Below are 57,671 nucleotides of genomic sequence, written 5' to 3'. Positions count from 1 at the left end.
GTAAATGTAATACCAGTCACGCATTTCTACGCTTGGAGTGAAAAATTTAAAAAGTTGGGAGGACAAACAAAAATTCCTCGTGTCATGAAAGAAGAAGATTTCCAGGAATTTGAAAATTATATTAAGACTTTATAATTAGTAGTAAACTGATATTGTATAAGAAATTTTATGATTTAATTTCTTTCACAATATCGGTTTCTTCTTTTATTAGCTCTTCTCGATTTGCATTTGATTTTTTCTTTTCCATCTTAGCTACCAATTCTACAATATCATCGGGTGATAAATATAACTTTGCTATTTTATCTTTGTATTTCTGAGGTAATTCACTGTTGCTCAAAATATAATCTTTTGTTGCCAGAATATAGGATCCCATTCCTCGATTAACAGCAAAAGTATCAGCCACACGTTCAGCTTTACGGATATAAGGTCTAGAAATCAAATATAATAAACCAAATTTTGCTACACTGAATGTAGAACGCTGTTCATAATCCATAATATGTCCTAGCTCATGGCCTATCCATCCAATCAAGACTTCATCGGATATACGGTGAATTGGTTGTATGGTATGCGTCAATTTAAATACGGGTTTAATCAGGATTTCATATGCTCTTTTACCCCTGGGGCCAAGTAAGGTATGAACAACAGGCCTAGCTGCCATAATAGATGACTTCAATTTTCGGGTAAAAACAAATCGTATATTGGTACGCTTTAACTCTGGATAATGAGATAAAGCCTTTAGAATTTGATTTTCAAGAATTTTTGGAATTCGCTTATTTCTTGATAGGTTTTTTTTTGTTGAGTTTAAAGTATTATTTGTATTTCCATTTATTCCCATTCTCAATCCTTTCTGTTTATTAATGTCGAACAACCTTAGCCTTAAAAAGTTCTCTAAAAAAAAACCAGATTACTGGACTTAGCCTGTAACCTGGTTAACATTTCAACGGATCAAAATGTTTTTGGACACTATTACTTGACGAGTTCTGCTAATACTTTATGCAGATTTTCTTCTTTTAGATTTATAGCAACGATCTTACCAGATGGGTCTATTAAGTAATTTTGTGGTACGCCTCGAACACCATATAGGACCGCGGCCTCATTTCGCCAACCCTTTAAGTCTGCAGCATGTATCCAAGGTAAATCGTCATCTTTAATAGCTTTTAGCCAAGCTTCTCGACCGTTGTTTTCATCTATTGATACGGCAAAAACCTCTAATCCTTTTGGTTTAAAATTAATATAAGCCTTCTTTAAATTGGGGTTTTCAGCTCTACAAGGCGCACACCAACTCGCCCAAAAGTCAAGGAGTACAAATTTACCTTTGAAGTCTGCCAACTGAATCATTTTTCCATCTTTGTCTGGCTGCGAAAAATTTGGGGCCATACTACCCACAACAATATTTTTGTCTGCTAGGATACGAGATTCTAATTCTTTTCCTTTTATAGAAGTTCTGACTGCACGATTCAGTTCAAGGAAAGTAGGCTCTATAGCTTGAGTACCTTTTTTATTTGCTACTTCTGTTAATGCTTCTGCAGCAAAAAATGAATCGGTATTAATCTTCGCAAACTCCAATTGTTTATCTGTTCTATCATCAAATATTTTATCAAATTTTGATTTGATGGCTGCATACTGTTCATTTTTATCGGCTGCATCTTGTGGTACAGCATTAAACGTAGCATTTGCTTTATTAATAATATTCATAAAATCACCGCCAATAAAATCCAAGTATTCCTGAAATGCTTGATGTAAGGCAGAACCTGTAATTGCTGCAGTTTTTATCGAATCAGTTACCGAAAATTTATACTTTTCATTTCCGATATAAAAGTAAAGACGATCACCGTTGTATTGCGTTTTCATTTTGCCAAGACCTTCCTTGTCTAGTATCATACGGGCATAATTAGGTTCTTCTACTTGACCCTTGAAAGCGAATTTACCATTTTTGATTATGGCTGAGTCCGCAACAGAATAGCCGTTGTTGACATAGTCTAAGTATATTTTTTTACCATCCAAACTTTTAGGTGCTTTTCCGTCGATTTGGAAATTGTTGTCTTGTGCCAGCGACAGATTACTAACCAAAAGTGCTGCAAGTAATGTATATAATGATTTCATAGTATGTATTTTTTAAATAGTGTTTATCGCCAAGTTATATCAACTGCTGTACCTGGAATACCTTCAATTTTTTTCAGGAGTATTCCATTATTTCCTGTCGAAATGTTTGTGTAGAAAAGTGTAGAACCTGATCCCATGATTAATGTTTGTTCATCATCCGAAAGTTTAAGCATCGTTACGTTGTCTCGAAATTTAGTGTCTATCTCAAGTATATTACCGTTAAGCGGTGTGTAGCGAAATACTTTATTACCGCTGGCAATAAAAATATATCCAATACGCGTCGCAATGATTTTACTGTTAGGGGTAATGATCTGCTGATTGGAAAATGTCTTCTTATGGACCGGTGTAAATGTAAAGGGTCCATTAAAATTCACATTAAACTTCAATTCATAAACCACACCCGCTTGGTCTTTTGCGTAGGCATAGGTGTCCGTATTATTTATTTGAACCATATGTAATAAATCTAGGCCTAGATTCATTGGATCAAAAATATCAGCTACCATTACCGAATATTGTGTTCCAAAATACATCGGCGAGCCATAATTGTTTAATCGAAGAAACTGCTTTTTGTTCTTCTCAAAAGCAATCATACTAAGGTTGTCATTCACATTCGTCAAAATAAAATTGTTGTGAAGTTCATAGTCGCCATCCGCATAGGAGCCAAACATACCGTAGGTATTAGCTTGATCCCATGTATTGGTGGTACCTCCATAGAATTTGCCATTTATCACACCCATAAGTACGCCGTTGGGTGTCATTTGCAAACTACCTACTTCTAATGGACTAGGAGCCAGGAAGAAGTTATCTTCCAACGTTCCAGGCTTTAATTCTTCTTGTACAAGGTTATTCACATTCAATCGTACGCCTCCATTTTTGCTTATGATCCAATAGCCTAATGGGGTATTACCTGTAAATTTATTTGTCATGTAATGAATTGACAAAGGATTATCAGGAAGTGGCTTTAGGTTAATGGACTCGTAAATGCGCGCCTGGACGTCTCCATTTGGTTTGATAAAAGAAAGTTGAGACTTTCCATTTTCTAAACTCAAAACCAAAGTTCCTTTAGAAAATTCGGTATTCCCTTGAATTTTGAAGTCGTAGAAATATTTAATTCCATTTGATTTATTGGTTAGTGTAAGTCGCGCATTGTATAGTTTAGCTTGCAAGCCAAAAATCGTGCGCAGTGAATTTCCCGTATACTTGTATTGATCGTAGTTTACCGCTTCAGGTACCGCTATTTCCCAATTTGCTTCAATGTCTTCAGGCGCTATATCTTTATAAATAGGACTAATAATAAGGCTGTCACCTACATTTGCATAATACAAGGTGTCGAGTCCCTCTACTTTGGGAATAACAGGCATATCGTATTCGTAATTACCTTTGTCTTTATAGCATGCCGTGAGTGTGATAAATACGCTCAAACATACCGCAGCAATTAGTTTTAGTTTATAGTTTACATGTATTATCATTATCTAACCTCCCTTCCTAATTCGTCAATAAATTGATATTGTCCAGATCCAACATTTTTCTTCAAGGTAATCGTACGACTTGGGTTATCCTTATGGTAAAAGTCATAGGTAGCACCATTATCTTTTGTAGATAATTCATATCCTTTTTGCGGATTTCTATCCACCCATTGAAAAGGATTGTTCAGCATCGCACGTAACATGTCGGCAAAATATAGGTTCTTCGGTGCGTCAAGACCTTCTGTGGTCAAGGTTGTTTGATCAGTAGCAATTATAAATAATTGATGTTTAGTTCTGGAATATTCTTGCAGCCACATGCTCCACCAAATAGGTTGTTCCAAGCGGGCTGAAAAAACAACTTTAGCTTTAATGATTTTAGGATTCTCAATATTAAAATCAGCTGATTCCTTTAATTTGATGATTAACGAAACGGAATTTTCTTCCAAATCAGGGACATTGTAAATCACCAAGGGTAAGAATGTTTTACCCGCTCCAACATCTAATTTGTACTGTAGAGCTAGCTTTTCAAAATGCACATCTTCCACAGCTGTAGAGGAGTCTTGCTCCACATATGCCGAATAAAATCGCTCTTTTGGTTCACGAATTCCAGATAGGCTTACTGGTATGTAAATCGTATCAGAAGCCTTATTCATATTATATGCGAATGTGTAGACTATACTGTCTTTCTGTGCCGAAGGCAAATCAAAATAAATATTCGCATCACGGTCGTATAGTAAAGGTTCGGCTTGTTTGCAAGCGGAAAAAGTAAGTATGCTTAAAGCTATACTTATCAATATGTAGGTAGTTATAGTTTCAATTTTCATACTCTATTTTTTTTGGTTACCATATATGATCTCGTCATCAGGCAGCGGTAATACAAAGAATTTGTTGTCTGGCTGTATTAAAGTTCCTTTTAGACCATTTATTGCACGATGCAATCTTTTATAAGCATAGAAAAGTTGACCTTCACCGTAATTGTCTTTTCGAATTTCTTTCAAAATTTCAGTAATAAAGGCATCCTTTGTTGTAATGGTCGTAGGTTGTTCAATTCCGCGATTGATACGCAGTTCATCCAAATATTGACGCGCTTGGGTAGGGTTAGTATCAAAACTGCTTTCTGCCGCTATCAAATACACCTCACTCAATTTGATAGCTGGGGCCATCAAGAAATGTAAGTTGGCAGCAGCACCATCCGAAAGAGAATTTCTACGGTATTTAACCACTTCAGATACATAGTCGGTTCCACTACTTACTGTCAAAAACCACTGCGTATAACGCATATCTGTAGCACCAACAGTAGAAATTTCATAGATTGTGCGTGTATCATTCTGATCCAGGTGCATTCCACTTGTTCCATTGGAAAACCAATAGGTGTTAAGGTCGTCATTCAATGTCGGAATATACCAGCCAAATAGAAGTTCTTTGTATTGAATTTTATCCTTATTTTTTTCTTCAACAGCAATAAAGTCGGTGGCATTTGTCCACGGAAATTTCTTGCTATCAATGATGATTTTTGCATTTAAAAGCGCCTTGGTATAATCTCCTTTATACAAATATACGCGAGCCAAAGAAGCACATACGGCATAATAATTCAAGCGGTGCCTGCGATTCTGTAGGAACAAATCCGGATTGGTCATTTCTGAATTGGCCAATGTATCGGTTTCATTGGGATACCCGATAACGTAAAGCTTCGATATGATTGGGTCTTTCTCTAGTAATACCTTAGCTTTCTCTAAGTCATTTACTACCGAATCAATAACCGTTGTTACAGTAGCGAACTGAGTAGATAGATTCGAGTATGAAGTTACGTAGGGAATAGCTTCCGCAGTAGCGCTTTGCTTGAAGCTAGGTGCAAACAGACGTAACAAATCAAAATGCATATACGCACGTAATGCATAGGCCTCACCTTTGATAAGGTTGTAATTGTCTCCTCTAAATAGGTTACGTTTTTGATCTATGTTCTCTAATATCAAATTGGCATTGACAATACCATGGTATAAGCCTTTCCAAATGTTATCTTTTCTGCCCACGAAATATTGATCATCGTATTTGAATTCTGCTGTCGCTTTGTAGCGATACGGATCAAATGAAGAGATGGTATAGTTTTGTGCTAGGACTTCTGGCGTACCTACAGTCAATTCTTTGCCATAGAGATCGGTTTTACTCCCTCGGATATAAACACCCAGCAGGGCTTCTTTAAACCCATCTTCTGTTGTGAATAGTGCCGATTTGTCGATCTCTGTTTCGGGTTGTATATCTAACCATTTTGCACATGATGTGCTTAGTAAAAGCGTGAGCAGAATATATATTGGTAGTGATTTTCTCATTTTCAAACAATTTAAGTGGTTAAAAAGCGGCTTGTAATGCGAAGCTAACGCTACGTGCAAATGGATAACTTATTCCGCGTTCTTGTTGAATAGAAGACCATCGCATTAAATCATTCGTTGTCGCACTGATTCTTAAGTTTGATAACCTTAGTTTCTGTGCAAACTCTGGATTCGCTTCATAAGATATAAACAGGGACTGTAGATTGAGTAAATTATCATCCATGATGAAGCGAGAGGATACACGTGTCTGTCCGAGATCACTGATACTTTTGTAGAATGTATGATCTCCAGGTTGCTTCCATTTTTCTGCCAATACTCTATCGTCAACATTGTAGCGTGGGTCAGCATTTTCCACACGATCCACTATTGTTTGGTTGTACGATTTACCACCAACACGTAATTGAAGGTACGTCACTGCTGTAAACTGCTTGTAGCGCAATGTAGCTCCGAAGAAGCCTTCTGCCTTTGGAGTAGCTACTGCTACTACAGTGATATCTTTAGCATCCCAATCGTAGGAAAGTGTACCGTTTTTTGTTAAGAAGATTTCTTTACCATTTTCAGGATCTATACCCAATGAAGGTACAGCATAAATTGCATCTACTGATTGACCTTCGTTATAACGTAATAGGGGAACACCCATCAATGAATTGTCTCCTTGGGCATCATCAACGCGGTCATTATAACTTTTCAGTGCATTAGATATTTTTACAATCTTATTTTCATTGCGTACAAAGTTGGCCATAAAACTCAACGTCCAATCTTGTTTTTTAAGCGCGAATGCATTGAAGTTTAATTCATAGCCTTTATTCTGCATATCACCTAAGTTTTCTTTGTAGGATACGAAGCCTGTAGATGGTGCGATGTTTATATCCGCTAAGATATCCTTGGTAAGCTTGTAGTAATAGCGGGGTGAAATAGTAATTCTGTCATTGAATAAGGCTAAATCGATACCCAAATCCGTAGATCTTGTTTTTTGCCAGCTAAGGTTGTCATTACCATAATTATTCACAATAGCACCAATACCCGAAGAGTACCAATTGTCTTGTTGGTAGGCGTAAGTCGTACGGGACATATACGGTGAAAACTGAACAGCTCCTGTCACACCAGTAGTCGCACGAAAGCGTAATTGAGATATCGAAGCCACATCAAACCACGATTCATTGTGAACATTCCAACCTATACCTGTTGACCAGAATGGCGCAACTCTATTATTGGAACCAAACTTAGACGAACCATCGGCGCGAACTGTTGCATCAAATAAATACGTGTTTGCAAAGGAATAGTTTGCGCTCAAGAATGCACCTAGTAGACGAGATTGATTAAGACTACTGTAGGGCTTTGCATTTTCAAGGTATCCTTTACTAAATCCAATACTTGTGAATCTATCGTTAGCAAATCCATGTGCTGTGAATGAACGGTAATCCGAAAAATCACTGCGGATATTTGATCCAGCTACAATGTTAATATTGTTTTGTCCGATGTTTTTCACCCAGTTCAGTCTGATGTTTCCATCCCAATAGATTTCATCGTTATTGCCACTTGTATAACTTCCTTTTTGATCTGTTTGGCTAGTAGGGTAGTGAAAGAATTCGTTTGATTTAGGCGAAAGGAAGCTGTCGTAAAGACTCATACGCTTTAATAAACTTAACTGACCACGTAGACGAAGACCTTGTGTGATTTCGTAGTCTACCGCCAAATTATTCATCACCTCTGTGTATTTAGATTGATCAAAATTACTTAGTGTTGCATTATACAGTGGGTTTAAAACATTTTCACCGTAGGAAGAGCCATTGCTGTAATAGCGGTTCCACTCGTCCACCTGTTGCAGTATATTTCCATTATCATCAGTCATTCGGTAGTATGGATTCATACGTGCGTAATTGGCAAAATTGCCATATGGTGACTCTATGCCTTGTACTGCTGCTATCGTGAGTTCATTTTGAAACTTGATTTTATTATTCAGGTTATAACTTAAGTTTACACCGCCCGAATACTGATTTCTGGCAGAACCTTTCATTACGCCAGGACGTGTCTGGTGGCGTAAATCAATACCATACCTGAATGTCGATGCGCCACCTTCAAGGTATAGCGCATGCTTTTGTCCTACTGCAGTACGTACAGGTTGAGCGATCCAATCCGTATTGATACCTCCAACCACATTCGCTAACTTATTGTTGTAGACTTTATCCAATTCGATCTGAGCGATGTTTTGATTAACGTTACTGTATAGTCCAGCTAATCTTTCGTATTCCAATTTGTCACTTGCATTTAACAAATTGTAGTCTGATAAATCCGGCGCATTCACATTGGTCTCGTGCGAATAGCTTACGCGTAATTTTCCTTCTTGTGGAACCTTTGTTGTAATCACTACTACGCCATTTGCTGCTCTTGAACCATATATTGCTGTAGCAGCTGCATCTTTTAGAATCGTTACGGACTCAATACGCGTCATATCCAAGTCGAGTACTTTGCTTACCCCAACTTCATAGCCATCTAAAATAAAAGCCGGCATATTGGTGTTGGTAATTATATTATCACGACGCAAGATTTCATTGTTGCCCGTAGGAAGTGCAGAGGTACCACGTACCGTGATGTTAGGCATTGCATTGGGATTCGATCCCAAAAGATTGTTGTCCAATAATTTGAATGAAGGATCAAATACTTGCATGGCCTGCAAGACGTTTTGTGGATTTACTTGTCTAAGCTCTTCCCCGGATTTTGTGATTGCAGTTCCTGTAAAGGAGTTTTTGTTAATCGTTTGGTAGCCAGTAATGATAACCTCACTCACTTCACTTAAATCTTCTTGTAATGCAATCTGCAATGTTTGCTGATTATCATTTAGTTTATAACTTAAACTCTCGAAACCAAGCATCTTGATGATGACAATTCCATCTTGTGGGCGTTCGTTTAATTTGAATACCCCTTTATTGTCAGTCTTACCCAAGTCAGCTTGCGTGGATGACACAGTGGCACCTGCGATAGGCGCTTTTTTTTGATCTGTCACCGTGATTGTAATTCCCTGTTGGATTTCTTCTTCTTTGGGAAGGGAGATAGATATAGGGGAGCTATTTTTGTTTTTGGTCAATACGATGGTGCGATCAACGATTTTGTAACCTACAGGTTGCTTATCAAATATTTGTTTTAAAAAGGCATCCAAAGGCATATTTCTTGCCGCTATGGATACAGTTTTACTTCCTTCCAGCATAGCCTTCGTTCCCAGAACTTCATATTGTGTCTGTCTCTTGATGACTTGTAGTATATTTTCCAAGGACTCCCTATTAGAGGTATAGGTAATAGTTTGGGAGTAGGATGCATAACTAAGCTGAAGGAATGCGATAAAATACAGAAATGCGGTTAATTTGATCACTCGTAATAAGTAATTTAAATTCATTAAATTTGTTAAGGTTTAGTTTTGAGTTCTGTTACTTACACATGTAGATAGCTCAATAACTTACTGAACTAACTTTTAAACAGGGAGGTGTTGCAGCACTTCTCTGTTTTTCCATTTTTTAGATTATTCTTTTCTTATTTGTTGCTTCATATTATTTCGGTTTGACTTTGGTGATTAGTAATTTTTTATCGTTAGTTAGTTTATAGGCAATTTCATTTTGTTCCAATAGCGATAGTATAGTCGATAGGTTGTTGTCTCGGTAGATACCACCAAAAAACTCGACTTCAGGCACATCTGCATCGATGTCTACATCAATGTCATACCACAGCGATAGTTCGTGCATCACTTCTCGTAAACGTTTACCATCAAAATTAAACTTTCCATGAATCCAAGCTGTTGCTTGCTCGGGGTCTATGTTTTTCACTTGGATACGATTAGGCTTCACAATACTCTGTTGTCCAGGGGTAAGTACTATTGGTTTTAGTGTTGGAGAAGCGATTTGTACTTTTCCTTCTATTAATGAAGTTTTAACTGTCTTCGCTTCAGCATACGAATTGACATTGAATTTAGTTCCTAATACTTTTAACACCTGCTCTTCTGTATGTACCACAAAAGGCTTCGCTTTATCAGGCGTAACTTCAAAATAAAGTTCACCTGTCGCCCATACCTCGCGCGTATTACCCGTAAATGTAAGAGGATAAGTAAGGGAGCTACCTGCATTTAATTGTACTTTGGTACCATCAGGTAGTACAACGCGGTAATATCCACCTCTAGGTGTAGAAATAATAGCAGAAGAGATGTCATCCGTATTAACAAGCTCTTTGCCATCGCTGTATTTGATACTGTTTCCAGCAATAGCTACCTCTTCGTGCTGCGTGTCTAATGTTAATGTCGTACCGTCAGATAATTTTAATATGGCTTTATTCTCTGCAGGGGAATAATCCACAGTTGCTAGATCTGTTTCTTCCGTAATGCTATTTTTAGTTAAGTAGGGTAGTGCTACAAAAAGCCCAATAATGAGCACACAAGCTGCAGCTACATAGCGTATCAAGTTGCGCGTAAGAATAGCCTTACTTTTAGTTTCTTTAGCTTCAATAGCAGGAAGAATGTCTTTCCAAGCACTTTTTGTATCTACATGAGTAAAGTAGCGATAAGATTCTTGTTGCACAGACTTATCCAAACAACGGGCATATAGCGCTGCATGTTCAGGTTTCTCATCCAGCCACTCTACTAACTCCTGTTCTTCAGCAGCAGATAGACTGTTGTTGATTTTTTTCTGGATGAGTATACTGATACGTAATGGATCTTCATTTAGGTGCATACGCGGTAGTTGTTTGTAGTATATTACCGCGCCAATACGAAATAGTACCTAGTCCGATGTGATTTTTTCGAAAATAAAATATGCGGATAGCAATAGCTGAAAAGTGTCCGGTGCTAAATGCTGCCGCAATTGCTTCAGCGCGCGCATTTTATAATTTTTAACAGTCTGCAAAGAGATGTTCATTTCCTCTGCTACTTCTTGATTTGATTTGCCTTCCAAGTAGGTAGAGACGATGACAGCCTTTGCTTGCTCCGGTAGTTTATTTATCGCTTCATACAGTTCGCCCATTACCTCCGACTGAATCATATGTTGCAAATGATGATCTTCATAGGGTTGCTGTATGCTGTAATACTTTTCTTCACGTTGCAGCGTGCGCTGATGCGCAACTTGGTGATTAATGCCTATTTGTTTGGTGCTCAGGTAGAGCGTGTTTTTAAGATGCTCTATGGATTTAAATCTTTTGTCGCTGTTCCAAATGCGTATAAAAGCTTCTTTGGCAATGTCTTCTGCTTGTTTATCTTCGGTAGCAAAGGGAGCAGCATACAGGCAAATACGGGGATAATAGGTGTTGAAAATATATTCAAAAGCAGTCTGATTGCCATTTGCTAAATGTTCGAGCAAAAGATCAACTTCTTCATAAATATTTGGACTATCGGTATTCACTTTTTCTAAGACAGAATAGGTTAGATTTGGATCATGCAGTTTTAGCTATAACAACCTTTCATTGCATGACTCGGTAAAGATATGCAAAGCTAAATTAATTCAGCGAATTAAAATTCTCAGAATCTAAATCTCCATTGTCTTAAGTGTACAGAAATTCAGCTCTTTATCTTTAGGTATGTGCGCCATTTTAGTATTCCGCTGTACACTGTGACTGGTGCTGCACAGGGAAATTGCAAGAGTTAGCGATAAAACATAATTTATTAGCTTTCGCATGTAGGGAATTTGCTAGCTCAATGGTAGCACTATCTTGTATAACCACTTTGGGAGCTAATATCACTTCTATAATTTTGCCCGATCCATCTGGATAAGTTTCAAGGATAGCTTGTGCATGATCGGTATAGGATATGATTTCAATCTGATGTTGGGCGCAGACATAGAGATAAGACATCATATGACAGGATACCAAACTGCTCAAGAGTAGATCTTCGGGATTGTACATGGATGGATCACCTTTGAAGGCTTTAGCGGCAGATACTGCCAGATCAGCTTTCCCTTGGATATGAACAGTATGGCTTTTTGTTGAAATTGCAACCGCATCAGCTGCTGTCTGCTGTATTTTCTCCCAAGTGAGTGTCGCTTCAAATGTATGCTTATTTTTCATTGCAATTACAAAGTAACAAACTTCTTAAAAATAAAAGCCATTTCAATTAAGAAACAGCTTTTACCAATATATTTAGATAATGAATATTTTCATTATTAGGCGTGTTGACCCTTATGAATACCCTCTGCAAATTCTTCTACGATCTTCTTGTTGAATGCAGGTAAGTCATCCGGGGTACGACTCGTTACCAAGCCTTGATCTGTGACCACCTCACTGTCTTCCCAAAGTGCTTTTGCATTAATTAAATCCTTTTTGATAGCGCCTACGGAAGTGATTTTACGTCCTTCTACAACTTCTGCATCTATGAGTACCTGTGGCCCATGGCAAATAGCTGCAACAGGTTTTCCTGCACTAAAGAATGCTTTTACAAAAGATAAAGCGTCTTGATTCACACGTAGTTTGTCGGGGTTAATCACACCACCTGGGATTAGTAACCCGTCGTAATCGTCTACATTGGCACTTGCTAAAGGAAAATCTACTTTGAAGTCCTCATCCCAATCATCACCTTTTTTAGACCGCACTTTTTCTTCTTGCGGAGATATGATATCAACTTGAGCACCCGCCTCTACTAGAGCCTCTTTTGGACTTGTCAACTCCATTTGTTCAAATCCATCTTCTGTCAAAATTGCGATTCGTCTTCCATCTAATTTTCTCATAATATACCTTTTTTTAGTTCTCTTATTTTGAACAATAGAGTCCTCTTTTAGTTCGGAATCAATTGACAAAAGTTAAAATCATTATATATTTTATTCGTACTTTAGAAATTCTATATTGTAATAATTATAACACTGTACCTATGAAAATCTATATTATCGCTTTAATATCTCTTGTCTTTAGCTTTGTGTCTCATACCTCTTTTATTTATGCGCAGGAGACCACGTATACCCATCAAAAAGATATTAGTTATACCCCCAATACGGACGCTTACAGTAAGGCGCAATGTAAATTGGATGTATATTTCCCTGCTAACAAAAAGGATTTTGTCACGGTACTGTGGTTTCATGGTGGAGGTTTGACCGGAGGAAACAAAGAGATTCCTTCTTATTTGAAAAATAACGATATGCTGTTGTAGCGGTAGGTTATCGTTTATCTCCAAAAGCGAAAGTAGCCGATATTATTGAGGATGCTGCCGATGCGGTGAAATGGACATTTGATAATATTGAACAATTGGGTGGTAGCAAACAAAAAATAATTATAGGCGGATATTCGGCAGGAGCATACCTCTCATTAATGCTGACTTTAAATCAAGACTACCTCCGCAAACGAGGACTTGATGCCAATCAATTATTTGGAGTAATATCATTTAGAGCACAAACTATCACACACTTCACTGCACGTAAAGAATTAGGGATGCCTGAATTGCAACCTAAGATTGATGAACTCTCGCCACTGTATTGGGTGAGGAAGGATATGCCACGTACGCTATTGTTGACTGGCGATAGGGAATTGGAAATGATGGGACGCTATGAGGAGAATGCTTACCTACTACGTATGCTGAAGTTGCACGGCAATACCAATGTCGAACTCTATGAATTGGATGGATATGGCCACGATATGGATTATCCGGCTTACCCTTTATTGCTACGGGCTATTAAGAAATGGAATAAGTAGTGTTTTATTTCTGAAAACCTCAGCAACAGTGTCCTATTGAACGGAGTGAGAAATTGCAAAATATTCTGCAATATCGCAAATCATGATATCGTCGGTACTATGCTTACCAAACCTAAACTTGCAGAACGTTTATCTAAAATTGAACGTATTACAAATTGTATTTTATGATTCGTCCATACCATGGTGAGTGGCTTTGAAGGTAGGGTGTAAAAGTGATTATTTAATGTATGGGATATATGAATTTGATTCAGAAGCGTCCTAAATAAGGAGAAAAATGGCGGTGGATTTATATAGCAAGGATTGCTATATTTAATTCTCTAAAATAATAATTTTTATAAACAAAAAATATATAGCCTGCACCAAAAGTGTAAGCTATATATTTATAACACTAAACTAAAATAATACTCTTCTTGTTCTTTGCATAATACATAGAACAATTATGACAAGAGAAGAAATTCAAGAATTGATCAATAGCGATTTTCATGTTTTGAAAGAAGGTGTTGCTATTAAAGTAGATGGCGAGATAGTAGATTATATTGAGCAACTGGATGAGAAGGGAAGCCCCGTATATGTTTTGCAGGATTTATTGAATTGGACAGACGATGAGCTACAAGAATTATAAGCCCCAGAACTTTAAAGTTACTGATTGGTTATTTTAATTAGTAGAAATGTTATTGACTATTGTATTAGCATGGGCAATGCATGTGGGATGGATTTATAAATGTTAATGTTTTAGTTTCGGGCATAGCGGACATAGGAAAAGAAATAAGAATATAATAACATACATCAATTCTGTTTAGATTCTTCCTGTCGTCAGAATGACAAAAGGCAAAAGATTTTAAATTTTTTAATCTCGCTCAAGCAGCGAGTGGCTCATTATTTTTTCCTTGAGGACAAAAGTATGCAAACCGAAGGCTTAAAGCCGAGCTAATGGATACCAAAAGTAAACACATATCCATAACAGTCAAGGCTTGGATATTTTAGCTAAAATCTTCTCTTTACCGCTAAACATATTTGAGCCGTTTCTTTTAGCAGGTGCTTATAATGTATTTAATGTAGAGATTCGTCCTTTTGTCGGAATGTCAGAGTAAATTTTAAATTCAAGTATAATCCTTAAAAACACTTAAATATCGTCTTAACGGATCGACAATAGCAGGAAAAGTGAGCCATTGTGCCGAAACGGTACAGCGTATGAGTTTTGAATACTTTAGTAGTCAAAATTGCAAAGCAATCTTCGAAGGAAACTATGATGCCTGTCCGGCCTTAGAGGACAATACAAGGTGTTTTTAGATTTATCCTATTGTCGAAATTAACTTTAATCTATGGTTAATTTTGATTGGGGAGAGATTCCTTCTTTGGTCAGAATGACAGTTTAAATTTTAAATACGAGTACATCTTTGTAAGTTTTAAGCCTTTTCCAATTTTTAATCTGCTTTATGCTATTATGACGTTGATTTCTTTACGCCAAACCGAATCTATTAGCTCAACGAAGCTAAATATCCGAGGGCTTTTCTTGTGCTATGGTTAATGTTAAGTTCTGACATTGAGGATAATAGTAAATGAAAGTTTTTGGTATAGCTTTGTCATAGCATAAGCTATTGCTATTATTTTGAGGTATTTTTTATTTATCTATAGAAATTAATTACTTTTGAATCAACTAGCTTAACTACAATTAAAACCCTTAATAACAGTTGAAAATACTACTTGATATAAAACCGCACTTTTTTAAATTAATTACATCCTTTCTCTTTCTTACTTTATTTTTCAATTGTACAAAAAAAGAAATAGTCGAAAGGGGCGATGAGTATAAAGAGGAAACTGAACAATTGCAAAACTCTACTATCCAAATTAATAGTGCAGGGATGGATTTTATTGAATTTGAATGGACTCCTGTTATAAGTTCTGCCTTTAAAAAGATAGAATACGATTTGTACTTGAATAATCGTCTGATGGTGAGTGGGGTGACTTCGCATAAATATACATTTATCCATCTAGAAGAGGGAACTGACTATGAGATAAAGGTGGTCGCTAAATCACAAACAGACAAGAAAATTCAAATCATCACAAATACCAAAACATTACCACAGGAAACAGTCACTTCAGATACATTCTATAAAGAATTTCAGATATTCGAAAATACATCTTTAACAGGATTTTCCCCAGTCAGCAAACTAAAAGATGAAGGACATATCATCATTCGATTATTACAGCATCCCAGTCGGTATGCTTATGAATCATTTAAGTTCATTGCATTTCGTTTAGATAGATTGGGAAATGTACTGTGGTACAGATTACTTTCAACTAATAATTATCCAGTGGATTTTTCTAGTGCAGCTCTCGCCGTTAACGAGACTTTGAATCAAGCAGTAATCGTAAGTGGCAAGGTTCTATGGAAGATCAACATTAATAATGGTCAACATGTTGAGATTAAAGATTTGGTATCCGTGTTTGATGAGCACGAAAACATTTCTTCTGTCAAGTATACTAGTTCTACTAATGAGTTGATTATAGGTACTAGCAATTATAAATTATTGAAAGTAGACTTCCAATCCCTTGGTCTCTTGTGGAAAAGAGATACCCGAGAGTTCAATGGTGTAATAAAGTCAATTGTAACAGATAGTAAAGGTAATATGTATTACATTTTTGCGAATGAGTCAAATACAATTACTGTGCATAAAGCAGACCCAGAAGGAAAGTTTATAAAAGAGTTTAAATTTGATGGATCGCTAAATGGTGAATATGAACACTTTGGTTACGGCATGAATTTTATTTTGATCGATAAGGAAGATAATTTATACTTATTTGGTAAAAACTACTACAGTTATTCTTTACGGTATTTTAAATTTTCGACAGAAGGTCAATTGCATTTAAAGAATGAAAGTTACTCGGAGTTTCAGCCTACCTCTGGCTTCTTTGATAAAAATGGAAATATTATACTATATGGTATAATCCAAGGCTTTAAAATCAACTTTACTTCCTATATCAATACCTATGATAAAAATATGAATAGGATTAACCTGCTAACATATGATAAACTACCAATGTATGCTATTAGTGCATTGACTCAAAATAGTAATGGATCGTTTAATGTGTTTTTACATTACGCCACTACGTATACCTACGAAAATAACAATTTTGTCTACATAAGAACACGAGAGAATGGTACATTGTAGAGGATTATATATCGTTAGTTTGTTTATTACGTTATTATTGGTCGGTTGTAAAACAGAACTTGTAAAACTAATTCCTGAGATACAAGATGAAGAGATACAGCTTGTGCGTGATAATAGAATAGGATTAGATTATAAACTATCTAATTATGGCTACACAGAAACGGGTGTCAAGTATTATGAAAAAAATAAACCCAATCAATCACATTCTGTAAAAGCTATTCGTCAGGATGGTAAATTCTATGTAGAATTAAATAACTTAGTACCATCCACGATTTATATAATTCAGGCTTACTATGTAATGGATGGAGTCGTTTATCTATCCAATAATATTTTGGAAGCTACTACTACGACAGAATTTCCTAAAGGATTCTCAATTGACTGGAATACAGAGCAAGTCAAATATGGAGACATGGGTGAATTTCAAGTAAGTTTTGAAGGTGAGCATTTGCAGAATGTAAACTTGAAAGATTTGCAAATATATTTAAATAGCGTAGAACTTCACAAATCATATCCTGTTAGACAGAGTACTGGTAAATTTAAAATAACGGTGTCAGGGAGGTATACCATTGGCTATGATAGTAAACAAACCATAATTATCGGATTTGAAAACCAGGAATTATTAAGAAAAATTGTAGATTTTCGTTATGAGGGAATAAAGAGGGAGATACACGCAAAGAAAACAAATATAATAAGTCGGTATTTTGTGTCCGTAAATAATCAGTTTTACAATTTTGATGGTAATTATGTTTCTACCTTCAATGAGAATAATAACAGTTTTGAACGAATGGTAGAAATCCCTTATTATATTGGTACATTAGCTGATCAGAGTAAGGTAATGGGTGACAAGATATTTTTTCAGAACCTTCCTTATAGTCATATTTTACCAAATCAACATAATGATGGGAATGAGATCTACTCTCAATCATTTGATTTAAAGAAAAAAGAATTTAAAGTATATTATTACGGAAAACATAAGTGGCCTACAGCACATGATTATGAGCATGGTACTATGTTTATCCATAATAGTACAGTTTATCAAGCGTATACAATTAGTGATTTCGTGAATGGGCAGCCTACTATGCCTATACCTAGGGTAGAAAACTATATTGCTCGTTATAATCCGGCAACCGATGCGTTTGAAGATTTGACAACATTCTCAAAAGCACTGTCAAGTTACAAATTTATTTCAGTAAAAGGGGAGCTATATGCATTTGCATTAAAAGATTTAGTGGTGCAAGGTTATGTGATAGGTAAGACTTTAGCGTATTATAAAGTTAATTCCTCAAACTTTGAATTTGAAGAAGTGCTGATGGTGGGGGATGAGTATTCACCATTCTCTTATATGCCAAAACATATCATGGAATACGATAATAAGTTACTTTTATCTTTTGATCTTAATTATCATGTGTTTTTTGATGTGAACACGTATTCGTTTGAGCAAGTATTTATGCGCACACCCCTTTCAAATTATTCTTTAAATGATATAGTAAAACATAAAGGAAAATATTATTTATTCGCTGATCGCAATTCAACATCTGGAGGGGTATATGAAATTACATTCAATTAAGTTTCTTGAACCATCAAAATATATCATAGTTTTTCTGCTGCTCTTCTTATCATGCAAGCCAGAGAAAATTGTACGTGAGGTAGATGCTTTTGTAAATCTGAGTAATCGCATTGAATATCAAGATGGACAGTATATTATTAATTTCAAATTGGCAGCATTCGAGTACAAAAAAGTAACCGTTCGATTAAGCAACAGTCTAAATTCTTTTAATAGAATTACACAGAACGGGCAAATCTATACAGCGGTATTAGATCAAAATTATGGTTGTAAAGTTTTTTTGAATCCATTATCAGCAAAACAAAAATACTACTACCAAATAACGGTTGAAGATATGGTAAATAGAATCGTGGTTTCAGATGTTTATAATTTCACAACACAATAAGTCCCATGCCTAGAAGATTCTATTATTTGCTATTAGCTATTGTTTCGTTGTGTATTGTAATTTCATGTAAAAAGACTGAATATGAGGATATTTTAAAAAAGGATTACAACACCTCCGTTCATGCGCCAGAGATAGTGAGTGATTTTACTATCCAACTCCAAGCACGAGCGCTGCAGCCCAACGAATCTGGAACGTGGAAGATAATCAGCGGAGAGGTAATGGAAGAGTATGTATATTTTGAAGATGTAACAAATCCATTCAGCAAATTTGTGGGTATTCCTGGAGAGAGCTACCGTCTAGAATGGACCGTCAAGGGAGGTGGAGGATCTAATAATTCGACTACTATAGATGTTAAAATACCAACATTGTCTCTGGAGATAGTGGAGACAACTCCTTCACATTTTCAGACAATCAGACATTTTCAGGTAGATCCCAAATACAGGGGGAAATGGTCATTTGATAAACCCTATGGATATATTTGGAGTCGATATCATGATGGTGTGTCTGAGCCTGATGAAAATAAGCCAAGTATTCAACTTCATGGATTTTCGCACACTACTTACATAGCAACATACACTGTAAGATATGCGGGTAAAGATTTTGTCTTTACAAAACAAGTTACTACAGGTGAATATCAGGAGGATGAGGCATTAGAAGAATTGCAAACGCGTCGTGGCAATTCCCGTGTGGTAGAAGATAACCAAGGGCGCGTAGTAGAATTGAATCTTCAGGCTAGTGGTACTGCATGGATATTAGAGCATGAAAATCAATTTCCATCAATAAGAGCACTAAAACACTTACGTAAACTTATATTAGGAGGGTCGTCTGTAGGTCAAATACCTAAGGTTTTGGGAGATCACTATCATAATCTTGAGTATTTAGACATGGATCATAACGGTGAATTTTTAGTCATGCCTGATAACATTGGTAACTTAAAGAAATTAAAAACACTTATTATAAGCCCTGCGCGTGTACTCGAAAACTATACATTCAAACTACCAAGCTCTTTTGCAAAACTGGAGTCATTAGAAAATTGTAGCATTCGCTATGTAGGTATGGTTGACTTCAACGGAACACTAGGTGGTTTAAAAAACCTTAAACATCTAAGTAGTATGGTTACAGATATTCCAGATAATATTGGTAACCTTAAAAATTTAGAGTTTTTAGAATTAATCGTTAAAAAATCATATATACCCGAAACATTATCTGCTTGTAGTAATATTAACTTCCTTAGATTAATATTTCAAGATCAAGATATCCGACGTATTGATTTACCTTCGAAAATTGGTAATCTTAAAAAATTAAATCATTTTGAAATTACTACGAATCACTTATACAATTTGCCAGAAAGTATTGGGGGATTGCCTTCATTAAATTTCTTGACAATTTCAAGTGGTACATTGCAAAGTATTCCTGCCTCATTTGGTAATCTTAGTCAACTTGAATCTTTGACATTAGGAGGTACTTACACAGCTCTTCCAGAGGAAATATCAAATTTAAAGAAACTTAGGTTTTTAAGCGTATCCCCATCGCTAACAAAATTGCCTGAAAGCATTGGAGGTCTGTCGGCGCTTGAATATATTGATTTGAGTAGTTCCGCCATCACTATTCTACCTGCGTCATTTGGTAATTTAAAAAACTTGAAAGAGGTTAGGGCTACGTTTTCAAAATTAAATACATTACCCGTATCATTCGCTAACTTAGATAAACTAGAGAAAATAGATTTTGGATATACACAATTCACCACATTTCCTGAACCACTAATAGGGTTGAAAAGTATCAACAGAATCATATTAAATGGTACTAAATTCAAGAGAATCCCATCTAGTATATATGGCATGAGAGAGGGAGTACTTATGGATTTATATTTAAGCAGTATCGATATTGATCATCTAAGAGAGGTGGTCAAAAGAAAGATAGGAATTACTTTTCAAACTGATGTGGGATGGATTTACTATGTCCAAGAATAATACGGCATATTGATTAATACCTAGCATTATAATTATAGATTGCCAGTCGCGTCTCTACACAATGACGGGGTATTGATTAGAGGATTTACAGCTCTTGATGAACGTAGGAATAGTCTATTTTTAGATTTCTCCTAGTGTTCGATAAGACATTATAATCGATGATTAATGTATATTAGGGAGAGATTCCTCCTTTGTTCGGAATGAAAGTGTAGTCTCGCTAAAGCGCAAGTAGCTCTTCGTCCCAGATTTTAAAGGTCTTTTAATTTCAAACACGGATTATTCGATTATATGAGAATTATTCCATCGAGGAGCTCCTAAATTAAATCTCGTTGTCTTTTTGTGAACCTAAATATTATTAAGGCTGTTCATTAGCATACAATCTATAGGAGGGAAAATCACTGTGCGAACTGATTACTTATTTATTACATATTATGCGATTCGAAAAACTAAACCATAAGAATCTGAGATACCTGAAATCAAAGGGATATAATTTATTGACTTCGAACAATAAATTGTCGAACGAAAATGTGGAATGGTTTCCAGAGCGTATAGATAATTTGTGTGCGCATCTTAGTGAGTTTGATTAGTTGGATCCCACCCTGGATATGGAGCCATCAATGTTGTTGATACAATTTGCTATAGATTATTTGAGTGAAGATGACTTGGTAGGTGAGGTGTTTAATATTGCAGATTAAGTATGGGGATTACTGCATGACAGAGATCATAACTGAACTAAAGAATTCATGCTTTTAGCAAAGTGATTAAAAACAAGAAGCCCAAATGCAGAATTTCTGTTTTGGGCTAGACATTTCATTTATATTAATCAACCTCAATTAAATCATACACACGTACGTAGTCGACTTCGAATGATGCAGGAAATATCTTTTCATCAATTCCTTTAAGCCCACCCCAAAAACCGCCAACCGCGAGATTGATAAGCCAGTGAAACTTTTGGTCAAAAGGCCATTCGAGGTAAGATTTCATTTCATTTTCGAAATGAAAAATTTCTACGTCATCGACAAAGCCTTTGATGTAGTCAGGAGTCCAGTCAATGCGATACAAGTGGAATTGCTCGGAAGCGTTTTGTATTTTCTTGGTTGATGTTTTTTGTGTTTGTATTGAATGGTGATACGCTTTGGTATGCACAGAGATATGAACGACGTCCATATCATAGCCGACATGTTCTAGGATATCAATCTCTCCAGAATTAGGCCAACCACCGTATTTTGATTCTGTAGGCAGCATCCATATAGCGGGCCAAGTGCCTCTACCTTTAGGGACTTTAGCTCTTGCTTCAAATCGTCCATATACAAAATCACCTTTAGATTTACTTACCAAACGTGTAGAGGTATATTCTAGACCATCTTTTTTTTGCTTTAGCGCTGTAATTTTTAGTTTACCGTCTTTTACAAATACATTTTTAGGATTTGCTTGGGTATAGTATTGCAGTTCATTATTGCCCCAACCGTTATACAAGGAGCCTACATCATAAGACCATTTGGTGGGATCGGGTAATCCGGTATAATTAAATTCATCCGCCCAAGAAGGGGTAGTTTCAAATGTGTATTTTACTGAAGAAGATACTGGAATTGCATTGGTTGATGCCGTAACGTAAAACGGAATATTGGCTGTAGCTACGTGATTATTGCCGTCGGTGACATAAACAAAAATGCGATAAGCTCCAGCTTTTGTTGGTGCTATGATGGTCGCCTTACCAAAGGAAACTTCTGTCAAGATGCCGTCTACACGATCAGGTCTGCTTTCACGATCACCGCCTTCTTTCAGATCTGTACTTTCGTGAAGAATTTCCCAGCGTACATTCATTTTGTCGTTGTCGGGATCTTCAACAAATACCTGTGTAGTATACTTTTCTCCCGATCTAAGATAGATATAGTCAGTTGCTTGCTTGCCGTCTAAACGTAAAGAATCCAATCGTGGTGCTCTGTTGCTTGGCCAATTGCCTGTCCACAAATATTGCATCACATCTACAACTTCGTTTTCTAAGCCATCTTCGGTAAACAAACCATACCAGGTAGGTGTACGCTCTTGCTTTTGGCCCCATAAAAAGACGTATGACCCCAAGCAGCTTTTGTCTGACGCGATAGATGCTTGGTAACGACTTTTGTAAACCGCAGCTTTTTCTTTACTAGTTTCCTCAATGCTGGCTTTCCATGGTGTCTGTGGACCTTCCCAATGGCCTGTAGGTCCCCATTCCGTCACTATATATGCTTTATCCCAACCAACCTTGCGTATCTGCTCTGGTACACCTGCCAATCCTCCATACACTTGCACAGCTATCAAATCAAGTGAAGGGCATTTAGACTTTATCAGATCAATTTCTTTTTGATTTATACCAGCTAACATAGTTGTGACTAAATGATTCTTGTCTTCGGACTTTATCATCTTGGCAATATCTTCTACCGCATCCCATACTTTTGTATTGCTGTAATGTAGATTCAATTCATTGCCAATTCCCCATGCCAGTAACGCAGGGTGGTCTTTATATTTTATAACCTCTTCACGCAATCTTTCCAATTGGCTTTTGACTGCGTCGGCATCGTCATAATTAAAACCATGTCTTTCTGTAGCGGTACTGAGTCCAAGCGTGACGGTAAGTCCCAAGCGATGCGCTTCATCAAGGATTGCTTGAGCATTCGTGCTGCTCCACGTGCGGATTGAATTGCCACCATATTCTTTTAGTTTCTCGATGTAGCTTGTACCACCAGCACCTTTTATGAAATAAGGTTCACCATTTCGTATTAATTGAAAACCATCTTTAGTTTTTTCAATTTTGACAGGAATAGGTTTCTGTGCAAATACCTGTGTGACAAATACTAAAATAGTAAAAATGAGAAGATGTATTTTGTTTACAGTCATGAGAAACAATTTAGATACGTATGTAATTGGATTATAAATTTAAGCATTAGTGTGATACTTTACGCTGTGGAAGGAAGGGATTGCTAAACTAATTATATGTATAGCAATCCCTATAAATTAATAGTATTGTTTGTGTTAGAGAATACGCTTATTTGAAATTAGAGTTGGCGTCAATTTGTGTTTGCGGAATAGGCACGAATTCGCTTTTTCCTGGTGTAAATTTAGAACCAAACACTTGCTGTGCACGGCCTGTACGTACCAAGTCATTAAAACGCTCTCCCCACCATTCACATGCAAACTCTGCTCGGCGTTCATCCAATATTTGATCCAAGGTGACACCAGTGATAGTAGACATATTAGCTCTTGTGCGTACGAGATTAAACGGTGTGTCACCATTTTGACCTTTGCGTACACGTGCTTCAGCATTCAACAAAAGGGCATCAGCATAACGCAATATGCGTACATTGTTATTTGCTCCATATTCTAATCTTCCTTCTGTCATTTGATTGGCGGGCATATAAGCCTTACCATTGAAGTATTTTATTCCGAAAGGATTGCCGTAGATTTTGTCGCCATCTGGAGTCTCCACAAAGGTGTCTTCTGTCGCGCCATATGTTAAGATGGTCGTTTTTAATCGCAATGCATCACCTCTGGTCGTCAAGAAATCTACGATATTCTGTGAAGGAGGAATCCAGCCTGCGCCGGATATCGCGCTACCACGTTGATTACCCGATGGTCCTTGCCACCTGAAGAAAGTCCCCCAGTCAACACCTGGGCGCACGATATCTCCTGTACCTACACCAAAATCAGAATATTGTAACTCGAATAAGGATTCATTGCTTAATTTTCCTGGCTTTTTGAATAAGTTGTATAAATCCGTATAAAGCGAAAACTTTCCACTTTGAATTATCTGATCGGTAGCCTCTAACACTTGATCCCAATACGGACTTGCATTGTCATTTTTCGCTAAATCTGTTGCAGCCTTTGCTTTCAACAATAAAGCAGAATATTTTGTCACAGCACCGGTATGTTTGGACTGGTTTGGACGTACATCTTCTAAATCAGCAATACAATCATTCATCTCATTGATGATAAATTCACGGACTTCAGCCATTGTACTCTTGCCTATGGTCGTCAGTCGTGCAATATCTCCACTGTCGGATAGAATAGGGACGTCACCAAAAATGCGTGATGCTAAAAGGTGTGCATAAGCGCGTAAGAAACGTACTTCAGCTTTGTACTGTTTGTTGAGTTTTAATTGTTCTGCATTACCTGACGGAATATTCTTTTCAAACTCATCCAATTCCATCAAAGCATTATTCGCTGCAATAGCTAAGCTGTAATAACTGATCCAGGATTGATTAAGTCCCCAATACGATTGAATGGTCACATCACTTTGAAAGTTTTTGATTCCCATCAATTCGGGGTTATCGTTTGGATTAGGCGCACCTTGTTGGTAATCATCATCACGCATAGCACGTATAGAAAGGTCAATCCAATGTACAAGATTGTCATCTGCTGCAGACCTGTACACACCAGATACAGGTGCGTACATGTATGCTAGATTGGTATAGTCAATTTCTTCGGAACGCTGTTGATTTTCCAACGGTTTATCTAAAAACTTTTCGCAACTCGTATGTAGACTTACTAGTCCTATGCAGCTGCTGAGTAGTATATATTTTAAAGCTTTCATAAATTTCTTCTTAATTATTTCTTAAAATAGCCTAGAATGTCACGTTAAAACCGAAACTGTAGGTGGATGCAATAGGGTATACATTCGTATCAAAGCCCATTCCTGACACTTCTGGTGTAAATCCATTATAGCGTGTGAATATCGCAGGACGATCCGCAGTAGCGAATACACGAACAGGAATAGTATTCAAATTAAAGTTGTAACCTAACTGTATATTTTGAATACGTAAATATGCGCCGCTTTCTACAAAGAAAGAACTTGCTTGTAGATTCCAAGATGCTACAGAACCTTGCGCCGATGGATATTCGTTTGTAGAACCTTCTGCCGTCCACAGGTTATCCATAAAAGCTGCATCCGCATTCATTTGTGGATATTTTCTACGCATAGCACGGTTTAGGTTGTGGATTTTATTTCCAGCAACACCTTGTAAGGCAACACTCAAATCAAATTTTTGATACGACATTCCAATGTTGAAGCCATACGTTAATTTAGGTAGGTAGTTTCCGAGGTTAATACGGTCTGCTTCATCCAATTCGCCATTGCTATTCTGATCTTTGTAGCGCAAATAACCGGGTTGAATTGGCGCACCAGGGTTCGCTTCATTGTATGCGCTTGCGATTGGGTCTGCTGCTATTTCAGCTTGATTTTGATAAACCCCTGCAACTTCATAACCGTAGTAATAATTTATTGGTTCATTTGGCACTATACGTGTTGGAAATTCAGCACTCCATTCAGGGAATCCATTTTGAATATTAGCTAATGCACCAATATCAAGTACTTTATTGTTTAATGTAGTCGCATTTGCTCCTAATTTATAGGCGAACTGTCCAACTTGATCTTTCCAATTTAACGAAACTTCCCAGCCGCTGTTTGCAACAGATCCCCAGTTTCCATAGACGCGATCCCACATAAATGGAATAGGGCGGCTGAAAGCAAGGTCATTGGTCTGGCGGTAGTAGTAATCTACAGTACCTTCAAGACGATTATTTAATAAGGCAAAGTCAAGACCTGCATCCCATTCTTCCACGACTTCCCAACGTACTTGTGTGAAGAATCTACCTACACGATAACCTGGTTCACGGACACCGTTTGCTGATCCCGTACTACCAAATATACCGGAGAAATTATTACCTGAATTCACGATACCATAGCCAGCATTGGGTTGAATACCATCATTACCCAACAGCCCCCAGCTTCCTCTTATTTTCAATAGATCAAATAGGGATTGATCTTCCATGAACTTCTCACGGTTTATTACCCAACCTAGACCTACGGAAGGAAAATAGCCCCACTTAGTTTGGTATTTGGAACTACCATCTGCACGGAATGTAGCTGTCAATAAATATTTATTGTCGTAATCATAAGTCCCTCTTGTGAAGAAAGATACGCCAGCATTACGAAGTCCTCCTTCACCATACCCAGTTGCCGATCCAATACCTTGCGCACCTTGTCCTACATACCAAAATTCTTCAGCCTGCGGAACATCATTCGCCGATACCCAGGTATCGCGCCAACGCTCTTCACGTGTAGATTGACCTAGCAAGATAGTCCAATGATGTTTGTCCGCGCCATCTTTGTAAGTCAACAAATTATCTACTATATAATTGCTATTTCTACCTTGTCCAGAACGTAAATAAGACCGTTGGTTACGCTGATCATTATCGATATAGTATACCGGGCTGTATTGAATATTATGTGTGGACTGGTAGCGTTGACTTAATTGCGACCTAAAAGTTAGTTTGTTTTCTAAAAATTGAGCTTCTATGTACGCGCTTGGCAATATTTGTATGCCTTTAGTCGCATTATGGTTGTAATATGCCGTAGCCAATGGGTTATTAAACCAAAAGCCAGACGTCATTCCTAGACTAGTGCTAGAACCAAACTTTACTGGATCTGCTAATTCTAAATTTGGATCATGGGACGGGTAAAGTGGCGAAGCAAAGTAAGCCTGTCTGAAAGCCGTACTATTTGGGGAGAAAGCATTGAAATTATTTAAATGTGCAGTGAATCCAATCTTCAACCACGATGCTACTCGTGCTTCTGTTTGGGTACGGATATTATATTTTCTATCGTAATTCTTCGCATCCATGATTCCATCTTGATCCACATAATTCATACCGAAGGAATATGTAATCTTATCACTACCGCCTTGGACTTCGATATTGTGGTTTTGAATTAATGCGTTTGAACGTAATAACTCGTTGTACCAATCGGTATTGGTGGTTGGAACGCCATTCTGCCCGCCAAATTTTGTGATGGAGTTGTCTACTATAGCTTGATTACCCACAGCAGTCGCGTATTTTGCATACTGTTCTCCATTTGCCATTTTGAGTAAGTTGGTGGCTGATTGAAAACCTGCATAGCCCGTGTAGCTAACTTTTGTTTTCATATTCAACGTACCTTTCTTAGTTGTGACGATAATCACACCATTTGCAGCACGCACACCATAAATAGCTGCACCCGAAGCATCTTTTAATACGGATATATCAGCGATGTCATTGGGATTAAGGAAATTAATATTATCCATAAACATTCCATCAACGACATAAAGCGGGCTTTCGTTATTAAAAGATCCTACACCACGAATACGAACCGTAGGTGTAGATCCGGGAGCGCCTGCACTCACAATTTGTAATCCTGTTACACTTCCTTGCAATGCATCCATAGGAGAGGACACTGTTCTTTTCAATACTTCCTGCATATCGACGGTTGCAATAGGCGCAGTCAGATCTCCTTTACGCTGCGTACCATACCCAACGACAATGACTTCATCTAAATTTTGAGCACTGCTCACGAGTAATTGTATATCAATCACATTGCCACGGATAGCGACAGTATTGGTTGAATAGCCTATTGCAGAAACAATTAATGAATCTGCTGATTCTGAAACTTGGAGGGTGTAGGTTCCGTTATCTGTACTACTTGTTCCACTAGTGTTTGTGTTTTTAACACGTATGGTCGCTGCTGCAATGGCGGCTCCCTGTTCATTGTAAATCTTGCCCGTTATAGTCTTTGTTTGTGCTAGAATGATTCCAGGTATAAAAGACATTGTAATAACTAAGGCATAGCTCAGTAATTTGTTTTTCATGCACGCTAAAATTAAAAGTGTAGAAAATTGGTTTATAATTCAGTTGCTCAAAATTAGGTGCAATGGTAAGTTAAAACCTAGTCTTATACTACATCATTTATACATCATGTACGCTTGTTTGCATTAAATTAGCTATATTTAGCCTACTTCAACAATACATCATTAGCCTATTGCTTACATCATGAATCGATTAAACCTACTTGTATTCTGTTTATTTTTTCTAGGTTTTGGTACTGTTATGGCTCAAAATCCATTAGGTGCTCCGCTTGTAAATAATTATGGAAAGTCTGTTTTTCAGGGTGGGAGTCGCACTTATGATATCCGTCAAGATAGCAAAGGAATAATGTATTTTGGTAATAATGAAGGTCTGTTGACTTTTGATGGAAAATATTGGAAACAATACAAATTACCCAATCAGACAATAGTTCGCTCAATATACATTGCTGACAAAGATCGAATCTATGTCGGTGGTCAAGGAGAATTTGGGTATTTTGAACAAACCAAACAGACTGGACTCCAATATACATCACTTTATTCGCTAATTCCTGAAGCCTATCGACAGTTTGCGGATGTCTGGTATACGGTAGAATATGAAAATGGCATTTACTTTATGTCATCCAATTATATTTTCTGTTTCCAGTCCAATAAAATAAAAGTGTATCCTGCATCAGTGGAGTGGGAATATATGGACCATGTATCAGGCAAATTGTATGCACAAGAACGAGAAAACGGTTTATTGTCTTTTGAGAATAACCAATGGATTAATGTGGCCAAAGCAACACATTTTCAAAAGGCCAAAATCGCTGGAATATTGGATATTACAAAAGATAGTACGCTAGTATTTTTGCAGAACAACAAATCATTTTTACTACACAACAAGAATCTGACACCGCATTCGGCTTCACCAAGTCATACCTTATACACCCCTTCATTTGCGAAGATTGATGACTATACATATGTATTCGCTACTGCTACGGATGGGTGTATGATTCGAACCTTACGTGAAGGTAAATTCTTAGAACAAATCGGTGTTACTGAAGGCTTATCAAATAAAAATGTTTCGACTGTATTTGTTGACAATCAACAAAATATTTGGGCCGCTATAGATAACGCTATCGCAGTAATAAGTTATGGAGCTGGTATACGCTACCTTCGTCCAAACATTGAATACGATGTCACTGGGTATTCAACTCGTGTATTTGATAATAGTCTTTATTTGTCTTCATCCAATGGTGTGTATAGGGCGATGTTAAATAAGAATATTACTGATCAAAGTCAATCACCTGGAAAATTTCAATTGGTAAACGGTAGCGATGGTGGAGAGGCATGGCGCTTAAATGAATTGAATGGACATTTGTTGTTAACCCATAATACAGGCATACTAGAAATCAATGAAGATAAAATAAATCCAATAATTAACGGTGTAGGCTCTTGGCTTACATTGCCATTATCTGCGGTTTATCCCATCAAATATAGTTTGGTGGGTACATATCATGGACTTGATTTGCTTGGGTATGATGGAAATAAATTCAGTTTGATTCGGAAATTGAAAGGAACATTTGACTCATTTCGTTTCTTAGAATTGGATGATAAATATATTTGGGCTTCTCATCCTTACCGTGGAATATACCAGATTAAAGTAAACGAGGCTCAAACCAATTACGACACCAAGCTTTTTACACAAAAGGAAGGATTACCGTCTAGCTATCAAAATTATGTATATAAAATTGGGCAAGGAATTGTATTCGCTACCCAAAATGGTCTTTATGAATATGATGATGCACAAGGTAGGTTTTATGCATCCTCGCGTCTAGATGTTTTCAATAATATTCCAGTAAAATACCTGATGGAAGACCGAAAAGGGAACATTTGGTTTTGTAGTGAGAAAAAAGTTGGTGTAGCTAAACTGGATTATGATACAAAGAAATATGAAATAATCTATTTCCCAGAAATAGAAGGTATGCATACCTCTGGATTTGAAAATATATATGCTTACGATGATCAAAATGTGTACATCGGATCTGAAAAAGGTATTTTGCATGTAAATTTTCAAAAGTATATGAAGGAAAGATCGCGTCCTAAAGCGTTAATTTCTTCTATAGTTGCCATAGGAAATCAAGATAGCGTACTACATGGAGGGACTACAGAGAAGGACCTTATTGTATTGAATTCCATGTACAACTCATTTCATTTTGAGTTTTCGTCGCCCAATTTTGGAATTTATGAACATGTGTCCTATAGTTTTTGGTTGGAAGGTTACGACAAGACATGGTCTCCTTGGTCTAGTAATACAGAAAAGGATTATACAAATCTTCCGAGTGGGATATATAACTTCAAGATAAAAGTTAAAAATAACCTCAATCAAGAATCAGAAATTAGCTCCTTTCATTTTCGCATATTGCCACCTTGGTATAAGTCCATTTGGGCTTATCTGTTCTATTTTTTACTGCTTATACTAGTCATTTATTACGCGTATAACATGCAAAAAAGAGCGTGGGAAAATCAGCAACTCAAGTATGAAAAAGAAATGGAACAACTTCGATATATTCATCAATTAGAGGTGGATAAAAATGAAAAAGAAATTGTAAAGCTACAGAATGAGAAATTGGAACATGAAGTATTGGCTAAAACCAAAGAACTTGCAAGCACAAGTATGCAGCTTATGGAAAATTCTGGTGCGCTTACAAAATTACGTGTGGAGCTTTCGAAATTTGCCCATATCGATCAGGATACCGATTTAAGTCGTATCACATCTCTACTTAAGGATGTAGAAAACAATACTACCCATTGGGATCAGTTTGCATCGCATTTTGATGAACTAAATGATGGTTTCTTCAGTAGGTTAAAACAAAAGCATCCTGAACTCTCTCGTAATGACTTGAAAGTTTGTGCTTATTTAAGGCTCAATTTTTCGACTAAACAAATTGCTCAATTACAAAGTATCTCTGTAAGAGGTGTTGAAATACACCGTTATCGTCTTAGAAAAAAATTAAACATACCTACTAAGATAAGCTTAGGTGAATACCTCTCTACTTTATAATCCTACAGCTTAATTACGGTTTTTAGTTATACTTCTACAATAATATAATGTTGCTCCTTATTTATTTTCCTTAATACTGGTAGCGCAACATTGTATATAGGAATTTTACTAGTTGTTTGTCCCTTGTGCGTGCCGGCATGTGCATGGCCATGAAAAGCGAGTGATACCTGCCTACGGGTTAATGGTTCAGCTAAATGTGATGATCCTAAAAATGGGAAAAGCTGTTCTGGTTCGCCGATGATGGTATCTTTTATAGGTGCATAATGCATTAACACCACTTTGGGCAAATCGGGACATTCCTGTTCTAATCGCGTAAGGGCTCGATCCAATTGCAAAGATTCATTAACTGCCTCGTGAACAAATTGTTTCATCATATCTTCTCCGAATAAAGACAACATATAATGTTCAAAGCCTCCACCAAATCCTTTTACTCCAGCAAAGGCTACATCCTGTACGACAATAGATTCACCATCTAATATTGTCATCTTATGTTCTGATAGTATTTGCTTAATTACTTTTTGCCGTCCTTTTTCGTAATCGTGATTTCCCAGAACACCAATCACAGGAATACGCAGCACTTCGAGTCCTTCGCCCAATATTTGCGCTTCTTCTTCATCCCCAGTATCGGTTAAGTCACCACATATGACAAGCACATCTGCATTTTCATTTATTTCTTCGAAGGCATTTCTCAATATTCCTTTATCCGTGATTTTTGTATGTATATCAGCCATTGCTGCAATTTTAGTTTTCTTTCTATTAGCCATATTAGACAGTGGTTATAGTGTAGCTTTTATAATTCCATTCTTTTACATCCACCTGATATTGTGTTTGGTCGATTAGCGGCCCCCTACATACACGCTCAATAGGGGCAGGCAATTCATACTGTTCATTAGCTCGCCGAATCAATTCATCAAAAAGCCATTTAGGAATGATATCTCTATACTCGGAGGGATATACAAATTGAAATATGAGAAGTTGTGCGAGTAGGAGATGCCAATGCGTGTCTAGGCGCTGAAAAAGGATTTTCCAATCCACATTTGCGCCATATTTCAGCAGAATATGATTAACATCTGCATTGTCGTTTCTTTCTCGGTTTTGTACATAGATTTTACACCAAATAAGCTCTTCCACTGGTATAAACTTAACAGGTACAGCGGCGAATTCTCCAATGGTGGCTCGTTCATACCATGAATCATCGACCGTACAGATGTTGTTTACGGTATCAAATATGATGTCAATAAAATAATCTCCATGAAATACTTTAGCTAACCACCTCGCATCCGTTACTTCGGTGCGATAACCTTTTTCAGCAAAATATTTGAGTATACGCGGGTATTCGCTGCTTTTACAAAATATATCTAAATCCTTTGTGTCACGAAAAATGCCCGTGTACCGAAACATAGCAAAGGCACCACCTAGCATAAATTGACATTCACTGGAGTTCAGCATTTCTAATGCTTTCTTGTAAAATGCGGTTGACTCTTGCTTTTCCTTATCTGTAGTTAACATATCTGTGTCTATTAAGTAATTTTGGATGCGTCTGCTTGTAAAATGAACCATTGACTATTGAGATAGTTTATATTCACGTGTTTTTTTGTTCGGTGTTCATATCCTAATATAGGACTGTTTGACTCTATAAATATCAAATTATAGTGTGGGATTACTACTGTGATAAGAATTGACGGAATTACGAGACAAAGTGATGGTTTATTTTAAAATATTACTATTTTATTTGTTATTCATAAATCTTTATAGATTGTTGATAGACGAACAGCTATAAGAATTTGAAAAACTAACGAATTATAGACTAAAATTTTTATTTCCGTATGAATATTTTTTTTGCTAGGCAGATTGCGCTGATCCCTACACTAACTACCTTTTACATCTACATCATTGCTGGGTTCATTTTGTTCTTCAATTTTATCCAAGTTAATGCACAAGAACGAATTGCGCCCGCTTATCCATTAATTACGCATAACCCTAATTTTAGTATTTGGTCAATGACTGATGAATTACATGCTTCTGTGACTAAACATTGGACAGATGCGGATAATTCTTTATTGGGAGTAGTGGAGGTCGATGGACAATTGTATCGATTTATGGGTAAAGAGCCTGCTTATTATACTCCTCTTCTTCATACGGCTGAAGAAAAAGCGTTTACAGTTGACTATACGCTACAAGAGCCAAAAGGTGACTGGAAATCCTTGAGATATGATGCTAGTAATTGGAAAAATGGTGCAGCACCGATTGGAGATAATGGTGATTACAAGACAAGATGGAATTCTGATCAAATCTGGGTACGTCGTACTTTTGACATTTCGGATGTAAGTACTATAAATGAATTATTCTTGAAATTAAATCACGATGATAATGTAGAGGTATATTTAAATGGTAAATCTGTGTACAGTAAAATTGGCTGGACAAGCACATTCACACATATTCCACTTCAAAAATCTGACCTAAAGAAAGGAAACAATATCATTGCTATTCACTTAAAGAATTCAGCAGGAGGACGTTATTTGGATTTTGGGTTAGTAAATAAACCAAAAGAGACCGGACCAAAAATGCAAGTCGCAAAGCAGACAGGAGTAGAGTTTACGGCGACAAGTACAATTTACAATTTCAAAGCAGGGGCGGTTGATTTAAAAGTTATGTTTACTTCTCCACTTTTAATGGATGATTTGGATGTATTGGCAAGACCTGTTTCTTATATCACTTATAGTCTGAAATCCAACGATAATAAAACACATACAGCAAAAGTTCTCTTATCCGCATCTTCAAATATCGCGGTGTACAGACCTAGCCAAGAAGTAGAGGCGAAGCAATATATAGCAAAAAACCTTAACATCTTAAAAGTGGGTACTGTAGAGCAACCATTTCTACAGAAAGCTGCAGATGATATGCGAATAGACTGGGGATATTTTTATGTTGTGACACAAAATAAAGATAAAGCAGTTCAATATCTAACAGAAGGTTCAAAGGCATTAGCAGATTTTCGCAGTGGAAAGACATCGACACGTGCTTTAAAAGGTAAAAACTTAGCACTAAATACAGTATTAGCTTTTGACCAAGTAACTAAAAATGAAACAAGTAAATTTATTCAATTGGGCTATGATGAGGTATTGGCAATACAATATTTTAAACAGAATTTACGCCCATATTGGAATCGCACTGGCAATGCTGTGTTTGAAGATCAATTAGCGCAAGCCGCATTAGATTATAATAAGATACTGGCAAAATGTAGAGCTTTTGATAAACAGATGCAAGCTGAAGCTGTAAAAGCTGGTGGAGTCAAATATGCACACTTAAATGTATTAGCTTACCGACAAAGTATTGCAGCACATACCTTGGTTGAAAGTCCTGAGAAAGAATTACTATGGTTGTCCAAGGAGAATAATAGTGGGGGATTCATCAATACAGTAGATGTAACATATCCATCAGCACCATTGTATTTGTTATATAATCCAGAGTTGTTGAAAGGTATGCTTACAGGAATATTTTATTTCACTGAAAGTGGAAAATATCCTTACGAGTGGGCGGCACATGACTTAGGAACTTATCCATTGGCTAATGGTCAGACTTATGGAGAACCCATGCCAGTAGAAGAATCGGGCAATATGGTTATCCTTACTGCAGCAATTGCTCATGTACAGAAAGATATGAGCTATGCAAAAAAGCATTGGAAGACGCTCACGATGTGGACAGACTATTTGGTAAAAGAAGGTTTTGATCCGAAAACACAATTATGTACAGATGATTTTGCAGGACATTTAGCACGTAATGTAAATTTATCTGTAAAAGCTATAGTTGGAATTGCTTGTTATGCGCAAATGGCTGAAGCTATTGGTGAAAATCAAACTGCACAAAAGTATAGAGCTATTGCAGATGAAATGGTAAAAAATTGGATGAAAATGGCTGATGCAGGCGACCATTATGCTTTGACATTTGATAATAAGAATACTTGGAGTCTTAAATATAATTTAGTGTGGGACAAAGTATTGAAGCTAAATCTCTTTCCACAAGAAGTTTATGATAAGGAAATCAACTACTATTTGACCAAACAAATGAAATATGGCGTACCACTTGACAACAGAAGTGCTTTTACTAAGAACGATTGGATTATGTGGACAGCGACATTTGCACCTAACAAATCTCAATTTGATGCTTTAGTAGATCGTGTATATTTCCATGCCTTGAATGCAGAAACTAGAGTTCCACTGAATGATTTTTATAATGGACAAACTGGTATTCGCGAGAATTTCAAAGCGAGAAGTGTAGTAGGAGGATTTTTCATGAAGACGTTGGCAGAACGTTACAAATAATCAAATTGAATAATCATTATTAGTATATATAAGTAAATCAGTGTTTGTAGAGCTTGATGGGATATCAAGCTCTTTTATTTTTTTTAAAGATTGGAATCCAATTGTTTTATATCAAAAATAAATTCGTCTACAACATTTAAAGGTGTAGCCCATGAAGTGATTATACGTACTGAGTCATGATTATCATCAATTGATTTCCAATTATAGAAATCATAGTTTATACGTAATTGACTTATAAATTTATGAGGTAAAATAGGAAAGATTTGATTTGTAGGTGATCGTGTCAGGAAGCTATATCCGCAATCTTCAAATGCATTTGCTATCTTTTGCGCCAATTGATTCGCATGGCTTGCTAATTCAAAATAAAGGTCATTATGAAATAATTCATAAAATTGAATGCCTAACGTTCTGCCTTTGGCTAATAGAGCTCCCTTTTGTTTTAGAATAAAATCAAAATCTTCAGCTAAAATAGGATTGTTAAACACTACAGCTTCACCAAATAGAGCACCATTTTTGGTGCCTCCAATATAGAAAACATCCGTAAAGTTAGCTATATCAGAAATCTTCAAATCGTTATTACATGCCATCAAAGCATGACCTAACCTTGCCCCATCTAAATATAATAGCAAACTGTTAGCCTTGCAATAAGTGGACAGTTCTTCTAATTCGGACTTAGAATATATTGTTCCAATCTCAGTAGAATTTGAAATATAGACCATTCTTGGTTTTACCACATGTGGTCGTAAGGTATATTCTACCAAAACTTTTTCAATTTGAGCGGGATTTAGTTTGCCATTGTCTGTCTCAATGGTGATAATTCGATGTCCTGTAGCCTCAATTGCTCCTGTTTCATTTGCGTAGATATGTCCAGTTTTAGCGCTTATTACGGCTTCATGAATACGTAATAATGAGGCAATTACTATTAAATTACTCTGTGTACCTGCAGAAAGAAAAAAGATTGATGCATCGGGCTTATTTAATTTCTGACAAAGTAAATCTTTAGCTTGTATGGAATAGTCGTCCTCACCATAGCCATGCTGTTGAATTAAGTTTGTATCAATTAATTTCTGAAGAATATTGATATGTGCACCTTCAGAATAATCATTTTTAAAGCTAAACATCTTGTCTTACATCTTTTGATCTACAAAATTACATTTTCAGAATGGCTTTGAAAAAACAACTTCTTCTGAATGTCAAGTATTGTGATGCATTGAAGTACTAATAAACTATATTATTCTTCAAAAGCACTACATTTAGGATGATGAATAACAGGGAAATTACATGAATTGGCGATGAAACAAAGTTTATTCGCTTGTTGATGTAAGGTAATAGCTAAATTTACGTGAATATTATCTCGTATTATCACAATTGGATTTAAAATAACTTCGATAATTTTTCCCGAACCATCAGAATAAATTTCTAAAGCTGCCGTTGCATTATCTTGATAGGATATTACATCAATACTATGTAGTTGGCAAACATATAAATAGGACATCATATGACAAGACATAAGACTCGTAAGTAACAAATCTTCGGGGTTATAATTACTCGGATCTCCTTTAAAGCTTTTAGCAGCGGAAACAGCTAGATCAGGTTTTCCTTCAATCTCGACAATATGATTCTTTGTATAAACCTTTTTCGAATTATCATTTGTTGCCTCAGTTTTATTCCATTTTAAATTTGCGGTAAAAGTATGCTGATGATTCATATGGTTAAAAGTAAATAATGTTCGGTATAAAAAGAAAGCTGCCTTTCATTAAAAGCAGCTTTAAGTTTAGGACTCTACGTTGGAGGCTATTCGTGCTGTCCAGCATGTATACCTTCTGCAAATTCCTCGACAATTTTTTTATTAAAAGCTGGTAAATCGTCAGGTGTTCGGCTAGTAACTAATCCTTGATCTGTGACTACCTCTCTATCTTCCCATAAAGCCTTAGCATTAATCAAATCCCTTTTGATAGCTTCAACTGAAGTTAACTTTCTACCTTCAACGACTTCTGCGTCAATTAACACTTGTGGTCCATGACATATAGCTGCCACTGGTTTTCCTGCACTGAAAAAAGCTTTAACAAAACGTAATGCCTCCTCGTTTACCCGCAATTTATCAGGATTGATTACTCCGCCAGGAATTAATAAGCCATCGTAATTAGAGACATCGGCGTCTTTTAAAGGTATATCAACTTTAAAATCTTCATCCCAAGCATCTCCTTGTTTTGAACGAACTATATCTTCTTTCGGAGATATGATGTCAACTTGAGCACCAGCATCTGCTAATGCATCTTTAGGACTAGTTAGTTCAATTTTTTCAAAACCATCTTCTGTTAATATTGCAATTCTTTTTCCATCTAGTTTTGCCATAATTATTCAGTTTAATGTTATACTTCTGTTATATAAAATGAACAAAGGCTATTGTAAATAGTTCTTTATTGAGTCAATTATTTATAGAAACTAATCAAAATGGATCCATTGATTTGGACTTTGATAATTTTTATTTAAAAATTAGATAGAAGGTTGTTTATTCACAAATATCAAGAGAATCAGTAATGGAAAAGCATTTAGAGTTAAAAAATGAAATGGAGCTAGAAATTTCTATAAAAATTGAATGCAATTATTAGGTTATCGTTACAAACACCGCCCCCCCCTATAGAGCCCTCTAGTAAAAATAAAAGCCTGTAAGTTGCTAACTTACAGGCTTTCTTAGTGCTCTGGTACTTTTGATTTTTGAAGATAGGTCTCATAATCGGCTTCTATACTCTTTACCGATTCAGATTTTTTTGTTTTTCTATACTGTTGCAGAATAGTCAAAGCAAAAACTAAAAGAGGATTCTCCTCGACAATTTTTACTATTTCTTTTTTTTCCGAATTATTTAATCCTTCTAAATAGAACTTAATACACTCTCTGAGATAGTCATTGTCAACTAGAATATCTTGGTCTTTAAATTCCTTATGGTATTTGACATAATTTGGATGAATAGCTATTTTTTCAGATGTAATAAATTCATCATCCTTATTTGTCGAGCCAAATAATGTTAGATTCAGCATATTCTTAATATGCATATAGTGTTGAGGTAATTCCATAATATTATCGTTTACGAGGTTTATTTATAATAAAGAATAGTATCCAAATGATAGCGATATACAAAAGAGACCGGCCTTCATGCTTAGTAAAGATTCCAGCCATTGAGATATATGTACTCAACAGAATAGCTATGAAACCTGTAATACAACCTTTCATAATATTGAAATTTTTGTAGGATTTTTAAAGCCTGATGGAGAATAGAATTTGCTTTGTGCCATAATATTTAAGTTTATTTTGAGTAATAAAAAAGGCGTGAAACTAAAATCATGTCCTTAACTGAGGTACTAGGATACCCAAAAGACCAGACAGACTTAGCCCAATGGATCATTTACGTGAGGACTATTTTCATCTAACCCAATTCCCCAAATTCTGTCATATGGACTAGCTTCAACAAGAATGCTATCATTTGTACTTAGTAAATAATCTTTTAAAGGCTTATTCTGAGAAAACTTCAATAAATTACCTTTAACTACAATGTCAAACTTATGTTCGTTCCATATCGCTTCATCAAATTTTTTGACTTGCCTGCCTAATGATTTTGCTTCACTAGGTGTATTAGCATTAACTATTTTAATAAATGTTTCTTTGTCACGGAATAGAAGTGCTTTCCTTGCCATCATGTAATGTTCGGTGGTATTGAAAGTAAATTCATTTGATGTGAATGGTGCATGATACCATTGACTTAAGCAAGATTTTGTTATTTCTGTATTAGGGAATTCTCTCCAGAAAAATATATTGTTAGTATTACGACCTTGGTTCACTTGGTCTTTTAACCACTCTAGGTTGTATTTCATAATAAGCTAAAGTTAAAAAAAAGAATGGATTCTAAAATTCCGAAAGGTTATAAGCGTTAATTTTGAAGTCCAATTTTGTAAATATTCTGAAAGCTAGTTAGGAATTAGAAATTGAGATGTGCGAACTTTTGATTGTAAGCGATGAAGGATTTTTATTATATTGGTTGAAAATTAATATAATTATGAAATATTTACTAACATCAATTTTAATCGTTTGTTTTTCTATCGCTAGTTCAATGGCACAAACTAAATCATCTAAATCTCGTAACTCTAAACAATATCGAAGTGCCGAAACTGGAAGGTATGTGACTAAAACCACTGCTACAAAAAATCCATCTACGACTTACAGTACCTCAAGAAAGTCTAAGAAATAGAATACTGTTAATGGTCTGGTTTAGATCATTAACTTTTGATATAACTAAAAATACTAACGATATAAACCAGGACTTTATAACGTTAGTATTTTTTTGTATTTATACTTATTGTAAATAGGAGATATTAAACACTTCCAACAGAATCCTCACAAAAAAATCGCACCTTTCGCTTATGTAAGATAGCCTAAAAGAAATTCATAACAGGTAATACATTTACCTCTAGAATAAATTTGGGTTAAATTTGTTTCCAGATAATTTAATCATATGAAGAATAGCTCTCTCAAATTTTAAAGCCCTATCATAGTCGTAAATTGCTATGGAAATTTCATCTTTATAATTATCAAGTATAGTGCCATCTTCACATGATATGTCTACTTTATTGCTTTTACTCTTAAATGTAATTTTTAGCATATTAGTTCTGTTACTTTTTTTTGTATCTAAATTAACTTTGTATAAAGCATTATCATATAAAAAAACTGACTTAATATTATCTAAATTTAAAGTTTCTACATATTTACATTTTACCAATGGATTAAAATGAATGACAGTTATAGTATTATTCCTTTTATCGTAAGATTTAACCTCAATATCATAAAGAGGCCAAGAATCATTACCATAATAAGAGAAATCATTTATCTCATGAAGAATATACTCGAAAGTGTCTCCTTTCGATGGTTCAGCTTTAATTTGAGCACTTAAATGATTAACGATTCCTAATAATAAAATCACGACAAGATTTGCCGAAATTATTTTTTTTGAAATTATCATATACAGAACATATTTATTTAAAGGATTGATACCAAATTAACTAACAATGGAAATAAGGCATTCCGTTTCGGAATTCCCGACATGAATATACGCCAAACTTCATAAATTAAAAATAGTGATACTCACAATTTCTAATTTATTGTTTCACTGTTTGTCATAATTCATGCTTTGGTAATCCCTACACTTCATAAAAGCTCTTTTGTCTTTTGACAAAGTATTAGCATACCTGGTCAAAATCCAATTGCTTTTAGACTTTGGCTCGCCTGCGAATCGCTCAGGCTTCGATGTTGTCACGATTTTTGAAACAAAAATATCGCCAACAGTCTTCGTCTATTTCATAGATATCGTTGAATCATGCTTGCGCATTTCTCTTCAACGACCTTCGCTCAACTCGCAGGACGGCGAGCTGTATTAAGATGATTGTGCTATTTGTAAATTGTTGCAGAAAATTAAGACCCCTTAGGGGGATGAAAAAGTGTGCAATTTGATTTTAGGTATTTAGACACTAAATTATATGGTATTATTTATGTAAAAGAATGACGTGCAAAGTTATTAGATGAAAATCAGATTTTTATCTATTTTTGAATTAAGTGTTATTAATAAGATTAATTAACTGTTTAATTTTAGATTTTTAGCTTAAATAATTCTGATGTGGCTATAAACAAAAACTTCTCATTTCTAAGAAGATTTTGTTTGTGATCCCGCAGGCACGAAACTAGAACCTTTTGTTGGAGGATTTGAAGCGATTAAGTCAGTTGAAAGATAGCACTGTTCAATATGATATTAATACAAAAGAAACCAATAAACCGAAGAACGATTGTACAAAAAAGCAAAAGAACATACGCAAATTGGGAAAGTAAAATTCTTACGGTTTATTAATCAGTTTTGAATTATACTCCATTATTACTTAATTGGTATCTTAGTATAAGATATATTTATTAACTGATAATCACCAAAGAAACCGAAATCATTGAAGCAGACAATTCGTTTGAAGAAGCTAGCAAATCCCAATGATAATGTTGACCCGTCAGGCTTACCATTTTTCCTAAGGGCTAGAAATGGAATTGAGCAGTTAATTGATTGGGCAAACAGACCATACGAAGAATAACATTAATAAACTATGGATTTACCTTTAAATCATTCGATACAGAATATTTTTATTCAAGTTGGTCAGTTTGATCGCTATGCCATATTTGATTTTTATTATGGCTCGGAAGCTTATCAAAAGTATGGTAATACTGTATATGGTTATATTATTTATACACCGTCAGAGCGTGCAAAATTAAAACTTGAGATGAATTCCAATAATATAGGTAATGACGATGGTTTAGTATTACTCGATGGCGCTTTGCAGGATGTCGAAAAAAATGAGTTGCTCAAAACAGAAGGATTTATGGCAAGGGATATCAGACGGCTAAGTATGCTAGATATAGGCCCCATCAAAAATCAATATGACAATGAGGGAATTAAAGATATTCCGAATACAATCAATGTTGAGTTTAGCCCTGATTTGTTTGATGGGGAAAGGATGCAATTATTGATTTTTAGAAAAAGAATAGAAGAGGGTATTCCATTAATTCCATCTGAAAAACAAAAATATTATAGCCTACTGCTCCTATTAGAACCCGAGAAACTTTCAGACGATGATAAAAAAGCTTTTTTAATAAATCCTGAAACGGGAAAGTTTTATGATGATGTGCTGATTACCTCTTTGACAACAATGGTATATGCAGATCGAAAGAATAGCCCTTTTAAGGCCGCACTGAACACCGCACTTGGCAACCGTAGGAAAGAACGGATCGCTTTTATATGTCGTCATTTGGGTATTGCACCCAAACATATAAATAAACTTGAAACAAAAAACAAAGAAGCTTGGATGGAATTGATGAAGTTGGTCTACGGGTTTGAAGCGGAAACTTTAACGCTCTGGGGATGGACACAACATGTTTATTGGGATTTTGAGCGTTTCATACACATCTATTTGAGACACTATAAGAAATTCCTGATCAACGAATCTTCAAAAGGTCAGGGTACAGGTTTCCAATATGCCTTAAAAGATATAAGGAGAATTATCAATATTGTATTAGAGGCAAATAAAGATGCTATTGAAAGTCGTCTGAGAGATGGTAAAGGATTTCACATTCAAAATGACAAAGGCTATTATTACAATGGAAATTATTATTCAGTAAAAATTGACCCTAAAGGTAGGTTGATGCAATTCCATCCGCAGGAAAACCTTTAAAATACCGTTTCTAAAATGTTAGTCAGTAATTAAATTGATAAATTTTCCACAGTTCATAAATTGTAAAGAAAGTGCTCGCTATAATTTTTACACATAACATTCGATGTCAATTAGAACAAACAAATGCTAAGTCTTAGACTCTGGTTTTTCTAATGTCATTGCCCGCTATGGGAATGATTTGATGACATTATATACATCTTATGCCATGATAAACATTTCGGATTAAAAAATTAAATTTACATTCTTCAACGACCTTCACTCAACTCGCAGGACAACGAGCTGTATTAAGATGATTGTTCTATTTGTATATTGTTGCACACTTTTTAAGACGCCTTAGGGGTATTAAAAAGTGTGCAACAATATATACCTTCTAAATTTTTTTATTATAAGATTTCTAAAATAGGGGATTAGCGCTTGATTTTTTGCGAGACATGAGCGAGACAAAACGCATATAAATTCGCTATTTTTACAGTATATTTGTTATATATATTAAATAATAGATTTTTTAACCACTCGTTAGGCGAAAGAATTAAAAACGACGTTAAAACAGCATTAGCATAGGTTTATATACAAAAAATCCCCACATTTCTGTGAGGATTTCAGTGCTCCCAACTGTTCTAATTTGATTTTTTAGTTTATTTTAATATACTTTAGTGTATTGAAATACAGTTTGTTATGAATTTGTTTTCAGAGTCTTTAATCCATTTTAATAGGCTTTAATAAAAATTCTGCCCCCTGTATTGCCCCCTACATTAAAGTTTGTTACAATGAGGTATAATTTTGAAATTAGAAAAGACAAAGTGTCAAAAATTGGACTAGCACCAATTAGATTGGTAGTGAAACATGAGAAAATTAGAATTCGTAAGAATTTAGAAGTTAAGTCTGCATTAGATGATTGGGATTCTGAAACGGAAACAATCGTTTATTCTAAAAATCATCCATTTGCTAAGGAGTATAAGGAATGGAATAAAGCCTTGTTTTAGATTAAAGATAAGGTTGATAATATATTTGAGTTCTTCAAGTATAATAACATAGAGTTTTCCGAAAAAGAGTTTTTAGATCGGTTCGAGTCTAATAATAAATCTGTAGCTATTGATTTCTTTCAAGCTTTTGATGAGTACATTTACGTATGTAAAAATACTAAAGCAAAAAGTACAATAAAGAAAATAACTACTTGTAAACACAAAATTTTCCAATTCAAGGATTTTACTAAATTCCCAGTTCGTTTTGATACTATAGATTATAGGTTTGAAGAGGCTTTTATGGATTATTGCTTTAACGAAAAAAGGTATTTAAATAATTATTATAGCAGAATTATCGCTGTATTAAAAACATTTATGACATGGGGACTTAAAAGAAATTATCATAATAACCTTTATTATAAAGAGCTCAAAAGGATTGAGAATGAAATAGAAGTCATTCGTTTAACTTATGATGAGTTAATGATTTTGTTTAATTATGAATTTGAAAATGGAGCTTTAAATAGATCGCGTGACATGTTTTGTTTTGGAGCATTTACTGGATTAAGACATTGTGATGTTTATGCTGTCAGTGACGCTATATTAGAAGATGATTTGATAAATATTACAATTCAAAAAACAAAAACATTTAATCACTTAGTCCCAATTAGTGATCATTTAAAGCAATTAATTGAAAGGTATAAAGGAACAATCTATGAACCTATTCCCAAAATAACGAGTACTAAGCTTAATATAAATCTGAAAAAATGTTGTGAATTACTTGGATGGGATAAGAAAATTGTTTTAACACGATTTCGTGGAGCTATTGCTGAAAAACGTGAGTTTTATAAGTTTGAGTTGATAACAAGCCATGTAATGAGGAAAACTTTCATTTCGGTTTCTCTTGAATTGGGGATTCCAGAGCGTGTCGTTAAGACAATTAGTAATCATAAAGATGAAAGAAGCTTTAGACGGTACGTTAAGCTAGAAGGAAAATATCTAGTAGATGAAATGAGTAAATGGAATAAGGGAGCTCTTTTAAAGATTAAAGGTAGATTTCGTAATAAAATTGAATTAGAACTTTTAAATGTTATTTCTGAAATAATGGATTCCTATAATTTGGAAGAGTTTCATTTTACGAATAAGGATGCAATAGAATTGCTGCGGAGTAATAACATAAAACTCACAAGAGGTGATGTAAAACGGATCATAGATAATTGGAAGATTCCATTGTCAGATAACACTTTTAATTACACAACTTATAAGTATGATACCTCAGGAATAATTTATGAAGCTCATCTGAAAGGTAGGTATTATACATTAAAAGGTTACGAGTTGCGTAAAATATTGATGATTTGATGATTGTTATGTTTAATATATTGATTGTTAGTTATTTAAATAATCATCAAACAATCATCAAAGTATCATCAATCATCAAACTATTTTAGAATTACCGTCATCAATCATCAAGTGTCATCAAAAAATGATGGTTTGATGACGGTTTGATGACATCTTAATTTATTGTTGTTCAGTTTATTGCATCTGATTGTCATCAAATCATCAAACTTTTTAGAAAATACGACCCTAAATATAGGTATTAGACTTAAAACTCATGAATTGCTCAATTGCTAATACAAGAATATCACTACTCTCAATACTCCACAAACAAGGGTATAAAGAGTCGTATTCGAGAAATAATAAAGGCAAAAAATGCCATTGGTTCATTAGTCCGTTTAGAGAAGAACGGACAGCAAGTTTTGTCGTGAATGAGGATGACAACACATACAAGGATTGGGGGACAGGAGAGGCAGGTAATGTTGTAGATTACATGGTTCGATATTATCGCTGTTCAGTTCAACATGCTTTGTCATTACTGGATTCCTTTGATCTAACTTCTTCTTTTATTAAGCAAAAAAAAGAACGTAATCAGCTTTCTAAAAAAGAAGACAAAGATCGTTATGAAATCCTAGCTATTAAAAAAATCCAAAACCCTAATCTCATAAAATATCTGAATCGAAGAAGGATCCATCAGCAATATTGGAGGTATCTCTGTGAAGTTCATTTTAAGATAAATAATAAGGTTTACTATGCTGTCGGTTTTGAAAATGACAGTCAAGGCTACGAGTTGAGTTGGGAATACTGGAATAAGGCTAAACAAGACTTTGTACGGCACAAAATGTGTCTTGTAGCCAAAGATATCACTCATATAAAGAATGGCTCTTCTAGCGTAGTGATTTTGGAAAGCTGGAGCGATTTTGTGTCTTTATTAAGCCTTTACCCAAAGTTATGCCTTAATAAGAAAATGGAGCTGAAGAATGACTTTATCATCATGAACTCGGTCTCTACCAAGTTGAAGGTGTTTGAGGTATTGTCAGAGTATTCAGCTACATACGACACTTTATACGCTAGCACAGACAATGATCCTGCAGGAATGGAAATTTTGAATGCATTAATGAATAAATATCCTGATAAAGTAATCCCTCTAAATGGATTTTACAAAGACTATAAGGATGTAGGGGATTACTTACTAAATAAGAAATAGCTTGAAAGTGAGCAAGCCATGTTGAGAGTCCCTCTTCAACGCTTGCTCAAAAAATTGCACTTCGTTTAATTATGAAAAGAAAACTGCTAAGTAAAGAAGAAAAACGAATTTTCGAGGTAAAAGTTCGTTTAAATATAAAAGAGAAAAGGAAGCTCGATGCAATAGTTTTTGCTACTAAGAATAATAGCCCAGAAGTAATACGTTCACTACTGATGAAGGCTAAAACTCCTGAGTCTATTCAACCTATTCTAGATGTCCAAACCTACCAACAGCTAAGAAAAATTGGAGTAAACTTTAATCAATATGTAAAAGCTATTAATCAAAGTCGAATTTCAGAAATTGATAATTCCATAATGACTGAATTGTACGCAATTCTCCAAATGATAAAATCTAAAATATACAGTTTATGATAGCAATGCAAAAAGTACACAGTTTTGCTGCAGCATTAGATTATAATGATAACAAGCTTAAACTTAAAGATAAATCTCATCGTGCAGAAGTCTTGGGTCATAATTTTCTGGAATATAATAAGGCAGAAATTATGAAAGAAATTGGAATGCTGAATAAACTAAATTCCAAGTTGACAAATGATGGATATCATGTTGCATTAAGTTTTTCTGAGAAGGATACACATTTAAGAAATGCTGATTTAATAGCTATAGCTGAAGCTTATAAAAAAGGAATGGGTTTTACGGATGATAATTTATTTGTCTTGTACAAACATAACGATGGAGAAGATCATAATCATATACATATCCATCTTTTATTACATCGTTTATCGATTAATGAGCAAGGTAAAGTACATGTAGTTTCTGATTCCAATAATTACAGAAGGAGCGAAGCGGTCTGTAGAGAACTTGAGATACGCTTTAACTTAGAAAAGGTTAGATCGTCTCATGAAGCACTAGATCGAGCACCAACAAAAGATGAGCTAGAAATGATTCAACGCACTGGACATCCCTCAGAAAGAATTTTAATGCAAGAAAAAGTTAAGTCAGCATTAGGTGTTTCTGTAGATATACAGTCGTTTATAGAGAATTGTAAGTTGAATGGAATTTACCTCTTGTTTAATCAATCCAGCAGCACAGGAAGAGTTTCTGGTATAACTTATATCAGTCAAAATGGATTTATAGCTAAAGGTCAAAAGCTTGGAAATCAATTTAAATGGAATAATTTATCTCAAAATCTAAATTATGGCAAACAAAGCAGAGATGGCGAAACAGTTCGTCAAACAAACATTGATACAAGATCAAGATTTGAAACTGAGCTTAACAAAGCAAATAGAGGAAGTGAAATTGGCGATGATCGAACTATCGGAATATCAAGTAAAAGTTATAAAGAATCAAAATATACTGTATCAGAAAATGAATTCAATGACAGAAAAGGAGGTGATTCAAGATTTACAGCCCATTCTCACGGAGATCGCACAGATGAAGAAACAGAGTCAGAGATTGAAGAATCTATTTCTAACGGGCTATCTCATGATTCAAATTCCCTTATTAGCAATCTTAGTGGCTTACTTGGTAGTGTTAGCGCTGAACAAATAGATGAAGAGGAAAGAAGAAAAAGAAGAAGGATGAGGCGTTAAATTATTATATAATTATATATTCAAGAGTTATATAAATATATACAAACAGCATTATATAAATATATAATGCTGTTTGTTTTTAAATGTTTAGTTTTCAATTAGTTCTTTTGGATTTGTAACATCCAGAATCAATGATTTAGCGGCATAATCATTTTGCTCAAAGACAAGTGTTTTAGTTGTTGTCTTTTTGCTGTCTACATAAAATTCATACGTCACTGTTAGCGGTTTAGCATTTTCTTTCAAATTGGTAAAGACTGATGAAATAGTGAAGGTACTAACAGTAGCGGAAGTTTTGATACTTGATGTAGCGCTAGGGATCGGGGATACGTTGGCTTGATGTATTATGCTTGCTTCATGAAATATCGATAAAGTAGAATTTATGCCTACAAACTTGAAATCACTTTTCAAGTCAGCGTCCACACTAGCTACTTGTAAACCTAGATTAGCTGCATAATCAGCATAGTTCGATCCGTAACTAATTTTTACTTCTACGACCTTTTTAGTTGATTGATTCGGACTTGGGTTATCATTATTGTTCTTGCTGCAAGAAAAGCTGATAAGCGCGACCAGAAGGAATGAAATTTTGATAATTGTTCTCATGATTTAATAGTTTTATGTGATTAAAATTTGTGTCTAATGTCAGCCAAGTTGTAATAGAAATACTCTTGACTACTTCGCAAAATGTAGCGTTTGATATAATGCGTGAAGTAGGATTCTGATAATTCTACAAGATTGAAGTCTTTTAAATTTGGCTTATGTTCTGGAAGGTTGTACTTCTCAATATTCGATAGCATCAAGTTTCGCAGATAGCTATTTGCACTTTTGATAGTTGTACTATATTTTGCTTTATGGGTTAATGTTCGTTGTATACCATAATAGATTAATCTGTAGGCTTTTGATAAACTGTAGTGATTAAATAGTTCATCTGCGATTAATTCTAAATTTTGTTTAATAAGATCAAAATTCGCATAGTTTCTGGTGCTATATTCAAAGTAGTTGATTATACTTTCTTGATAGCATTCTTTCCAAAATATCTCACGTTGAGCAGCTGTGTAATCTTTTTTGATAAGATAATTGAAGATTTCTCCTACAGTCAAAGTGTTACCATCTTTCGCTAAATTGAGTGTCCATTGGCAATTAGCCAAACTTAGTTGAGGTTGAAAAAGACCTAAATCACCGTAATGATCGAGCGAGGTTGAATATTCGACTTCTTTTTCTGGAATTAGGATCTTTTTATCAATAAATGCTTTAGTGAATTTAAAGATTTCCGTAGGAAGTTGGCGTATACCGAAATTTACTTCCATTAGACGAGCATGTATGAAATCGAAGGATTTTGATTCTTTATTAAAGTATTCGTGAATGAGTATAACTAATTGAACTTCTTCATAAGTACTTAGATTACTTAATTCAATAGCTGAGTTATAAGTTTTATCATAATAACTATCCCAAGTTTTATAAAATTGTACTTTTCTAGCCTCAAGCTCATTTTTTCTTTTTAAAACGCAAGTTTTACATAAACATTCGGGGGTTCCATCATGCTTGCAAGCAGGGCAATAGGTAAGTTCTTCAGCGAATGATGTTCTCCCTTTTGTTTTTCTGTACAAAGGTTTACCACAGTCACAAATATCATCGGTGATTATATAAGGCAGAAACATATAAAGGTTTTTGTTAATCTTAACATCTGGGAATGTTTCCTTAATCAAGCCAACCGAAGTTCCATCTTCATACATTGTCAAAATCTGAATTATTATGGACTCATCAACTGAAAGTAAAGGGGAGCTTTTGGAAGTGTAATAAAATCTTTCTTGTGCCATTTTAAGTTTATTTTGAGAAATAAAGAAAGGCGTGAAACTAAGATCATGTCCTTAACTGTGGTCTGCGACAACCAAACAACCAGACAGACTTAGCCCACGCCCAATATCAGGCACGGGCGTAAGTCTATCCTTACAGTGGTTGTTTAATTGAAGGTCGCAGTTTCAGTTAAACCACAAGGATAGCTTACGCTACTTTGTTTAATAAATTATTATTGTAAAGATAAGGAATTACTATATCTCAGATAGAATTTTTATATAAATATGTTCTTTATCCATCATACAAAAGCTTTCGGTTGATAATATTTTTATTTTAAAATCAGTTCGTTTGACTAAGTCATGAATTGCAGTGCTTACTCTATGATCGTTATCTAAGAAAAATAAAATTTTGTAAAAATCTTTTGTATTATCGATTATACTATCTCCACTTCGTTTTTTCTTTCCATTATTAAGTTTTTGAAAGTCAGATATTATAGAGTTTTTTTGAGCTGATCCAAACTTATGACCTAGGTTGATGGGATTAATACATTTGACTTCTGCTACAACTTTCAAATTTTTATTAATAATATTGATATCAAATCCATTGCTATTCGGTTTTGTAGTTTTAATTAGTTCCAGTAACTTTTTACTATAAACTTTATCTAGTTGAAAAAAATCTATCAACCACTCAGCTGCATACATTGTTGTTTTGTAAGTAAGCATATTATTAATGTCGGCCAATACTGTTTTAAGCTCAAAAATATCACTTATTGAAAGGTCTTGGTAATAGTCCTTTTCGATACCTGTAATTCGACTTAGATGCGTGTTGATACGAGTTTGTAGTGCTAAATCTCTATCGTATTTCATTGAAAATGTTATTCTGATGAATTCTGGAAAATTGAATTATTATCCATAAAATGTTTTACTATGTCTTGAAAAATCACGTTGTCCGCTATAGAAAATAATAACATTTCTGTATAGAACAATTTTTGTGTCTTTTCTAAATCTCCATCCCATAATTTTACGCTTATCTCTTTGATGAGTCTATTTAGACGTTTGTATGCATCCTTTTTATCGAAGTAGATAATCTGATCTCTTTTACTGATAAATTTATTTTTACCCAATAATTCTTGGTGGTCATTTGTAAAGAAATTATTAGCATGTTTGATATGAATTAACGTATTCATATCAAATGAAGTCATTTTTGAGTTTCTACCTTCAGGAATAGGGAAGTATTTATTACCAGCATTGGTTTTAAGAATTATCCAATTTAATGAATAGGCAATTCTTGAATCATATATGATAAATTCTTCTGGAAACATAAAAGAAGCTACTTTTGAAATACTTGCTATTTTATTGAAACCCCAGTCTTTTTTATTTATAAATTGATTAACCAAAGGTTTTACTACCTCTTTATTAAGATTTATGCCTCCCCAATCTTTTATTATCCATAAACATAATTCATCAAATTTACTATCGACGGAATTTACTGAGTTTGCATCATTCAAATGTTGATTTAGAGTGTGTTTTATTTTTAATTCTTTTTCAAAGTTAGATAGACTGTTCCAAGAAATCAGTTGCGCATTATCGATAATTTGAAGTTCCACTAATCTGTCAATTTTAGCATTCCAATTATAAAGTCGGTGAAGTTTCTCTTTAAGAGGCAATAGGTATCCTACAATTTTGTCTATATCTAATAAAGTATTCATAATTTAAGATTTGTTGAGTTTTAATATTTCGAAAGATAAATCATTCCTTTCACTTATTTTAACTAATTTTAAAACAATTTAAACCATATTCATTCGCTTAAATAAATGGATTTTTCAGTACAGCAATACATTGAGAATATAAATCGACTTTATGCTACAGGGAATGCGCGTGAGCATTCATACAGAGGAGATTTGCAACGATTATTAGCATCAATATTACCCCAAGATATATTAGTAACTAATGAGCCAGCTCGTGTTGAGTGTGGAGCTCCAGATTATGTGTTGACCAAAGGTAAAGCCAATATCCCTATCGGCTACATTGAAGCAAAGGATATTAATGTCGACTTAAAGAGCAAGACTTTAAAAGAGCAATTTGATCGTTACCGATTAGGATTGTCCAATCTAATTATTACAGATTACCTGCATTTTGTGTTTTATAAAGATGGTGAGTTTGTGGTAGAGATTCGCATCGCTCAAATCGAGAATGGAAATATTATCGGCTTAAATGCTAATTTTGAGCAGTTCGAGACTTTAATCAAAAATTTTGCTGAAACCATCACGCAGACTATCAAGTCACCGACAAAGCTAGCGCAACTGATGGCTGGTAAAGCTCGATTGATGGCTAATGTGATCGAACAGTCCTTAGATTATGATGATGCTCAAGAGCAAAATTCTTCGCTAAAGGGGCAAATGCTTTCGTTTAAGCAGATGCTTATACACGATATTACCAATCGTTCATTTGCAGATATATACGCACAGACGATAGCTTATGGTATGTTTGCAGCACGATATCATGATCCATCTTTGCCGACATTCTCACGTATGGAAGCTGCGGAGCTGATTCCTAAATCTAATCCTTTTTTGCGTAAGTTATTTCAAGATATTGCGGGATTTGATGTAGATAGCCGTATTGTCTGGATAGTGGACGAATTGGTGACAATATTCTTAGCTACAGATGTGGCCAAGATCATGAAGACTTTTGGACGCTCGACCAAGATGGAGGATCCAATTATTCATTTCTATGAGACATTCTTAGCCGAATATGATAAATCCTTACGCAAAGCGAGGGGAGTGTGGTACACACCACAGCCTGTAGTTAATTTCATTGTACGTGCAGTAGATGATATATTGAAAGATGAGTTTGGACTTTTAAAAGGATTGGCCGATAATTCAAAAACGAAAATCAAAGTCAAGGTACAATCTGCCGATAAGCGTCACAAAGGCGGTGTAACCGATTACGAACGTGAAGTGCATCGTGTACAGGTACTCGATCCAGCTACGGGTACAGGAACTTTCTTAGCGGAGACCATTAAGCATATACACAGCAAATTCAAAGGCATGGAAGGCATGTGGCAGAAGTATGTCAAAGAAGACCTAATACCACGTATGAATGGATTTGAGCTCTTGATGGCTTCCTATGCGATGGCTCATCTTAAGATGGATATGCTCTTGTCGGAGACTGGTTATGTAGCCGAAGACAATCAACGTTTCCGTATCTTCTTGACCAATTCGCTCGAAGAGGCCCATCCTGATTCGAATACCTTATTTAGCTCTTGGCTATCTGACGAATCCAATCAAGCCAATGAAGTAAAGAAAGATACTCCAGTGATGGTTATAATAGGTAATCCACCATATAGTGGAGAGTCTGCTAATAAGGGTAAGTGGATAATGGATTTGATGGAGGATTATAAGAAGGAGCCAGGAGGAAAAGAAAAACTTAAAGAGCAAAATTCGAAATTTATAAATGATGATTATGTGAAATTCATTCGTTTTGGACAACATTTCATCGAGAAGAATGGTTCGGGTATTTTGGCTTTTATCAATCCACATGGCTTTTTGGATAATCCAACTTTTAGAGGAATGCGATGGAATTTGCTCAAAACTTATGATAAAATCTATACCATAGATTTGCATGGTAATGCGAAAAAGAAAGAAACTGCTCACGATGGAGGTATAGACCAGAATGTATTTGATATAATGCAAGGGGTTTCCATTAATCTATTCGTCAAAACCGGGAAAAAAGCTAAAGATGAATTAGGTCAAGTATATCACTATGATTTGTTTGGTAAGCGAGAGAGGAAATATGAATTTCTGATTGAAAATGATATTAAAGCAATTTCTTTTTCAAAATTAGAAAGTAATCCTCCGAATTATTTTATGGTTACTAAGGACATGTCCTTACAAAATATTTATATGCAAAATATTGCATTAAATGAATTGTTTGTAATTAATTCATTAGGTTTACTTACAAAAAAAGATAAGTTTATAACTGATTTTGAAATTGATAGTGTAAGAAATAGATTGCTGGATTTTTTAAATCCAGAATTATCTGATGATGTTTTAAGTGAAAAATACAATTTAAAACTAAAAGATAATGACAAATGGAATCTATTTTTGGCGAGGGAACATCTAAAAAAAGAAGGAATAAATGATTTTAAATTTAGAATTCAAAATTATAGATGCTTTGATACGAGATACGTTTATTATGATGATAAGTTTGTAGCTCGTTTAAATACAAAAGTACTAGGGAATTTCAAAGAAAAATCAAAAAATTATTCGTTAATAAGTGTTAGGCAATTAGCTAGTAATGATTTTTACCATATTTTTATATCTGACAAAATATCAGATCAATGTTTTATTTCAAATAAAACTAAAGAAGGCTGTCAAGTATTCCCTCTTTATTTATATCCCGAAACCAATGGACAATTAAGTACAGACGAACAACAAGAACGTATTCCAAATCTAAACAAAGAAATTGTAGCTGAAATAGCAAAAGGATTGGGGCTAACGTTTACCAACGAGAAAGAAGATACAGAAAATACATTTGCACCAATAGATCTTTTAGACTATATCTATGCGGTATTACATTCGCCAGCTTATCGCGAGAAATACAAGGAATTCTTGAAGATAGATTTTCCGAGAGTGCCTTATCCTGCGGATGCGACAGCATTTTGGCAATTGGTTGAGCTTGGTGGACAAATACGAGAGCTACATCTTTTAGAAAACAAAAAAGTAGAAGATTTGATTACTTCTTATCCAGTAGGAGGTAGCAATATCGTAGGCAAGCCAGTATTCAAAGATGGCAAAGTCTATATCAACGAAGCACAGTATTTCGATAAGGTGTCCGAACTTGCTTGGAACTTCTATATAGGAGGCTACCAACCTGCTCAAAAATGGCTCAAAGACCGTAAAGACCGCGAACTGGACTTTGATGATGTCTTGCATTACCAAAAAATGATCGTCGCTCTAACAGAAACAGATCGACTAATGAAGGAAATTGATAAAGTATTGGAGGTGTAGATATGATAAATTTCCTTGATAAAGCTTTGGAATCATTAAATTTTAAAAGACTATTTCGACCAATGTGGCAATATGAATTTGATGAAAAAAAATATTTAAAAGAATTCAAATTATCAAAAGCAATTTTGTGCTTTTTATTTGCTATGACATTGGTTGGTTTTGATGATTATATTTTAAATAGTCATGTTAAAAGTTTACTAGTGTTTTTAAAATCAAATTTCAAAATCAATGAAAACTTACTTATTGTAGTAATCTATATTTTTGTTTTAAATATTGCAAGAGTAATATTTAATAGACTGAGACATGGTTATTTAATAACAATAAATTCTCTATGGTATTCAATTGTCATAATTTATGTATTCAATGTATTTATTTCTAATAGTGTATTTTGGGAAGTTGAACTTTCGGATCATGTTGAACTATTAGCCTTTGGTATGTTAATTACATTAATTATTTATACTAGTAAGTGGTCATTATATTATGTTAGAAAAGATACTGAAAATAAAGATTACCAGTTCGTATTAGATAATAGTAGTGCATCAGATCTTTTAAATTTTTCAGGATTAAGTAGTGAGCTTATTAAATTTATACATAACACAGAAACTGAACAAGCTTTTAATGTCGGTGTTGTTGGTAATTGGGGGGATGGTAAGACATTTTTTTCAAATTTAATTAAAAGGGATTTGGAAGTTTATCGTGATGATTACATTATTATTGAATTCAATCCTTGGCAGTATGATTCAAGTAATTTGATAGATGCCTTTTTTTCTGAGTTTATATCATCGACCAAATTCTTGAATAAAGAATTAACTACCGACATAGAAAATTATGTTAGTCAAATATCTGATAGTTATGAAAATGATAAATTAAATCTTTCTCTTAAACTCGTTAAACTAATGGGGGGAAGTAAGTCTTTATTTGATCTTAAGAAAGAGATTTCCTGTCAATTACAACTTTCTCGTAAAAAAATAATCATAATAGTTGATGATACGGATAGGCTTGATAGCCAAGAGTTAATGAGTGTACTAAAGTTGATTAGAAATTCAGCAAATTTTGCTAATACATTTTTTATAGCAGGGATTGATATAGATTATGTAAACTCTAAAATTGATAATGCAAAGTATATAGAAAAAATTTTCAATGTATTAATATCACTCCCTATCTTAAGTAATGATTTATATGAAAAAACCATTTTAGATAAATTTAAGAGTGAATTTAACGATTCAAAATTAATTGATTCATTAAGTGATTTATTAAGAAATGAATCTTTTGCAGCAATGATTAGAAATTTAAGACAAGTAAATCGATTAATTAATTCTTTTAAAATTGCTTATAATAAATTGAGAGGTAATATTGATTATACAGATTTATTGATTCTGGAAGCTATTAAATCTAGTAACACTATTGTATATAATCGAATACTTAATAATGTAGATTTTATAAATTCTTTCATACAAGAAGATGAATCTAATCATGATCCTTGTCAAAAAGAATTGAATATTGATAAAATTTCGAAATGTCAAATTTTGCATATTAAAAATTTATTAGAGCTTTTAGGGTCAAATAAAAATAATATAAAAGGTTACTCTAGAGAAAATAGATTATTGTACTTTAATTATGCAAATTATGGCTTAAGTATAGTCGAATTTTTTGATACAATTGAAAAGTCAAATTTTGAGATTGCAGATAAATTCAACGAGTGGCTGTCAGAAGATGAAATGATTAAAAAAGATCTTTTTAGCATACTTTTAATCTATTTAAGTGATAATAAAGATAAAAACTTAATGCCTGCTTTACTAAATTTAAAAGATCCGAAATTCTCACGTGATGTAATTATCTCAGGATTTCTCAATAAAATCCCTTTACCCGATGAATTATATGGATTATTAAGAGATGTGCTAGAATCTTATAAAGAAGATAGAAATGGTAAAAATAAAACCGTCTACTTAGAAGTGGTTTCTGATATTGTATTAAGAATTTTACGATTAGATGCTGAAGATAACAAGGTTTTAAACAGTGAATTTAAAGAGGTGATTTTAGAATTATATATAAATACACTAAAAAATTTAATCATTAGAAATGAAGACGTAAAAAAGGTTTTTGAATTATTTAAATTATCAACCGTAGAGATTATGAATGATCATTATGTGTATGATGATAGAATTGTAAATATTGTCAAAGATTATGTTTCTAGGGATAATAATTTCATTAAATTAATTGAAGAAACACTAATTGGTAAAAAATGGTCTGGAAATTATGATGATTATACAAGAGAAATTATAATATCCAATTATATCAAAATTCTTTTTTCAGAATCTGAAACAAATAAACTAATTAATAAAAGCTATACTGCTCCAAATATCCCTCATCTTGAATTTCTAAAACATTATATTGATGAGTTTTATTTATATAATAAGTCAACAACTTTTGCAAAGTATGTAGATGATGAACAATTACATAATAAATTTTTGAAATACTATAACAAATAGTTTTTTAATATTTTAAAATTAAAGTTGTTACAATCACTGCCCCCTAAATAGCCCCCTGATAAAAAATAAAAGCCTGTAAGTTAGTAACTTACAGGCTTTTTCAGTGCTCCCAACTGGGCTCGAACCAGTGACCAAAAGATTATGAGAGGATATGCATCTCAGTCTTAAATCTTTATCATTCAGTTCTTTGATACCTAATATTCAGAAGTGAACCATATTTTGAACCAAAATGATTTATTTTGAAACTAAGGTGGTTACTGAATATTCCGGACCATACTACACCACCATTCCACAGCAAAGTACACCAGTCATTCCGCTCCAAAGTACACCACTAATTAATAGCGTTGTACAGGTTTGATTCATCAGTTAGAATAATCTTATGTAT

Annotated in this window: 44 protein-coding genes (1 of these 44 running past the window's edge); 19 read left to right on the top strand and 25 right to left on the bottom strand. The window is 34.7% G+C overall.

The genetic code is table 11. The features are described 5' to 3' along the window. Positions 1–135: the final stretch of a GH3 family acyl-acid amido synthetase gene (locus GOQ17_RS08705; protein ID WP_159636940.1), read on the top strand. The gene continues 1,383 nt to the left of window position 1, outside the view; the window shows 135 of its 1,518 coding nt (coding positions 1,384–1,518); the start codon falls outside the window, past its left edge; it ends in the stop codon at positions 133–135. Positions 136–166: 31 nt separating this feature from the next. Here the strand turns inward: GOQ17_RS08705 and GOQ17_RS08700 are convergent, their stop codons facing one another. The 10 genes from GOQ17_RS08700 to GOQ17_RS08655 form a co-directional block, all read right to left on the bottom strand. Beyond that, on the bottom strand, positions 167–658 hold the full coding sequence (locus tag GOQ17_RS08700) for a hypothetical protein (RefSeq protein WP_236537106.1): 492 nt from the start codon (positions 656–658) through the stop codon (positions 167–169). 308 nt (positions 659–966) lie between these two features. Beyond that, positions 967–2,103, bottom strand: a complete 1,137-nt coding sequence (locus GOQ17_RS08695; protein WP_159636938.1) for a TlpA disulfide reductase family protein — start codon at positions 2,101–2,103, stop codon at positions 967–969. Between the two features lie 23 nt (positions 2,104–2,126). Then, on the bottom strand, positions 2,127–3,572 hold the full coding sequence (locus GOQ17_RS08690) for a PKD-like family lipoprotein (RefSeq protein WP_159636937.1): 1,446 nt from the start codon (positions 3,570–3,572) through the stop codon (positions 2,127–2,129). Further along, positions 3,572–4,393 (bottom strand): DUF4843 domain-containing protein, encoded by an 822-nt coding sequence (locus GOQ17_RS08685; RefSeq protein WP_149912689.1) that lies wholly within the window; start codon positions 4,391–4,393, stop codon positions 3,572–3,574. The genes GOQ17_RS08690 and GOQ17_RS08685 overlap by 1 nt, the downstream gene beginning before the upstream one ends. 3 nt (positions 4,394–4,396) lie before the next feature. Continuing rightward, positions 4,397–5,896 carry a RagB/SusD family nutrient uptake outer membrane protein gene (locus GOQ17_RS08680; protein WP_236537105.1) on the bottom strand — a complete coding sequence of 500 codons (1,500 nt, stop codon included), beginning with the start codon at positions 5,894–5,896 and terminating at the stop codon, positions 4,397–4,399. A gap of 19 nt (positions 5,897–5,915) precedes the next feature. Then, the gene (locus tag GOQ17_RS08675; RefSeq protein ID WP_236537104.1) at positions 5,916–9,287 is read right to left on the bottom strand and encodes a SusC/RagA family TonB-linked outer membrane protein; all 3,372 of its coding nucleotides are present in this window, start codon (positions 9,285–9,287) and stop codon (positions 5,916–5,918) included. A gap of 151 nt (positions 9,288–9,438) precedes the next feature. Further along, positions 9,439–10,608 carry a FecR family protein gene (locus GOQ17_RS08670; RefSeq protein ID WP_159636935.1) on the bottom strand — a complete coding sequence of 390 codons (1,170 nt, stop codon included), beginning with the start codon at positions 10,606–10,608 and terminating at the stop codon, positions 9,439–9,441. A gap of 48 nt (positions 10,609–10,656) precedes the next feature. Continuing rightward, positions 10,657–11,271 carry an RNA polymerase sigma factor gene (locus GOQ17_RS08665; protein WP_159636934.1) on the bottom strand — a complete coding sequence of 205 codons (615 nt, stop codon included), beginning with the start codon at positions 11,269–11,271 and terminating at the stop codon, positions 10,657–10,659. 187 nt (positions 11,272–11,458) lie between these two features. Next, a complete protein-coding gene (locus GOQ17_RS08660; protein WP_149912685.1) occupies positions 11,459–11,932 on the bottom strand; it encodes an OsmC family protein in 474 nt (157 codons plus the stop codon). A gap of 95 nt (positions 11,933–12,027) precedes the next feature. Continuing rightward, positions 12,028–12,588 (bottom strand): type 1 glutamine amidotransferase domain-containing protein, encoded by a 561-nt coding sequence (locus tag GOQ17_RS08655; protein ID WP_159636933.1) that lies wholly within the window; start codon positions 12,586–12,588, stop codon positions 12,028–12,030. 140 nt (positions 12,589–12,728) lie between these two features. Between GOQ17_RS08655 and GOQ17_RS16390 the strand changes: the two genes are divergently transcribed. The 7 genes from GOQ17_RS16390 (at position 12,729) to GOQ17_RS08625 (ending at position 20,635) form a co-directional block, all read left to right on the top strand. After that, entirely contained in the window at positions 12,729–13,004 is a 276-nt protein-coding gene (locus GOQ17_RS16390; RefSeq protein WP_236537103.1) for a hypothetical protein, read from the top strand. A 41-nt stretch (positions 13,005–13,045) separates the two neighbouring features. Then, entirely contained in the window at positions 13,046–13,543 is a 498-nt protein-coding gene (locus GOQ17_RS16385) for an alpha/beta hydrolase (protein WP_317163267.1), read from the top strand. A 439-nt stretch (positions 13,544–13,982) separates the two neighbouring features. Continuing rightward, complete coding sequence (locus tag GOQ17_RS08645) at positions 13,983–14,165, top strand: hypothetical protein (protein ID WP_159636931.1); 183 nt, start codon at positions 13,983–13,985, stop codon at positions 14,163–14,165. 1,240 nt (positions 14,166–15,405) lie between these two features. Next, complete coding sequence (locus GOQ17_RS08640) at positions 15,406–16,716, top strand: NHL repeat-containing protein (protein ID WP_159636930.1); 1,311 nt, start codon at positions 15,406–15,408, stop codon at positions 16,714–16,716. Beyond that, the gene (locus GOQ17_RS08635; RefSeq protein WP_159636929.1) at positions 16,703–18,283 is read left to right on the top strand and encodes a hypothetical protein; all 1,581 of its coding nucleotides are present in this window, start codon (positions 16,703–16,705) and stop codon (positions 18,281–18,283) included. The genes GOQ17_RS08640 and GOQ17_RS08635 overlap by 14 nt, the downstream gene beginning before the upstream one ends. Next, the gene (locus GOQ17_RS08630; RefSeq protein ID WP_159636928.1) at positions 18,264–18,665 is read left to right on the top strand and encodes a hypothetical protein; all 402 of its coding nucleotides are present in this window, start codon (positions 18,264–18,266) and stop codon (positions 18,663–18,665) included. The genes GOQ17_RS08635 and GOQ17_RS08630 overlap by 20 nt, the downstream gene beginning before the upstream one ends. 5 nt (positions 18,666–18,670) lie before the next feature. Then, positions 18,671–20,635 carry a leucine-rich repeat domain-containing protein gene (locus GOQ17_RS08625; RefSeq protein WP_159636927.1) on the top strand — a complete coding sequence of 655 codons (1,965 nt, stop codon included), beginning with the start codon at positions 18,671–18,673 and terminating at the stop codon, positions 20,633–20,635. A gap of 819 nt (positions 20,636–21,454) precedes the next feature. Here the strand turns inward: GOQ17_RS08625 and GOQ17_RS16210 are convergent. From GOQ17_RS16210 to GOQ17_RS08605, 3 genes are all read right to left on the bottom strand, one after another. Next, positions 21,455–23,512, bottom strand: a complete 2,058-nt coding sequence (locus tag GOQ17_RS16210) for a glycoside hydrolase family 16 protein (protein WP_201288589.1) — start codon at positions 23,510–23,512, stop codon at positions 21,455–21,457. A 148-nt stretch (positions 23,513–23,660) separates the two neighbouring features. Continuing rightward, entirely contained in the window at positions 23,661–25,205 is a 1,545-nt protein-coding gene (locus tag GOQ17_RS08610) for a RagB/SusD family nutrient uptake outer membrane protein (RefSeq protein WP_159636925.1), read from the bottom strand. 31 nt (positions 25,206–25,236) lie between these two features. Beyond that, positions 25,237–28,293 carry a SusC/RagA family TonB-linked outer membrane protein gene (locus tag GOQ17_RS08605; RefSeq protein WP_159636924.1) on the bottom strand — a complete coding sequence of 1,019 codons (3,057 nt, stop codon included), beginning with the start codon at positions 28,291–28,293 and terminating at the stop codon, positions 25,237–25,239. A 181-nt stretch (positions 28,294–28,474) separates the two neighbouring features. On the opposite strand from GOQ17_RS08605, the gene GOQ17_RS08600 reads away from it, so the two are divergent. After that, entirely contained in the window at positions 28,475–31,333 is a 2,859-nt protein-coding gene (locus GOQ17_RS08600) for a helix-turn-helix and ligand-binding sensor domain-containing protein (protein ID WP_159636923.1), read from the top strand. Positions 31,334–31,359: 26 nt separating this feature from the next. On the opposite strand, the gene GOQ17_RS08595 is transcribed toward GOQ17_RS08600, so the two are convergent. Then, positions 31,360–32,097 (bottom strand): metallophosphoesterase family protein, encoded by a 738-nt coding sequence (locus tag GOQ17_RS08595; protein ID WP_159636922.1) that lies wholly within the window; start codon positions 32,095–32,097, stop codon positions 31,360–31,362. A 1-nt stretch (position 32,098) separates the two neighbouring features. After that, positions 32,099–32,842 carry a nucleotidyltransferase gene (locus tag GOQ17_RS08590; protein ID WP_159636979.1) on the bottom strand — a complete coding sequence of 248 codons (744 nt, stop codon included), beginning with the start codon at positions 32,840–32,842 and terminating at the stop codon, positions 32,099–32,101. 317 nt (positions 32,843–33,159) lie between these two features. Between GOQ17_RS08590 and GOQ17_RS08585 the strand changes: the two genes are divergently transcribed. Beyond that, a complete protein-coding gene (locus GOQ17_RS08585) occupies positions 33,160–35,655 on the top strand; it encodes a glutaminase family protein (protein WP_159636921.1) in 2,496 nt (831 codons plus the stop codon). 83 nt (positions 35,656–35,738) lie between these two features. On the opposite strand, the gene GOQ17_RS08580 is transcribed toward GOQ17_RS08585, so the two are convergent. From GOQ17_RS08580 to GOQ17_RS08555, 6 genes are all read right to left on the bottom strand, one after another. Continuing rightward, on the bottom strand, positions 35,739–36,776 hold the full coding sequence (locus GOQ17_RS08580) for a threonine aldolase family protein (protein ID WP_159636919.1): 1,038 nt from the start codon (positions 36,774–36,776) through the stop codon (positions 35,739–35,741). Between the two features lie 110 nt (positions 36,777–36,886). Next, complete coding sequence (locus tag GOQ17_RS08575) at positions 36,887–37,363, bottom strand: OsmC family protein (protein ID WP_159636918.1); 477 nt, start codon at positions 37,361–37,363, stop codon at positions 36,887–36,889. Positions 37,364–37,449: 86 nt separating this feature from the next. Beyond that, complete coding sequence (locus GOQ17_RS08570; RefSeq protein WP_159636917.1) at positions 37,450–38,010, bottom strand: type 1 glutamine amidotransferase domain-containing protein; 561 nt, start codon at positions 38,008–38,010, stop codon at positions 37,450–37,452. Positions 38,011–38,349: 339 nt separating this feature from the next. Continuing rightward, complete coding sequence (locus GOQ17_RS08565; RefSeq protein WP_159636916.1) at positions 38,350–38,730, bottom strand: hypothetical protein; 381 nt, start codon at positions 38,728–38,730, stop codon at positions 38,350–38,352. A 312-nt stretch (positions 38,731–39,042) separates the two neighbouring features. Beyond that, positions 39,043–39,525, bottom strand: a complete 483-nt coding sequence (gene ybiA / locus GOQ17_RS08560) for a riboflavin biosynthesis intermediates N-glycosidase (protein WP_159636915.1) — start codon at positions 39,523–39,525, stop codon at positions 39,043–39,045. 593 nt (positions 39,526–40,118) lie between these two features. Beyond that, entirely contained in the window at positions 40,119–40,667 is a 549-nt protein-coding gene (locus GOQ17_RS08555) for a hypothetical protein (RefSeq protein ID WP_159636914.1), read from the bottom strand. Positions 40,668–41,637: 970 nt separating this feature from the next. On the opposite strand from GOQ17_RS08555, the gene GOQ17_RS08550 reads away from it, so the two are divergent. The 7 genes from GOQ17_RS08550 to GOQ17_RS08520 all read left to right on the top strand — a co-directional run bounded on the left by GOQ17_RS08550 (position 41,638) and on the right by GOQ17_RS08520 (position 47,998). Continuing rightward, positions 41,638–41,775 (top strand): hypothetical protein, encoded by a 138-nt coding sequence (locus tag GOQ17_RS08550; RefSeq protein WP_159636913.1) that lies wholly within the window; start codon positions 41,638–41,640, stop codon positions 41,773–41,775. A gap of 12 nt (positions 41,776–41,787) precedes the next feature. Continuing rightward, positions 41,788–42,909 carry a hypothetical protein gene (locus GOQ17_RS08545; RefSeq protein ID WP_159636911.1) on the top strand — a complete coding sequence of 374 codons (1,122 nt, stop codon included), beginning with the start codon at positions 41,788–41,790 and terminating at the stop codon, positions 42,907–42,909. 767 nt (positions 42,910–43,676) lie between these two features. Next, on the top strand, positions 43,677–43,892 hold the full coding sequence (locus tag GOQ17_RS08540) for a hypothetical protein (RefSeq protein ID WP_159636910.1): 216 nt from the start codon (positions 43,677–43,679) through the stop codon (positions 43,890–43,892). Next, a complete protein-coding gene (locus tag GOQ17_RS08535) occupies positions 43,893–45,227 on the top strand; it encodes a tyrosine-type recombinase/integrase (RefSeq protein ID WP_317163266.1) in 1,335 nt (444 codons plus the stop codon). A gap of 253 nt (positions 45,228–45,480) precedes the next feature. Continuing rightward, positions 45,481–46,410, top strand: a complete 930-nt coding sequence (locus GOQ17_RS08530) for a DUF8464 domain-containing protein (protein WP_159636908.1) — start codon at positions 45,481–45,483, stop codon at positions 46,408–46,410. A gap of 71 nt (positions 46,411–46,481) precedes the next feature. Continuing rightward, positions 46,482–46,820 carry a hypothetical protein gene (locus GOQ17_RS08525; RefSeq protein ID WP_159636907.1) on the top strand — a complete coding sequence of 113 codons (339 nt, stop codon included), beginning with the start codon at positions 46,482–46,484 and terminating at the stop codon, positions 46,818–46,820. Continuing rightward, a complete protein-coding gene (locus GOQ17_RS08520; RefSeq protein ID WP_159636906.1) occupies positions 46,817–47,998 on the top strand; it encodes a relaxase/mobilization nuclease domain-containing protein in 1,182 nt (393 codons plus the stop codon). The genes GOQ17_RS08525 and GOQ17_RS08520 overlap by 4 nt, the downstream gene beginning before the upstream one ends. 87 nt (positions 47,999–48,085) lie before the next feature. On the opposite strand, the gene GOQ17_RS08515 is transcribed toward GOQ17_RS08520, so the two are convergent. The 4 genes from GOQ17_RS08515 to GOQ17_RS08500 form a co-directional block, all read right to left on the bottom strand. Continuing rightward, a complete protein-coding gene (locus GOQ17_RS08515; RefSeq protein ID WP_159636905.1) occupies positions 48,086–48,598 on the bottom strand; it encodes a beta-barrel fold lipoprotein in 513 nt (170 codons plus the stop codon). 20 nt (positions 48,599–48,618) lie between these two features. Then, positions 48,619–49,812 carry a hypothetical protein gene (locus GOQ17_RS08510; RefSeq protein WP_159636904.1) on the bottom strand — a complete coding sequence of 398 codons (1,194 nt, stop codon included), beginning with the start codon at positions 49,810–49,812 and terminating at the stop codon, positions 48,619–48,621. 231 nt (positions 49,813–50,043) lie between these two features. Further along, positions 50,044–50,655, bottom strand: coding sequence for a hypothetical protein (locus GOQ17_RS08505; RefSeq protein WP_159636903.1), 612 nt, complete (start codon positions 50,653–50,655; stop codon positions 50,044–50,046). Positions 50,656–50,663: 8 nt separating this feature from the next. Further along, the gene (locus GOQ17_RS08500; protein ID WP_159636902.1) at positions 50,664–51,497 is read right to left on the bottom strand and encodes a hypothetical protein; all 834 of its coding nucleotides are present in this window, start codon (positions 51,495–51,497) and stop codon (positions 50,664–50,666) included. A 105-nt stretch (positions 51,498–51,602) separates the two neighbouring features. Between GOQ17_RS08500 and GOQ17_RS08495 the strand changes: the two genes are divergently transcribed. Both GOQ17_RS08495 and GOQ17_RS08490 read left to right on the top strand, forming a co-directional pair. Then, complete coding sequence (locus GOQ17_RS08495; RefSeq protein WP_159636901.1) at positions 51,603–54,797, top strand: type ISP restriction/modification enzyme; 3,195 nt, start codon at positions 51,603–51,605, stop codon at positions 54,795–54,797. A 2-nt stretch (positions 54,798–54,799) separates the two neighbouring features. Beyond that, a complete protein-coding gene (locus tag GOQ17_RS08490) occupies positions 54,800–57,286 on the top strand; it encodes a KAP family P-loop NTPase fold protein (RefSeq protein ID WP_159636900.1) in 2,487 nt (828 codons plus the stop codon). The last annotated feature ends 385 nt before the right edge of the window (positions 57,287–57,671 follow it).

The organism is Sphingobacterium composti, from assembly GCF_009829075.1.
Lineage (GTDB): Bacteria > Bacteroidota > Bacteroidia > Sphingobacteriales > Sphingobacteriaceae > Sphingobacterium > Sphingobacterium composti.
This window is presented reverse-complemented; position numbering and strand designations above follow the sequence as displayed.

Bases quoted from the DNA above. Each gene is read 5' to 3' on its own strand.
- ybiA (WP_159636915.1), bottom strand. From the start codon at position 39,525: ATGAAATACAACCTAGAGTGGTTAAAAGACCAAGTGAACCAAGGTCGT.
- GOQ17_RS08510 (WP_159636904.1), bottom strand. From the start codon at position 49,812: ATGGCACAAGAAAGATTTTATTACACTTCCAAAAGCTCCCCTTTACTT.
- GOQ17_RS08580 (WP_159636919.1), bottom strand. From the start codon at position 36,776: ATGTTTAGCTTTAAAAATGATTATTCTGAAGGTGCACATATCAATATT.
- GOQ17_RS08680 (WP_236537105.1), bottom strand. From the start codon at position 5,896: ATGAGAAAATCACTACCAATATATATTCTGCTCACGCTTTTACTAAGC.
- GOQ17_RS08570 (WP_159636917.1), bottom strand. From the start codon at position 38,010: ATGGCAAAACTAGATGGAAAAAGAATTGCAATATTAACAGAAGATGGT.
- GOQ17_RS08540 (WP_159636910.1), top strand. From the start codon at position 43,677: ATGAGGTATAATTTTGAAATTAGAAAAGACAAAGTGTCAAAAATTGGA.
- GOQ17_RS08645 (WP_159636931.1), top strand. From the start codon at position 13,983: ATGACAAGAGAAGAAATTCAAGAATTGATCAATAGCGATTTTCATGTT.
- GOQ17_RS08545 (WP_159636911.1), top strand. From the start codon at position 41,788: ATGGATTTACCTTTAAATCATTCGATACAGAATATTTTTATTCAAGTT.
- GOQ17_RS08590 (WP_159636979.1), bottom strand. From the start codon at position 32,842: ATGTTAACTACAGATAAGGAAAAGCAAGAGTCAACCGCATTTTACAAG.
- GOQ17_RS08670 (WP_159636935.1), bottom strand. From the start codon at position 10,608: ATGCACCTAAATGAAGATCCATTACGTATCAGTATACTCATCCAGAAA.
- GOQ17_RS08655 (WP_159636933.1), bottom strand. From the start codon at position 12,588: ATGAGAAAATTAGATGGAAGACGAATCGCAATTTTGACAGAAGATGGA.
- GOQ17_RS08595 (WP_159636922.1), bottom strand. From the start codon at position 32,097: ATGGCTAATAGAAAGAAAACTAAAATTGCAGCAATGGCTGATATACAT.
- GOQ17_RS08695 (WP_159636938.1), bottom strand. From the start codon at position 2,103: ATGAAATCATTATATACATTACTTGCAGCACTTTTGGTTAGTAATCTG.
- GOQ17_RS08515 (WP_159636905.1), bottom strand. From the start codon at position 48,598: ATGAGAACAATTATCAAAATTTCATTCCTTCTGGTCGCGCTTATCAGC.
- GOQ17_RS08495 (WP_159636901.1), top strand. From the start codon at position 51,603: ATGGATTTTTCAGTACAGCAATACATTGAGAATATAAATCGACTTTAT.
- GOQ17_RS08525 (WP_159636907.1), top strand. From the start codon at position 46,482: ATGAAAAGAAAACTGCTAAGTAAAGAAGAAAAACGAATTTTCGAGGTA.
- GOQ17_RS08635 (WP_159636929.1), top strand. From the start codon at position 16,703: ATGGTACATTGTAGAGGATTATATATCGTTAGTTTGTTTATTACGTTA.
- GOQ17_RS08600 (WP_159636923.1), top strand. From the start codon at position 28,475: ATGAATCGATTAAACCTACTTGTATTCTGTTTATTTTTTCTAGGTTTT.
- GOQ17_RS08575 (WP_159636918.1), bottom strand. From the start codon at position 37,363: ATGAATCATCAGCATACTTTTACCGCAAATTTAAAATGGAATAAAACT.
- GOQ17_RS08530 (WP_159636908.1), top strand. From the start codon at position 45,481: ATGAATTGCTCAATTGCTAATACAAGAATATCACTACTCTCAATACTC.
- GOQ17_RS08565 (WP_159636916.1), bottom strand. From the start codon at position 38,730: ATGGAATTACCTCAACACTATATGCATATTAAGAATATGCTGAATCTA.
- GOQ17_RS08490 (WP_159636900.1), top strand. From the start codon at position 54,800: ATGATAAATTTCCTTGATAAAGCTTTGGAATCATTAAATTTTAAAAGA.
- GOQ17_RS08630 (WP_159636928.1), top strand. From the start codon at position 18,264: ATGAAATTACATTCAATTAAGTTTCTTGAACCATCAAAATATATCATA.
- GOQ17_RS16390 (WP_236537103.1), top strand. From the start codon at position 12,729: ATGAAAATCTATATTATCGCTTTAATATCTCTTGTCTTTAGCTTTGTG.
- GOQ17_RS08555 (WP_159636914.1), bottom strand. From the start codon at position 40,667: ATGATAATTTCAAAAAAAATAATTTCGGCAAATCTTGTCGTGATTTTA.
- GOQ17_RS08610 (WP_159636925.1), bottom strand. From the start codon at position 25,205: ATGAAAGCTTTAAAATATATACTACTCAGCAGCTGCATAGGACTAGTA.
- GOQ17_RS08690 (WP_159636937.1), bottom strand. From the start codon at position 3,572: ATGATAATACATGTAAACTATAAACTAAAACTAATTGCTGCGGTATGT.
- GOQ17_RS08640 (WP_159636930.1), top strand. From the start codon at position 15,406: ATGGATTTTATTGAATTTGAATGGACTCCTGTTATAAGTTCTGCCTTT.
- GOQ17_RS08685 (WP_149912689.1), bottom strand. From the start codon at position 4,393: ATGAAAATTGAAACTATAACTACCTACATATTGATAAGTATAGCTTTA.
- GOQ17_RS08520 (WP_159636906.1), top strand. From the start codon at position 46,817: ATGATAGCAATGCAAAAAGTACACAGTTTTGCTGCAGCATTAGATTAT.
- GOQ17_RS08660 (WP_149912685.1), bottom strand. From the start codon at position 11,932: ATGAAAAATAAGCATACATTTGAAGCGACACTCACTTGGGAGAAAATA.
- GOQ17_RS16210 (WP_201288589.1), bottom strand. From the start codon at position 23,512: ATGACTGTAAACAAAATACATCTTCTCATTTTTACTATTTTAGTATTT.
- GOQ17_RS08625 (WP_159636927.1), top strand. From the start codon at position 18,671: ATGCCTAGAAGATTCTATTATTTGCTATTAGCTATTGTTTCGTTGTGT.
- GOQ17_RS08700 (WP_236537106.1), bottom strand. From the start codon at position 658: ATGGCAGCTAGGCCTGTTGTTCATACCTTACTTGGCCCCAGGGGTAAA.
- GOQ17_RS08675 (WP_236537104.1), bottom strand. From the start codon at position 9,287: ATGAATTTAAATTACTTATTACGAGTGATCAAATTAACCGCATTTCTG.
- GOQ17_RS08605 (WP_159636924.1), bottom strand. From the start codon at position 28,293: ATGAAAAACAAATTACTGAGCTATGCCTTAGTTATTACAATGTCTTTT.
- GOQ17_RS08505 (WP_159636903.1), bottom strand. From the start codon at position 50,655: ATGAAATACGATAGAGATTTAGCACTACAAACTCGTATCAACACGCAT.
- GOQ17_RS08500 (WP_159636902.1), bottom strand. From the start codon at position 51,497: ATGAATACTTTATTAGATATAGACAAAATTGTAGGATACCTATTGCCT.
- GOQ17_RS08585 (WP_159636921.1), top strand. From the start codon at position 33,160: ATGAATATTTTTTTTGCTAGGCAGATTGCGCTGATCCCTACACTAACT.